Origin of the sequence: Longimicrobium sp. (assembly GCF_036388275.1) — a bacterium.
GTDB lineage: Bacteria > Gemmatimonadota > Gemmatimonadetes > Longimicrobiales > Longimicrobiaceae > Longimicrobium.
This window is the reverse complement of the sequence record NZ_DASVSF010000043.1, coordinates 1-56962: the sequence shown is the minus strand read 5'-3', so window position 1 is coordinate 56962 and position 56962 is coordinate 1. Positions and strand designations below refer to the sequence as shown.

Genomic DNA, 56962 nt, shown 5'->3' with positions numbered 1-56962 from the left:
CGCTGAACTCGCCGGTGGAGATGTCGAACGCCAGGGTGGGGAGCCGGCGCGGGGGCGCGCCGCCGGGGCGCATCACCCGCTGGCTCCCGTCCCACGCCGGGACGAAGCCCAGGGTGAGCGTCTTCCCCGCGATGGCCTTGCGCACCCTGTCGCGCGCGTTCTCCAGCTTCACGTCGGCCGGCCGCACCAGCAGCGCCATCCACAGCGTGTTGTCGACCGCGTCCTGCGTAAGGCTCACCGCGCCGATGCGCGCGCCGTTCTGCGGGGCCTCGAAGGGCGTCGTGCGGTAGAAGTCCAGCGAGGACGCGTCCTCGTCGGTGTCGCCGTACAGCTGCTCGTACATCCGCTGCGCCGTGTCTTCGCTGGACCCGGCGGGAAGCGGCGCACGGTAGAACACGCGCCCCTCCACCGGCAGCACGTCGAGCGCGTTGCCGGTGACGAAGCCCACCGGGCCGGCGAACAGCTGCAGCTCCGCGGGAAGGGTGACGGTTTCCAGCGGGCCGCGCTCGTTGTCGATGGACACCACGCCCACGGCGGCGGCCGCGGGGCGCAGCGGAATCCCCAGCAGGTCCAGGAACTTCAGCCGGTTGCGCTCGGGGATCAGGTTGGCGCGGTACAGCAGGCTGTCCGTCATGAAGGCGAACAGCTGGAGCAGGGTGACGCCCGGGTCGGCGTCGTTGAAGTTGGTCCACTCCGGCGTGTGCACCGGAATGCGGGCCAGCGCCTCGGAGAGGATCCGCGAATAGTCGCGGTCGTCGATCTTGGGAACGATGAGCGGCATGGGATGGGCCTTCAGCTTGCGAGCTGCACGCGCACCGACACCTGTTCGGCGGCGCGGTTGGCGACCAGCTGGTAGCGAACGGTGGCAAGGGCGGCCTGCGGGTCGTCCGGGTCTTCTTCCACGCTCACGTCCTGCAGGGCGATGCGCGGCTCCCAGCGCGAGAGCGCCTCTTCGATGCGCTCCTGCACCCGCCTGCGCGTGCCCACCGTGTTGGGCTCGAAGAGGAACCGGCCCGCCCCCCCGCCGAACTCCGGGAGCTGAAGCCGCTCGCCCGCCTCGGTAAGGAGGATCACGCGGACGGCCTCGCGGATGTTCTCGGGCCCCTCCGAAACGGCCACGCGGCCGTCGGGCCCCAGGCGCATGGGGAACGAGATCCCCGATCCGAACACGGTATCGCGCGGCATGGTCACTTCATCTTGGGAACGGGAAAGCAGATCCTGAAGAACGGCAGCCACCAGAAGATGATGTTGAGCAGGCTGACGATGATCATCAGCAGGATCAGCGCGCAGATGGTGATGATGGGAATGCTGAACGAGCAGATCACGGCGAAGTCCAGCCCGCCCTCCTCGTTGCCCACCTCCCCCTCCATCAGCCCCTTCAGGCTGGCGGCGCGGCTCATCTGCTTGCGCAGCTGGTCGCTCAGCATGAACGCCACGTTGCGGTTGTACTTGCGCAGGGTGGCGGGGCTGGTGTCCACCGGCAGCGCCACGCGCAGGTGCCGGGCGGGGGCCTCGGGCTCGAAGAACGACGTCAGCCGGAACCGCTCGGAGCGGTCGCTGACCAGCGGCGGCGACTTCTTTCCGCAGTGCGGGCGCAGGTACACGCAGCGGACGACGAACCAGTCCTCGCCAGCGGTGCTCGGCGCCCGCGACGGAAGCTGCTCGGGGAGGGCCGGCTTGGCGGCACCCATTCCCGCCAGCGCGTCCATCACCAGCTTCTTCAGCCTGCGGACGCCCACCTCCGGCGTTTCTCCCGGCGCGGGAAGCCGCTCCAGCAGCGTTCTCAGCGCGGCCTCGTCCACCGCCGGGTCGGGGGCGCCGGTGATCGGCGGGGGCGTTCCGGGGGCGCGCGGGTCGCCGATCACCACCCGCGCCACGTACGACCCGCCGATGCTGCCCGCCTCCACCTGGGCGCGGAACGCCGCCGCGTGCTTCATGGCGTCGATCAGCGTGGCCCGGGCGCTCGCCGTCCGGTCGTACAGCCCCACTCCGCCCAGCGCGTCGTAGAGCGCCTTGTGGGGGGTGGAAAGGCCGGCGCGGGCGGCGGTGCCGGCCATCACGTCCCACACGGGGCGGATGGCGTCGCGCAGGAAGTCGTGAAAGTCCAGCAGCATCAGCCCGCCCGACTGCTCGGCGGCGGCCAGGGCCGAGCTGCGCCGTGCCGCGACGCCCTTCTCGCGGTCGTACCACGACTTCATCTCGGTCCACGGGTCCAGCACGGTGCGCTGGAACTCGATCACGCGCGGGTCGTCAAGCGAGCCCGGCGCGGGGGCGGGGACCACCGCCTCCATCTCGCGCCCGTTGCTGTACGCCTCGCGGCGCGACGCGGGCACCAGCCCGGCGAACAGGCGGCGCTTGAGCACGCCCCCGTCGGAAAAGGTGGTGCCGAACATCGGCAGCTGCTCTTCGTCCGTCACCAGCGCGGTGCCCGCGGCCTTCACCCACCCGGTGCTCCCGTCCGGCCGCGCCACCCAGGCCCACTCGCCCGTTTCCGTCTCCGCTTTCGTCTTGGGATCGACGGTTACGGTGAGGCGGCGGAGCACGAAGGCCACCACCTCGCCCTTCGCCACGTCCACCGTGTGCTCCGGGAGCCCGGGGACGCGGCAGGCCAGCGAGGCGGCCACCAGGTAGAAGCGGCCGTGCACGGGCTGGTACAGCCGCAGCGGCCCCTGCGAAGGCTTGGGCGTGGCGTCGATTCCCGCGGCGGGTTCGCGCCAGGTTTCGGGCCGGGCCACGAACCCGCGGAGCTGGCGGGGCTTTTCCGCCAGCGCCGCCTGGTACTGCGGGATGAAGTCGTCGCCCGCGAAGCGCAGCAGGGCGGGCGCGCGAAAGCCGGCGGGCTTGCCCACCAGGTCGTCCCACAGGGGAGAAGGCGCCAGCCAGCGTACGTGGCTCACCAGATGTTCCCCGCGCCGGGAGTGTAGCTGGCGCTGACCACCGAGTTGGTGATCAGCGTGTCGCACTGCACCACGCCGCTGAACTGCGAGATCCCCGCGCTCACCTTTACCATGGCCGCGCTCACCTCGACGTTGGCTCCCGCGGTGATGGACACCTTGGCCGCGGCGGTGATGGTGATTCCCGACGTCTCGAGCTTCACGGAGTTGCCGTTGCTGTCCATGATCTCCACCGCGCCCGGCCCGTCCTTGAGCGTCACCTTCTGCCCGCCGGGGGTTTCCAGCACCATCTTCTCCTGCCCGTCGGTATCGTCCAGCGTCACCTGCACCCCGTTGCGGCTGCGCAGCTTCTTCACGTGGTTCAGGCCCCCGCCGTCCATGGTCTCCGGCGGGGCGTCCTGCCCGTTCCACAGCGCGCCCACCACGCAGGGAAAGCGCGGGTCGCCCCCCGCGAACACCACCAGCACCTCGTCGTTCACGTCGGGGATGAACCAGCTTCCGCGGTCGTTGCCCGCCATCAGGGTGGCCAGGCGTGCCCACGCCTCGTATTTGGAGCCGGCATCGGGCGACCAGGGGAGCGACACCTTCACGCGGCCCTGCCCGTCCGGGTCCCGGATGTCGGTGACCAGGGCGGGGTAGGCGCCGTAGAACAGCCCGCCCCAGCCGCTCGGGGCGCGCGCGCCGGGAATCTCCAGCAGGGCGCCGCCGGCCGTCACGCCGCCCTCCCCAGCCCGGGGCGCTCCACCGAGAACGCGCTGCGGAAGCCGCTGGCGGCGTCGAAGGTGTGGCGCACGCGGGTGACGAAGTACTTGCCCTCGAACAGCGGGCCCAGCTTCTTCAGCTCCACCTCCGCCCCGGCGCGCAGGCGGGCGTCGCCCTCGGCCACGCCGGTGCCGGCCACGAACTGCCGGGCGGCGCGGGCGTAGTGCGCCTCGGCCAGGGCGCGCGCCTCGTTCTCGTTCACGGGAAGCTCGTGCACCACCTGCTGCGGGCGCCGGCCCAGCGCGCCGGCCAGGATGTCGCTTCCCGCCTCGCCGCCGTTCAGCTCGGATTGCACGACGGACTTTCCGGCCTCGTGCTTCACGGCCTGCTTCCCCGACACGTCCCATCCCGCCACGGTGAACGCGGTGGCCTGGTGCGCCAGGTCGGCGGTGACGGCGAACTCGATCAGCGCCTCGCCGTAGGTAAGCGTCAGCGAGCCGGCCTCGCGGCGGGTGCGGGGGCGCGCCTTCAGCTTGTCGCCCTCCATCCACAGCTCGGCCCCGGCGGCGCGGGCGCGGTCGCGCGCCAGCGCCAGGTCGCTCTGGTTCACCTGCGCCACCACGCGGTGCGTGGGGCCGGCGACGTCCACGTCGGCAGACAGCCCGTGCGACTGCGCCACCTGGCGGATCACGTCGGCGTCGCTGACATCCTCGAAGGTCCGCGTGCGCCGCGTCATGCGCAGGTCCTGCAGCCGGTCCTCGGCCATCACCAGCAGCTCCGGGGGGCGGGCGCCGGCAAAGCGGCCCTCCAGGGCGGTGATGCGCCCCTCGAACACGGTTCCCGCCCCGTCGCCCGCGCCCATCTCCACCTTCAGCTTCTTGCCGAAGTCCAGCTTGGCGCGGTCGAAGTACAGGAAGCCGATGGCCCCGTCCCTGGGCCCCCAGTTGGTGAAGGTGAGCTCGGCCCGGTACAGCCCGGCCGTCGTTTCCTCGACGAACAGGCCCAGCAGCTGCGTGGCGAGCGCGGGCTCTTCCTGCCCCTCCACGGTGATGCGGGGGCGCGAGGGATAGAGGGCGGGTGCGGATCCGGCGTCGGGCATCGGTCTTTCAGTGGGCGAACAGGCGAAGCTCCTGGCGGGCGCGCCGCTCCAGCAGCTCGGCGATCTCGCGCGGTTCCAGCGCCGGGGGTCCGGCCGGGGCGGGCTGCTGCGAGCTTCCCTGGGGCTCGGAAACCACGACTTCCAGCTCGTTGATGACGACGGTCATTCTGGGTCAGCGTCCGGGGCCCGAGGGGCCGGTGAAGCGAAGCGAGGCCGAGGCGGAGAGCCCCGACGATCCCGACCCCGACCCCGCGACGGTGATGGAGCCGGACGACTGCACGGACGGGGAGGCCGAGGCGCCGGCGGAGGTGGAGGCGGAGACGGCCAGCGAGGTGGCGCCGGTCAGCCCCAGCTTCGCGGCGCCCGAGCCCGACACCGATCCCGACACGTTAAGCAGGGCGCCGGGCGAAACCATGCGCGGGTTCTCGATGCCGTTGGCCACGGCCATCGCCTTCCAGTCGCCCACCCCCAGCCGCGCCGAGGCGCCCTGGATGGTGTCGCCCGCCCTGGCCATGGCCAGCGGCTGCGTTCCCGCCGCGGGGCCCGCGCCCGGCACGCCGCCTCCCCCGGGTCCGCCGCCTCCGCCGGGCGACGTGCTCCCCGGCGTTCCCGCCTTGCCGAACTCGAACGACATGTTCTGCTTGCTGAGCGAGAGCTGCATCCCGGCCCGCAGCGGCTTTCCCGTCTCGGAAAACAGCTCCAGCGTCTCGTCCATCGAGTCGATGGTGCCCTTGAACAGGAAGCTCCCCCAGTGGAACTGCACGGCCGGCGGCAGCAGCCCCGTCTGCCCCTTCTGCGTGACCTTTTGTGGGGTCATGAAGTAGGCGATTTCCCTGGTCAGGTTGCGCACGTCGCCCTGGGGGTCCGCCTGGCCCACGGCCGCGGGAAGGGTGACGTCGAACCACAGCTCCAGCGACAGCTTGGTGGTGCCCTGACCCACGAACTGCACCGCCGATCCGCCCGGCTGGCCGCCCCCCGCGTTCTGGTTGCTGAAGGTGAGCTTCAGCGACTGCGGGTTGAACTGCACCGTGACCTTCTTGGCGGTACCGCCGGTGGCGTTCTGCTCCTTCAGCTGGTCGTCGCTTCCCGGCCACATCTCGGTGAGGGTGGCCTTTTCCAGCTTTCCCGGTTGGGGCATTCGCGTGTCTCCGTTAGACCAGGACCAGCGATTCGTAGGCGACCTGCATCTCTTCGATGGCGATCTGCCCGTCCTTGGCGTTCAGCGCCGAGGTCTTGAGCTTGGTCGGCAGGCATCCGCCCAGGCGAAAGTGAAGCTGCTGCTTTCGATCGGCGCCCAGCATCAGCACGTCTACCGTGCCGCGCGCGCCGGCGTTGTCGGCGGCGCTTACCCGCTCGAACCAGCGCCACAGGTCCATGTTGGCCGTCATCCCGCGCTTCAGGGTGAGCTGGCCGTAGCTGACGGGCCCCGCCATGTGCACCGGGCCGGAGTTGCGGCCGCCCTCGCGGATGGTCTTGGGCTCCATGCTCATCTCCAGCCCGTCGCACTCGCTGAATGCCGCATTGGCCAGCTTTCCCGACATCCCGGGCACCTGGATCTCCACCGCGAAGTTGAAGGCGGTGAACGGGTGCGCGGCGGGATCGGATGGGTCGAAGGCGCCGGGCACGTCAGCCCTCCTGGACGGTGACGCCGGCGCCGGTCTGCACCAGGCGCACGGTCAGGAATGCCAGCGGGCGCGAGGGGGCCACGCGCAGCTCGATCACCAGCCGTCCCTGGTCCACGTTCTCGGGCGGGTTCACGGTGTCGTCCGTCACCACGCGGTAGCCCTCCTGGTGCGTGGTGCCGGCGAAGGCGCCGCGGACGTACAGGTTTCCCAGGATGGCGTCGAACTGCCGCTGCACCATGCGGCGGAAGGAGGGGTCGTTGGGCTCGAACACGTAGGTGTCGCCCTCGCGCAGGGCCAGGCGGCGCAGCAGGATCATCAGCCGCCGCACGCCCACGCCCCGCAGCTCGGCGTCGTCGGAAAGGGTTTCCTCGCTCCAGCTCATGAAGCCGCGTGGAAACGGCGCCACCGCGTTCACCCGCTTGCCCAGGAAGGCGGCGCGCACGTTCTCGGGAAGCCTGGGGTCCAGCAGCGCCACCCCGTCCAGCGGCTTGTTCGCCGGCGCGGCCCAGGCGCCGTCCAGGTTGGCGCGCGAGGCCATCACCCCGCAGGTGGCGCCGTCCGGGGGAATGGCGCGCATGGGCGCGGCGGCCACGGGCGTCCTCACCACGGTCCACGGGTGGTACAGCGCCCCGAAGCTCAGGCTTCGCCTCGCCGTGTCGGCCGCTCCGCTGCTCAGCGCCGTGGTCAGGGCACCGACGTGGGCCAGCGCCTGCGCCTCGCGGAAGTGGCGGGGAAGGGCCAGCACCGAAAAGCAGTCCGACCGGGCGGCGCAGAAGCGCAGCATGGCCTGGTGGATGGTCAGCGCGGCTCCCTGGTGCGGCGGGCCGGCCGCTTCCGTGGCGGGGATGGTTTCCCAGCGCTTGCCCACCGGCGCCTCGTACTTCCGCACGGGCGACCAGGGGCTTTCCTCCACGATGCAGGGGGGCGGATCGTGCGGGCCCGTTTTCTCCTGCAGCCACGAGGCGGCCCGGAAGTACAAGGTGCCGGAAAGCGGCTTCCACATCTCCGCCTTCGTGCCGCTGCCCTCGTAGACCTTCTGGGGCAGGGCGAACGCGGGATCGGGGGACGATTCCACCCGGAACACGCGGTCGAAGCGCTGGCGGGCCAGGGCGACCTCGGGCGATTCGGGCGCGGCCCGCCAGGTGATGGAAAGGCGGCCATCCGCGGCGGGGCCGGAGGTCGTGGGCTCGTCCAGCAGCGGCGCGTCCAGCGGCGCGGCCCCGCAGGCGTCGAACGCGTCCTCGGGCAGGTCCAGCAGCGCCGTGGCGGACCAGCCGCTTCGGCCGGTCCTGGTACGGGCGCGCACGCGGAAGTACAGGCGGTCGGGGCAGGGGCGGGGGCGGAGGATGGTGGCCCTGGTCCCCACTCTGCCCGGCTGCGGCGTTTCCGTCGCGTGCACGCCGGAGCGAAAGCGCGGGTCGGGCGCGTCTTCCAGCGTGTATCCCAGCGCCCCGGCCACCGCGGTCCACTCGGCGTGGATGTGGCCTTCGGCGTCGGGCTGGGTGACGGCGACGATCGTGGGCGCGTCGGGGGCCCCGGGGGGCGCCTCTTCGTCGTTCAGCCGCCAGCCGGTGTGCACCGCGTCGGGAACGGCGAGCAGCGAAACCTCTTCCACCGGCAGCAGCGCGTGCATCCGCACGGGCGGCCGCGGCGGCTGGGCGACGTAGGCGTTGTGGAACGCCTCGTCCAGCAGGCGCTCGGCGGGCAGCGCCGACAGCAGGGGATCCATGAACAGGTCCGGGGAGAACGTTCCCACCCCGTCGCGCTCCAGCGGCGCCCTGCCCGAGGTGTAGGCGGCCTGGTAGAAGTCTTCGCGGGGGATGGAGGGCACGCCCAGCGGCAGGTACGCCTGGAACCCGCCATCGTCGTCGTCCTCGCCGCCGCCGTTCCCGGGGCCGTCGTCGCCGTGATCGCCCTTGCCGCCCTTCTTGCCCTTTTTCAGCGAGTTGGCGGCGTCGCGGGCCAGCAGCTGCACGGCTCCGTGCTCCGATGCGGCGAAGGTGCCGGAATCGGGCGCCGCCAGCTGCATGCGGCGCACGGACAGGTCCGAGCCCGCCGGGTCGGTGGTGGACTCGGTCAGCTGCTGCGTGGGGGCGAACAGCACCTGGTCGGGCGGAAAGGAGCCCAGGAAGCGCGGATGGCCGGGCACCAGCCCCACGTCGGGAAGGCGCACCACGGTGCCGTCCGCGCGGCGCGACCACAACTCGATCGTGAGGAGCGCAGCGTCGTCGAAGCCCTCGCCGCCGGTTTCCTTCCACGCCTTGGTGTGGTGCAGCGTGCGCCACGCCTGGCGGACGACGACGATGGTCTCGTCCGCCTCGCGGATCACGTCGTCGACCAGGAGGAAGGCGGTCGTCTCCTTGGGACCGCCGTCGTTCCCGCCGCCGTTGTTGCCGTCGTTCCCGCCGCCGTTGTTTCCGTCGTTCCCACCACCGTTGTTGCCGCCCCCCTGATTGCCGCCTGGCTTCTTGAGAGCGGGATACGCGAAGCCGTTCTCGTCGAAGTCCTGGGTGTCGAGCCGCGCGCGGATCCAGCACCCGGGCTGAATGCCGCGAGCGGCCAGGGGATGCAGGCGGATCTGCAGGGAGGGCCCGGCGTCCTTGCCGACCACCTTCCACTGGAGCGCGTCCAGCGGCACCTGGCGCGAGCCGGCGAGAAAGACGGCGTCGCCCGCGGAACCCAGCTCGTCCCAGGGAACCGGGCGGAACCAGTACGCGTGGGAGAAGGGGCGTGCCTTGGCGGCCGCGCGCTCCGCCGTGGGAATGTCGCGCGCGTTGGCGCCGGGATGGGGAAGAAAGAAGGCCACGGTGCCGTCCTTCCACGTAAGCCGAAGGAGCGACGGGCTTTCCGGCGACAGGACGATCCCGTTCTTGTCGGCGGTGACGTCGGACGCGGGCACGTGGGTGGCCACCAGCGCGGCGTTCAGCGAGATGCCATCGGCCCAGCTGCCCGGGGACGAGGCGAGCAGGTACGCCGCGTCCACGTGGCGCCCGCGGCCGTGGAGCAGGCCGGGGATGCGGAAGACGGAAGCCTCCAGCGTGGACTCGTCGGCCACGCGGACGATCCAGCAGCGGCGGCCCCCGTTGCGAAAGAACTCGCGCACGGCGGGCGCCAGGTGGGCGTAGGTCATCTCCCCGCGCGCCACGTCCCAGGCCAGCGGCAGGTCCGGGCCGAACAGCTCGCGAAAGCGCACCTCGTCGTCCACGGCCACCGGCACCCCCACCGGCCCCGCGCTGGCGAAGCCGACGAAAGCGGCAACGTCCATGCGGGGCAGGTCGGGGGGCGACGGCGGCCGCGCGGGTTCGAACCGCAGGCCGGGAAGGCGCGGGGCGGAGGTGGCCATGGGAGGTGGACGGCTACTCGAGGTCGATGCGCTCGCTGGCCAGCACCAGCTCCTCGATGGCCACGTCGGTGCCCTTGCCCGAAAGCGAGGGACCCGTGTACTTGGTGGGCCGCGCGTTGGTGAGCTTCCACGACTGCACGGTGGACGTGTGGTCCTCGCTCTGCAGCTCGATGGTCACCGTCCGCAGCGCCGTCTGGCTGCCGCCGCGCACCTGGTTGATCCACTCGTACAGCGTCGTCAGGTCGCCGATCACGCCGCGCTTCAGGGTGATGTCGGGAACCTTGTAGGTGCCGGTCACCTTCATCGGCGCGTTGTCCTTGAAGTTGCCGGCCCGGTACTCGGAAACGGTGATCTCCATGCCCAGCCCCGACACTTCCTGGAACGCGGCCTTGGTGCTGGCCGCGTCCGGGCCGTTCTCGATCACCACCCGAAAGTTGAACTGGCCGTACGGCCGCTCGCGCTCGACAGCCATGTGATGTCTCCTGAGGAAAGATTCGGTGTAGTGGGTAGTGTCAGGGGCAGTACCAAGTACCTAGTACCTGGTACCTGGAGCACCTGGTACTTGGCACCTGGTACTTGGTACTTGTCCCTCAGCTCTTCGCGTCGCCCGTCCACTGGCCGATGCGGAAGATCACGAACTCCGCGGGGCGCAGCGGGGCCACGCCCACCAGGCAGATCAGCCGGCCGTTGTCCAGGTCGTTCTGCGTCATGGTGGTGCGGTCGCACTTGACGAAGTACGCCGACTCCGGCTTTTCGCCCAGCAGGTGGCCCTGCTTCCACTCGTTGAAGAGAAAGTCCTCGACGGTGCGGCGAACGTTCGCCCACAGCGAGTCGCCGTTGTTCTCGAACACCACCCACTGGGTGCCGCGTTCGATGGAGCGCTCCAGGTAGGCGAAGTAGCGGCGCAGGTTCACGTACTTCCACTCGGGGTCGCTGCTGGCCGTGCGCGCGCCCCACAGGCGGTTGCCGCGCCCCTCGAAGAAGCGGAAGCAGTTGACGCCCTCGGGGTTCAGCACGTCCTGCTGGGCCTTGTTCAGGGTGACCTCGAAGCCCAGCGCCCCGCGCACCACCTCGTTGGCCGGCGCCTTGTGAACGCCGCGCTCCACGTCGTTGCGGGCGTAGATGCCCGAGACGAAGCCGCTGGGCGGAAGCACGATCTCCTGGTTGGTCACCGGGTCCATCACCCGCACCCACGGGTAGTACAGCGCCGCCCAGGCCGAATCCAGCTGCGCCCGCTGCGCGCGCACGTCGCCGATGCTGAAGTCCTGGCCGGCGTCGAGCACGGCGATGCGGTAGCGCATGCGCTCGGCGTGCGAGACCAGCGCGTTGGAAACGGCCTGCGCGATGTCCTCGTTGTCCGCCGCCGAGTAGCCGGGCGCGGCCACGATGGAGATGTCGGGGATGTCTTCGAGCGCCACCAGGCCGGTCTTCAGCAGGCCGTCGTTCAGCACGCGGCCCTCGTAGTCGTCGGCGCTGGGGCGATTGCCGTCGCTGCCGCCCTCCAGCGACACCTCGAAGCCGCGCCCGCGCAGGGCGAAGACGTTGCCCGCCTCGGGCGCGGCGCCCTGCTCGGCCAGCCGCGTCTCCAGCTCGGTGATCAGCGCGCCGGCGATGTCGGTGCCGTCCGTCAGCCCGTCGAACTCCATCAGGATGGGGGTGCGCAGCTCGGTGGTGCGGCTGGCGATGGCGGGGGCGAACACGGTGCCCAGCGACTGCCGCGCATCCGGCGTAAAGCCCAGGTTCTCGAAGGTGTCGCGGCGCAGCACGTTGCCCAGCCGGTCCACGAACGTCACCTCCACCGCCACCGACAGCGGGTACACGCGGTCCACGCCCACCGTGGTGTTCTCCATGTCCACCTGGCCGCCGCCCTGCAGGTTCAGCCGCCAGCTGTTGCGGCCCAGGGTGGGGTTGAACAGGCGCTCGGCCCGGGCCAGCGTCCCCGCCCGCGGGTCGGCGTCGATGGGGCTGGTGGCGTCGGCCACCCACACGATGTCGTCGGGGTTCACGCCGCGGAGCACGTTGTACACGACCACCTGGTCGTCGCCCACGCGCTCGCGCTGCTCGGCCAGCACGTTGCCGCCCACGCGCAGGGTGAACGACACCCGCGCCTGGCCGGCCCGCCCGGGAAAGCGGGCGCGGACGGTGACCCCGCCGAAGGGAGGGGCGCTGGCGCGTCCCCCCGACGCCAGCAGCGCCAGCTCGTCGGCGTCCACCGTGTCGTCGGCGGGAAGGCCGTACACTCGCGACACGTACAGGCGCTTGCCGCCGTTGTCGAAGAAGTTGCGGACGCCGTGGGCCAGGTAGTTGTGCTCGTGCTCGCCCTCGGGGCCGTCGGCGAAGGCCAGGCGGTCCAGTCCGCCGAAGACGCGCTCGAACTCGGCGAAGCTGGTCACCAGCTCCGGCAGGCCGCCCACCGGTCCGTACCGCGCGGCACCCACGAATCCCGCCGTGCTGGTGCTTACGCCCTCGATGCTCTTTGCGCGAAAGCTCGTTTCCTCGACATATACGCCGGGGGCCAGGTATTCGGGCATCTTCCAGTCTCCTTGGGGTTTACGGGGGTGACGCGCCGGCCGAGATCCAGACGGTGGAGGCGCGCTCCCCGCCGGCCAGGGTGGTGCGGAGCACGAGCTCTCGCCCGTGCACCAGGGTATCCGTCCACTCCGCCACCGGCTCCTGGTCCTCGTTCGTCCAGGTGTCCGCGGCGCCCTGCTCGTCAAGGATGCTCTTCAGGCTGGGGCGGGCCGCCCACGCCGGGTTCAGCCCGTCGCGCTCGTCGAACAGGTAGCGCAGGGCGCCCGGCTCCCATCGCACGGAAAACTCCACCGGCCACGTGGCCTCGCGCGTGTCTACCGGGGGCGAGCCCTGCCGCAGCCGCTCGGGGGTGGGAAAGGGCACCAGCAGCAGCGCCCGCCCGTCCTGGTCGGCGATGGCCGTCCTCGTCTCGCCGGCCACGGTGGCCGTCAGCACCGCCCAGGCGGCGGGGTGGCCGGTGACCGCGTCGGCGAAGTCGGCGCGGATGGCCGCCAGCCCGGGGGGCACGGCGCGCCCGGCGGCGGGAAAGAGGTACGCCCTGCCGGCGGCCTGCGGGGGGCTCGCCTGCGGCGGGCTGGCGACGCCTCCGGACAGGAACTCGCCGCGGTAGCCCAGCGGCAGCGTCACCCCGAAGGCCACGGGGAGGTAGCGTCCAGACGGATCGTCCACCGCCACCGCGTATTCCCTCGGCACGCCGGCGGACTCGGGGTGCTCCTCGTCCGCCGCAGGACGCTCCGCCGCGGCCTGCCCGGGAAGGCCGTGAAAGGCGTACACGCCGCCTGTCGAGCGCACGGCCCTCACCGGCCGGTGGGCGGTGCCGCGCAGCCAGGCGTTCACCGAAAGCGGCTCGGCGACGGGCTGGTCCAGCGCGGCGTCCCAGAAGCGGATGCCCAGCGGGGTAAAGGTGCGGTCGCGCTCCAGCACGCGGATGGTGGCGCTCATGCCACGACCAGCTGTCCGGGCCCGAACACGCGCTCCTGCACGGGGACGAACGGCCCCTCCGTGCGCGACGACTCGATCTCCAGCGTGCGGGCGACGTACGGCACCGAAAGCTGGTACGCGTGGCCGACGACGGTTTCCCAGATCCGGAAGGTGTCCTCGACGCTCAGGTCGGTGTGCGAAAGGGTCACCGTCTCGCCGGGCTGAAAGACGCCGGGCCGCGGCGCGTTCAGCAGGTCGCCGGAAAGCACCGCGGCGTCTTCCAGCACCCTCATCATCCAGCCGGCGATTTCGTGCTGAAGCGATGCCTTGCGCGCCCAGGCGGTGGCCATGAAGTGAAGGTCCAGCGGCAGCTTGGTGCGCTGCCTGCGCCCGTCGGGAAGCAGCCGTCCCTGCGGCGCCCGCGACGAGGCGCTGGGGTAGATGCGGTACAGGAACAGCGAAACGCCCTGCTCCATGGGGTGCGTGAAGTCGTCGGACACGTAGACCTGAAAGTCCAGCACGGCCCCGTTGAAGTCTGCCGGGTCGTACGCGGCGCGGAGCACGCGGACGATGGCCTCGAGCGTGCTGGCGATGGCGGCCTGTCCGCTCACGGCGCCTCTGCGGGTGCGCCGCGCAGCGCCGCCAGCAGCGACGCGCGCGAAAGCTCGCCCAGCGGGGTGCGGTGCGGGCGCAGCTCGTACAGCACGGCCCGGCGCGCGTCGGCGGCCAGGGCAAGGATGCGGGAGCGAGGAGCGCGCTGAAGCATGGACAGGGGCACCGCGTCGTTCTCGGGGTCGGTTTGGGAAAGCACCACCACGTCCGCCGGCTCGGGGCCGTCGACCACGCGCACTTCGGGGTCGCCCGCCAGCAGCGAGTGGATCAGGCCGTGAAGCACGGGAGGCTGCACCAGCAGGGCGACCCTGATCAAGCAGGCTGTCCGCGAAAGGGTGGCTGGGGGCCCGGCGGCGACCGGCTTTCATGATGCGCGCGGCGCCGCGCCGGGCCTATGGGGCTTTGGGTCCTCTCCGCGGTCCCCCCGCGGCCCGGATCGCCACGCCCCTTGACCCTGCGTCGTGCCCGGCCACGACGCGCCGGGAATCCAGCGGTTCCGCGCCTGTTCAACCTTCGCGGAGTGGATCGAAGGATTCAGGTCGCGATGAACCTCCCGGATTGCGGCTCCCTGGTCCCTCTCCTTCTCCCCACTCCGATGGGGGATCACGCAGAGGCGCAGAGACGCAGAAGAGCCAGGGGAACGGGCTCTCTCTGCGACCGTGCGCCTCTCCGTGAGGCCTTCCGTTGCTGTTGGATCGAACGAAAAGCCCGCACCGGAGCATCGGTGCGGGCTTGTCGTCTCGAGCAGAAAGAGCGGAGTGCTACACCCCGGCGTGCGTGCCGCGAAGGAGCGCGCCGGCTTCGCCCCGGCTGCGCACCTCCAGCTTTTCCAGGATGCTGTGCACGTGGTTCTTCACGGTGGCCAGCTGCAGCCCCAGCACCCGGGCGATGTGCTTGTTGGAGCAGCCGCGCGCCAGCAGCTCGCCCACCTCGGCCTCGCGCGGCGTGAGCTGGCCGGCGTGGCCCGGGGGAGCCGCCACCCGCCCCTGCCGCGCCAGCAGGGCCAGCCGCGCGGAAAGCAGTGCCGCCGTGCGCGCGGAGCACAGCAGTTCGCCCCGGGCCGCGCGCAGCACCGCCTGCACCACGTCGTCGGCCGATGCGTCGCGCCCCACCCATCCCACCACCCCCGCCTCGGCCCAGGCCAGCAGCTGGTCGTCGTGCGCGTCGTCCACCGCGAACGCCACCACGCGGGTGCCGGGCGCTGCGCGCGCCATCTGCTGCACCAGCCCCAGCGCACCTTCCATGGAAACGTCCAGCAGCAGCAGGCCGGGCTCCAGCCGCGCGATCTCGCGCAGGGTCGCGCACCCGTCCGCGGTCACCGCCACCACCTCCGTGGCCGTCCCCAGCGTGTGGGCAAGGCCGTCGCGGACCAGCCGCACGGACGCGGCCACCATGACCCGCACGGGCGAAGGCGCCTCGGGAGCGGTCTCGGGAGCCGCCCCGTAACCGGAGGGCAGGCCTGCGACGGGGTGGATCATGGAGCGGTTCTGGAATGTGACGGGTGTGGAAGCGCGATCGTGGCGGGCGCCCGAGCCTCAGGAAGGGCGCCCGGCGAGTGATACGCAGGTTGCTGGCTGCCGGCCATGGTGCCTGCCGGCCATGGTTCATGGGTGCACGAAAGGCGCCAAATGGGAGGATTCAGCCACGATCGACGGCAAGTTGAGCAGACGCAATCACTTCTGCCAAACTGCCACACAATGGATGCCGCCCGGCCGTGGGTACAACCGTGCCCCGTGTGGGGCGCGCGCTCCCCAGCGGTGGGTGCGGACGGCGTTCCGGTGTGACGGAACTGGCCGCTCGGTCGTCCATGGCATGATCCTGGCGCGGAGTGCGTACCTGAATGGGTGCTCCTAATCCCTTGCCAGCGAACGGAATCGGGCTGATGAAGAGAAACAGGTGGTTGGTCGTGCTGGCGCTGTTCGCGCCGGCGCTGGCCCCGGAGAGCGGGAGGGCGCAGATGGCCCTTTCGCGCGACAGCGGGCTGATCGTGTCGTCCGTCGAGGCGGCCATCGCGCGGCCGGCGCGCCGCATGGAGAACTTCTCGGTGGTGGTGGACGTGTCCGACCGCGTGCTGTACGTGATGAGCGGCCAGCGCGTCGTCCGCAGCTACCCGGTGTCGGTGGGCGAGGCGGGGTACGACACGCCCACCGGGCAGTTCACCATCCGCCGGATGATCTGGAACCCCGACTGGCGGCCGCCCGCCTCGGCGTGGGCGCGCGACAAGAAGTACGAGGCGCCGGGCTCGCCGGGCAACCCCATGGGGCGCGTGAAGATGTTCTTCCGCGAGCCCGACTTCTACATCCACGGGACGGGGCTGACGAGCTCGCTGGGCAACGCGCGGTCGCACGGCTGCATCCGCATGCGCAACATCGACGCGGTGGAGCTCGCGCGGCTGGTGATGGTCAACGGCGGCGATACCAAGAACGACGCGTGGTACCAGGAAACCGTCGCGAAGGCGGACAACATGCGCCCGGTGACGCTTCCGACGCCGGTGACCTTCCGCGTCCGCGAGTAGTCGCACGGTTCTGGATTCTGAACGAGAGCCGGGGAGTGGCATGGGTGCCGCTCCCCGGATTCTTTTGTGTATCCCACGGTCCATGGCCTCACACGGAGGGCACGGAGGAACCGCGTAGGGCACCCCGTGCGGACCCGCCGTGCCTTGGAACGCGAACGGCATTATGTTGTGCGCCGTCACTCACGCACTCACGAACTGACGCACTCACGCACTGCCGTTATGAGCGATATCCTGGCCTCCTCCAACCTGGGCGAAGACTCCGGCGCCGTCGGCGGCAAGGCGGCGTGGACGGAGCGCGCCGTTACCCCGGCGCTGGGCCGGCACCCGGAGCGGCGCGAGCAGTTCCAGACCACCAGCGGCGTGGAGGTGGACCGCCTCTACACGCGCGACGACGTGGCGGGGCTGGACCACGGCCGCGACCTGGGATACCCGGGCGAATTTCCGTTCACCCGCGGCATTCAGCCGACGATGTACCGGGGCCGCTTCTGGACCATGCGCCAGTACGCGGGCTTCGGCACGGCGGAAGAGACGAACACGCGCTTCAAGCTGCTCCTGGAGGCGGGGCAGACGGGGCTTTCCACCGCGTTCGACCTGCCCACGCAGATGGGGTACGACAGCGACCACGCCATGTCAGCGGGCGAGGTGGGGCGCGTGGGCGTGGCCATCGACACGGTCGACGACATGCGCACCCTGCTGGACGGCATTCCGCTGGACCGCGTGTCGACCTCCATGACCATCAACGCCACCGCGTCCATCCTGCTGGCGTTCTACGTGGCCGTGGCCGACGAGCGCGGCATCGACCGGTCCAAGCTGTCGGGCACCATCCAGAACGACATCCTCAAGGAGTACATCGCCCGGGGAACGTACATCTTTCCCGTGGAGCCCTCGCTGCGGCTGATCACCGACATCTTCGGGTTCTGCAACGCGCAGGTGCCGCGCTGGAACACCATCTCCATCAGCGGCTACCACATCCGCGAGGCGGGCGCCACGGCGGCGCAGGAGGTGGCGTTCACCTTCGCCAACGCCATGGAGTACGTGAAGCGCGCGCTGGCCGCCGGGCTGCCCATCGAACGCTTCGCGCCGCGGCTGTCGTTCTTCTTCGCCTCGCACAACGACCTGTTCGAGGAAGTGGCCAAGTTCCGCGCCGCACGCCGGCTGTACGCCCGGCTGATGCGGGAGCGCTGGGGTGCCAACGACGAGGGCGCCAAGCTGCGATTCCACACGCAGACCGGCGGCGTGACGCTGCAGGCGCAGCAGCCGCTGAACAACGTGGTGCGCGTGACGGTGCAGGCCCTGGCCGCGGCACTGGGCGGCACGCAGTCGCTGCACACCAACGGCTACGACGAGGCGCTGTCGCTTCCCACGGCGCAGGCGGCCACGCTGGCGCTGCGCACGCAGCAGGTGCTGGCGTACGAATCCGGCATCGCCGACACGGTGGATCCGCTGGCCGGCTCGTACTACGTGGAGTCGCTGACGGACGCGCTGGAGGCCAAGGCGCGCGAGTACCTGGACCGCATCGAGGAGATCGGCGGCGCGTCCGAAGCCATCGCGTACATGCAGGAGGAGATTCACCGCGCGGCGTACGAGTTCCAGATCGCGGTGGAGCGCGGCGACAAGACCATCGTGGGGGTCAACAAGTTCAAGGGCCAGGACGAGCCGTTCGACCTGGGCCAGCCCGACTTCTCGGCGCTGGAAAAGGGGCAGCGCGCGCGCCTCGCCGACATCCGCGCCCGCCGCGACGACGCCGAGGTGCGCGCCCGGCTGGAAGCCATCCGCGCGGCGGCGCGCGGCACCGACAACCTGATGCCGCTCATCATCGACGCCGTGAAGACGATGGTGACGCTCGGCGAGATCAGCGACGCCCTGCGCGCCGAGTGGGGCGTCTACCGCCCGGCGTGAGGGCGACTGCCAGGACTCCGTATGAGCGACGAGCTTCCGCTGCAAAGCTTCGAGGTCCACGGCTACCGAGGGATCGGCCATCTGACGCTCCCCAGGCTGGGGAACGTCAACCTTTTCGTGGGCCTGAACAACGCGGGGAAGACGTCGCTTCTGGAGGCGGTCCACCTGTATACCAGCAAGACGCCACGGGTCGTGCTCGCGGGCATCCTGCGGGAGCGGTCGGGATTCCGGCCGCGTTTCTCCAGCGATCTTGAGGTCACGGCCGAACAGGTAACCGCGGCACTGGATTCGGCGCGATCACTGTTCTACGGCAGCTTCGCGGGAAGTGCCGCCGATCCCATCAAGATCGGGCCGGCTGGTGCCGATGGAAACGCGCTGACGATCTGGCTGCCATGGGCGAGGACGAACAGCGCGGGCGAAACGGAGGATGCGCTGGATCTGGAGCTTTTCATCGAGCCCGACTCGCCCTTGATCCAGATGAGCCGCGGTGAGAACACGGCATCGTTTTCGGTGGATTGGTTTCTACGCCGTTTCGGCGTGATGATCACGGGAGTCAAGCAGCGCACCTCGCACATTCCGGCGCATGGGCTCGATGCAGCGCGCCTGAGCGAGATGTGGGACCAGGCTGTAGAGGCCGGCTACGCGCCGGAGGTAGAACAGGCCATCCGATCCGTCGTTCCCGAGCTGGAGCGGATCTATCTGGTCGGTGACGCCGCGGCAGGTGGGCGATCCCTGTACCTGCAACTCCAGGGCACGCCACGCCCGATGCCGCTGACGAGCATGGGCGATGGGACGACGCGCGTCTTTGGCATCGCGCTCTCCTGCGTTCGCGCACGGGGTGGCGCGCTGCTCGTGGACGAGGTGGAGAACGGCCTCCATCACAGCATCCAGCCGGATGTCTGGGAATCCCTAATCGGCATGGCAGAGCGGCTTTCGGTACAGGTGTTCGCGACGACGCACAGCTGGGACGCCGTCGTGGGGTTTCAGCATGCCGCGACGAACAGTCCCTCGAACGGCATGCTGTACCGTTTGGAACGCGAGCAGGACGGCCGGATCTACGCCGAGCAGTATACGGAAAAGGACGTTGCCGTAGCGGCCAGGGCGCAGGTCGAGGTGCGCTGATGGGCGCGCGATCTCGGCTCCCGCGCCGCTCACGCCTGATCTGGGTGGAAGGAAAGGACGACAGCGCCGTAGTCCAGAGTCTTTGCGAGAAGCACCATGTGCCTGAAGTGTTCAAGGTGCAGAGCAAGGACGGTGTCGATGAGCTGCTCGGAATGTTCTACACGGAATTGAGGGCGCCCGGCGCGGACCGGTTTGGAGTCGTCGTCGATGCAAATGGAAACGCGCAGGCACGCTGGGATTCCATCCGGCACACGCTTGAGGCAGAGGGATACGCGGGCGTCCCGCATCGACCAGCGCCGGACGGCATCATCCTGCCCGGGACCGAGCATCGACCTATGTTCGGCGCGTGGATCATGCCCGACAACGGCTCGCCCGGCGCGCTGGAGGATTTCGCGGCTGCGCTCGTTCCCGGAGACGACCCGTTGTGGAGCAGGGCGGGGGAGGCGGTCGATGCCATCCCAGCCGAGCACCGTCCTTTTCGGACGTTCGCCGGTCCAAGGCTCACATCCACACGTGGCTCGCATGGCAGGAATATCCGGGCTCGCCGATGGGCCAGGCGATCGGCAAGGGCGACCTGGATGCGCACGCCGCCCTGGCAGGCCGGTTCATCGCCTGGCTTTGGCGGCTGATGCTGGATAATCCCGCTGCTGAACAGGAGTAGTCTCCGCCTCCAAGACCAGCTCAGCACCCGGTGCGCCCCCGTACGCACACAGCCCCGGCGCGAGACATCGCGCCGGGGCTGTGTCGCAGGTGCGGGCTACTCTTACTGTGTGCTCGCTCCGCGCTTGGTAGTCACGCGGATTACGCCGTGCGCGGCGCGCGGATCGTCGTACTCCCGCGTCGCCGCGTCGGCCTTGAGGACCTCGACGCTGGCGATGTTCTGGTGATCCAGGCTGCGCAGCGCGGACGAAGGCGTCACCACGCCGTCGACGATCAGCAGACCGTTGAAGGTGTCCGCGCGAACGGTTCCCCCGCTGCGGCTTCCGCCGTCGGCCGTCCTGACGGACGTCGCGCCGGTTGAGGGCGAGCCACCCCCGGCGCCCGGCGTCGGGGTGGGGCGCATCTCGTTGACGTGGATGCGATTGGGGCCTCCGGCGGGTTCGGTTCCCGGCTCGCGTACACTCGGTGCCAGGCCGCTTGCCACACCCTCGCGGGTGTAGATGTGAATGGTCTGCGTGCCGTCACTCGGCGCTCTCATGCGATTGACTTCCATGCGCATGATCCGGTCGGCCGACAGCGCGTGGGCTTCCGCGGCCGTAACCTGCTTGCCGTCCACCATGTAGATCGTGTCGTCCGACCCCGGCGCGACGAGCTGGGTGGTGCGCGCCTCGACGCCGGCCACGTCCATCGTTTCCAACTCGGCGCTGCTGGGCAGCGGCGCTTCGCATGCGGTGGCCAGGGCGGCGGTGGCGACCACGCCAAGGGCGCTGGCGCGCAGGCGGGCGTAGCGGGGAAGTCTCATGGTCATGGCGCGTAGTCTCCGTTCCAGGATGGAGGGCGACCCGGCGAGCGCCGGTGCACCCAGGGACAGTCCGGGCCCTCGCCCGGCGATGTCGATCAGCACCGCTCCGTATTCCTGCGGACGAACGCCGTGCCGCAGCACGCGCGCATCGCAGTCCAGCTCCACGGCGGCGCGAAGCCTCCGCAGCATCCACCACGCGGCGGGGTTCCAGGCCATCACCGCGGCCGCCACGCACCCCACCAGCAGCACCAGCGGATCGCGGGCGCGCACGTGCTCGCGCTCGTGGATCACAACCAGCCGCTGCTCCTGGGGCGAGGCCCCCAGCAGCCATGCGGGCACCACCACCTCGGGCCTGCGGATGCCGAGCACCGCCGGTCCCACGCCGGGCGCCACCCTCACCCGCTCGCCCGAAAGCTCCGCGACGGGCCACCGGCGCCGCGCACGCCGCGAGCGGAGCAGCGTGGCCCCGGTGATCGCCAGCACCAGCGACGACAGGGTGATCCACCCGAGTGCCAGGCCGGTGCCCGCCCGCCCCCCGAGCGCCGCCGCCGCATCCAGCCCGCGGTTCAACTCCATTCGCACCGCTCGCAGCGATGCGGCCGCCCGCTCCGTCAGCCCCTCGGCGGCGGGACGTTCCCGTGGGATCGCCTCGTCGGACGACTGCGTGGCCTGCAGCACCACGGGAGGGCGGCTGCGCAGCGGAGCGGCGGCCGTGATCGCCACGGTGCCCAGCAGGGCGCCCAGCCACACGAAACGCACGGCCAGTCCGCGCAGGCGGAACACCTCTTCCAGCGTCCAGGCGGCGGCCGCGAGCAGAAGGCTCACCAGGAGCGCGTACAGCATCCACGAGGCGATCATGATTCGTCCTCCAGCCGCTCGGCGAGCAGGCGGCGCATGCGTTCCAGCTCATCGCGATTGAGCTTCCGGTCGGACACGAACTGGGCGAACATCAGCTCCGCCGATCCCTGGAACACGGCTTCGCGGATGCGCGCCATCGCGCTGCGGCCGGCCGTCTCGGGCTCGACGGTGGGGAAGTAGCGGTAGGCGCGTCCCTCGGCCTCGTGGCGCACGAACTTCTTCTCCTCCAGCGTTTGCAGCGCCGAAAGCACCGACGTGTAGGCCAGGTCTTCGCCCAGCCCTTCGCGCACCTCGCTCACCGTTCCCGAGCCGCTGCGCCAGAGGATGCTCATCACGTCCAGCTCGCGCGGGGTAAAGCTGATTTCGTCCATGGTCGTCCGTTGTTACGGGTTCTTCCGTAGGTTAATCGTGGCGCTCGCGTTTGTCAACTGCTTTTCCCGTAGATGGCAACGGTGCTCTGCGGAGGGCGGGCGGGGGAGCGGGTAAACCTGCCGCTGGGACAGCGGAAAGCCCGACTCGGGCCGCTGTCGCGTCCCGCTCGGGGCTTCACCTGCACCGTCGCCGCACCTGCCGAAGCGCATCTGTCATCCCGAAGGAGCGGCCCCGGCCGAACTTGCCCGAACACCACAGATCGCAGCGACTGAGGGATCCGCCACACAGCGTGCCGCCCTCTCTTCAGCGTCGGAGGCGCCGAGACGGTTCCTCCGTTCGGCTCTGCGCATAGCAACGCACGACGGAGCGTCGACCCAGGCCAGCAGTGCGCAGACTACATGGATTTGGCGTGAAGCGAGGAGTGGTGCGTCGCGCGGAGTGTGTGGCGGATCCCTCAGTCGCTGCGGACTACCGTTCAGGGGCAGGCGCGTTGTGGGCGCTCCATCGGGATGACATTTAGGTGGGCCGCGGCTCTTGTGCGGGCGGATGGGGCGGAGAGGGATTCCGCGCGACTGCTGCCGAAGCCCAATCGAATTCTCCCCCTCCCCTGCGAAGCGGGGGACGGGGGCCGGGAGGAGGGGGCTCCCGCGGCATGCGAGGCAGTCAGTCGAACCCCGATCGACGTTCTCCCCTCTCCCGGCGCAGTTTGCCGGGGGAGGGGCAGGGGAGGGGCCTCCCGCAGCATGCGATGCAGCCAATCGACCCCCGAACCGAAGTTCCCCCCTCTCCGCACGCAGTTTGTGCGGGGAGGGGCCGGGGGAGGGGCACCCCGGGGATCTCAGCCCGGCGCGGCCGTCTCAGCCGACATTGCTGTCGCCGCCGCGGCGGACTCGCGGGCGCGGTCCAGCAGCAGCCGCTGCTCGCGGGCATTCTGCGTGAGCGACGCCGCGCGCTCGAACTCCGCCCGCGCCTCGTCGTGGCGCCCCAGCTTGGCCAGGAGGTCGCCGCGCACGCTGGGCAGCAGGTGGTAGGCCTTGAGCGAAGGCTCGGCGACGAGCTGGTCGGCGATCTGCAGCCCCGCCGTCGGGCCGAACGCCATCCCCACCGCCACGGCGCGGTTCAACTCCACCACGGGCGAGGGCTGCTGCTGGGCGAGCGCGGCATAGAGCGCGGCGATCCGGGGCCAGTTCGTTTCGTCGGCGGTGCGGGCGCGTGCGTGGCAGGCGGCGATGGCGGCCTGCAGCGCGTACGGCCCCAGCGCGCCGCCCAGCTCCTCGGCGCGGCGCAGCGCCTGGAGCCCGCGGCCGATCAGCAGGCGGTCCCACCGCGCGCGGTCCTGGTCCATCAGCAGCACCGGCTCGCCGGTGGGGCCGGTGCGCGCCCGCAGCCGCGAGGCCTGGATCTCCATCAGCGCCACGAGCCCGTGCACCTCCGGCTCGTTCGGGACGAGACCGGCCAGGATGCGCCCCAGGCGCAGGGCGTCTTCGCATAGGGCCGGACGCATCCAATCGTCGCCGGCGGTGGCGGAGTATCCCTCGTTGAAGATCAGGTACACCACCCCCAGCACCGACGAAAGGCGCCCGGCGAGCTCGTCTCCGCGGGGCACCTCGAAGGGCACGCGCGCCTCCGCCAGGGTGCGCTTGGCGCGGACGATCCGCTGCGCCACGGTGGCAACGGGCACCAGGAAGGCGCGCGCGATCTCCTCGGTGCTCAGCCCGCCCAGCATGCGCAGGGTGAGCGCGACGCGCGCCTCCGTGGCGAGGACGGGATGGCAGCAGGTGAAGATCAGGCGAAGCAGGTCGTCGCCGACGGGGTCGTCGAGGGCGGCGTCCAGGCTGGCCACCACGTCGTCCGCCCGCGAATCGTGCTCGTAGCCCAGCTCCTGGTGCTTGCGCTCCAGGAGCTTGTCGCGGCGAAAGTGGTCGATGGCGCGGCGCTTGGCGGCGGCCATCAGCCAGGCGCCGGGCTTGTCGGGCACGCCGGTCTCCGGCCACTTCTCCAGCGCGGCGACGAGCGCGTCCTGCGCCAGGTCTTCGGCCAGGCCCACGTCGCGCACCATCCGCGCGAGGCCCGCGATCAGCTTGGCCGACTCGATTCTCCAGACCGCCTCTACCGCGCGGTGTGCGTTGGATGCCGTCATGGCTCCGATAAGACCGGATCGGCGATGTGCGCGCAAGCCCGGAACGGCGCGGACCTTTCCCTTGGGCCGGGGCCGCTGACACATTATCCATCCGCGGCGCGTAGTCCGCCCAGCGCCCACGTACTCACATCTCTCCCGCACCTCACGGACACGCATGAAGCTCATCCTGCGCTGGCTCGCGTCGGCCGCCGCCGTCGGCCTGGCGGTCTACCTGCTTCCCGGCCTGGACTACGACGGCCGCATCGAAACACTGTTCGTCGTCGCCTTGGTGCTGGGGCTGGTGAACGCCATCGTGCGCCCGATGGTCAAGATGATGGCGTGCGGCATCATCGTGCTCACGCTGGGGCTGGCGCTGCTGGTGATCAACGCGGTAATGCTGTACCTCACCACCTTCATCGCGGGGCACCTGGGATACGGCTTCCACATCGACAGCTTCGTGGACGCCATCATCGGCTCGGTGGTCATCAGCTTGGCGACGTGGCTGCTGTCGATGTTCATCAACGACGACGACAAGCGCCGCCGCTGACGGATCTGGCCCGGCGCGCGATCGACGAGGCCGCGCCGGGCGGAGGACGCGAATCCCCGCTCACTTCCCTTTCGCACTTTCGCACTCTCGCACTACCTTCCCGCCCCTCGACCAGCCAGAGCACGACCCACCCAGACCAGGCACACCGGTGCACACCAGCGACACCGAGGCGTTGAAGCGGGCCGCGGCCGAACGGGCCGCGGAGTGGATCCAGGACGGGATGACCGTGGGGCTGGGCACCGGCTCCACCGTGCGCCACCTGCTGGACGTAATCGCCGAGCGCCGCGCGGCCGGCGAGTGGCGCTCCATCGTCGGCGTGCCCACGTCGGACGATACCGAGCAGCGCGCGCGGCGCCTGGACATTCCCCTCGCCACTCTCGCCGAGCGCCCGCGGATGGACGTGACCATCGACGGCGCTGACGAGGTAGATCCGCAGCTGCGGCTGATCAAGGGGCTGGGCGCGGCGCTGCTGCGGGAGAAAATCGTCGCGGCGGCATCGGCCCAGCTGGTGATCGTGGCCGATGAAACGAAGGTCGTTCAGCGGCTGGGGACCAGGGCGCCGCTGCCGGTGGAGGTCGATCCGTTCTCCGAGCCCATCCAGCTCGGTTTCCTGCGCTCCCTGGGCGCCGAGCCCACGCTGCGCGTCAAGGACGGACGGACGGTGGTAACGGACGGCGGCAACCACATCCTGGACTGCCGCTTTCCCGACGGCATCGCCGACCCGGAAGACATCGAGCGGCGGCTGCTGCTGCGCCCCGGCATCCTGGAATGCGGGCTGTTCCTGGGGATGGCGACGGCCGTGGTGATCGCGGGGAGCGGCGGGATCGAAGTCCGCACGCGGGAGGATGCGCGATGAGCCGCATCAAGATCGCACCCTCCATCCTCTCCGCCGACTTCACGCGGCTGGGCGAGCACATCCGCGAGGCGGAGCAGGGCGGGGCAGACTGGATTCACGTGGACGTGATGGACGGGCACTTCGTCCCCAACATCACCATCGGCCCGCTGATCGCGGCGGCGGCCAAGCGTTCGACGGGGCTGCCGATCGACGTGCACCTGATGATCGAGAAACCCGAGCGCTACCTGGCGGACTTTGCCAAGGCTGGGGCCGACTACCTGACGGTGCACGTGGAAACCAGCCCGCACCTTCACCGCACCATCCAGCAGATCCGCGAGTTGGGCGTAAAGCCGGGCGTGACGCTGAATCCGGCGACACCTGTGGATGCCATCGCCGACATTCTGCCGTACGTGGACCTGGTGCTGGTGATGTCGGTGAACCCGGGCTTCGGCGGGCAGTCGTACATCCCCACCAGCACGGCCAAGATCGCGCGCATCCGGCGGATGCTGGACGAGCGCCGGCTTCACCACGTGGAGCTGCAGGTGGACGGCGGCGTGGCGCCGGACACCATCGCCGACGTCGTGCGCGCCGGCGCGAGCTGCGTGGTCGCGGGTTCCGCCGTCTACAACGCAAAGGCGCCCGTGGCCGAGAACATCCGCCTGCTGCGCGAGGCCGCTGGCCAGACGTAGAATCGCGGGTTCACGAGGATGCGCCGTGCCCGGTCATCGCTCGGCGCCTTCTCGCCGTGGATCTGCTTCGGCGCGCTCCCACCGCTCGTCGGTGAGTCGTTGCGGATCGTCGTCGGAGCCGCCGGGTTCGGACGGGTCCCAGCGCAGCCGGAACGTTCCAGGCTCGAAGCGCGGCCCCTGGATCTGGAACGTGCTCGGCCCCCGCCGCAGCTCGCTATCCAGCACCATGCCAAAGTCCAGGTGCATCGCCTGCCCGCGCCGGTACAGCGTCACCCGGCCCAGCCGCAGTCTGCATCCCGAGATGGACCACTGCAGCAGGTTGGCCGTGTCGCGGCGGGCTCCGGCCACCTGGTAGGGGGCGCGCACACGCTCTGCGTCCGTCAGGTGCCCTGGCGTGCGCTCGGTAACCACGCTGTCCATGAAGGCCGGGTCCACGCGGCGCCCGCCCGCGTCACGCACCTCCAGCAGCACCGCCACAGGCCAGCAGCTCTGCGCGGCCGCGGTACTCGTCGCCATCAGGGTCATCAGCAATCCGGCCATCCACGCAAGGCGCACGATCCCTCCTCCAGGTTCAGGTTCGCAGTCGAATGCTGGCGCGATTATCTTAGCGGCACCTCCTCCGCCGCACGATACACCCCCGAGCAGCCCATGAGACCCATCCGCTCGATCCTCCGCCTCGTTTCCGCGCTGCTGATCGCCGCGCCCCTGTCCGCGCAGCAGCGCCCGGCACTCGCCCCCGCGGCCCGCGCCTTCGTGTCCGTCGATGCGCCCGTGGTGGCGCTCACGCACGTCCGCCTGGTGGACGGCACCGGGGCGCCGGCGCGCCAGGACCAGACGGTGGTCGTGCGCGGCACCCGCATCGAGTCCGTGGGGCCCACCGCCACCACGGCGATCCCGGCGGGCGCGCGGGTGATGGACCTGTCCGGCCACACGGTCATCCCCGGCCTGGTGTCGCTGCACGAGCACACGTACCTCGGCGGGCTGAGCCGCAGCGTGCCGATGAACGCCAGCGCGTACCTGTACCTGGCGTTCGGCGTCACGACCGCGATGACGGCCGGCAGCCAGCTCCCGGACGAGGAAGTGGAGCTGAAGCGCGCCATCGACGCGGGCCGGATGCCCGGCCCGCGCCTGCACATCGCAGGGCCGTACATCACCGCGGGCACGCGGCGGACGGGCGCGTTCCGCGGCGTGGACTCGCCCGAGGAGGCGCGCCGCTTCGTCGACGAGTGGGCGGGGAAGGGCGCCACCTGGTTCAAGGTGATGAGTGGCCCGCGCGAGGTGCTGGCGTGGGTGATCGAGGCCGCGCACGCGCGGCGGCTCCGCGTGACCGGCCACCTGTGCGCGGTGACGTTCGGCGAGGCCGCGGAGCTGGGCATCGACGCGCTTCAGCACGGGTTCATCACCGCCAGCGAGTACGTACCCGGAAAGCGGCCGGACGTGTGCCCGCCGGGCAACCAGCGCGCGCAGGCCGACGTGGACGTGGCCAGCCCGGCGGTGCAGGAAAGCATCCGCCGCATCGCCGCGACGGGCACGCCGGTGGTGAGCACGCTGGGCGTGTACGAGAGCTTCATCCCCGGACGGGCGCGGCTGGACTCCGCCGCGATGGCCATGCTGGCGCCGGCCACGCGCCGCCAGGTGGAGGCGAACCACGCGGGGCTGGGTCAGTCCGGGTTCACCGTCCCGGAGCGGCTGCTGGAGAAGATGATGCGGTGGGAGCGGGATTTCGTGGCGGCGGGCGGGCTGCTGGGGGCGGGCTCGGACCCGTGGGGCACGGGCTTCCTTCCGGGCTTCGGCAACCTGCGCAACTACGAGCTGCTGGTGGAGGCTGGCTTCACCGCCGAACAGGCGATCCAGATCATGACCCTGAACGGCGCGCGCATCCTGGGCGAGGAAGCGCGCATCGGCTCAGTGGAGCCGGGGAAGGCCGCGGACCTGGTCGTCATCCGCGGCGACCCGCTCGGCACCCCGTCAGCGATCTACGAGGTGACGACGGTCTTCCGCGACGGCCGCGGCTACGACTCCACGGGGCTGCGGGAGTTCGCGAAGGGCAAGGTGGGCATCTACTGACGCGTACCGCGGCGCCGTCCTCTGAAGGGGTGAGGTTCAGGCGGGTGGAAGGCTGGCGTTGGCGGTGCCGGCCTCGACCGGCCCCGCCGCGAACGATTGCGTGTGGATGCGCGCGGCGACGGCGCCGAGCAGCTTCTGGAGACCGTCGGCATCCTTGCGGACGGTGTGCCGCACGCCGGCCCGAAATCCCCGCGTGCCTGCCCCGGCACCAGCCAGCGCGCCCAGCGCCGTCAGCGGCACCAGGGCCCAGCCCCCCAAGCCGAGGGCCAGCGCGCCCGTAAGCCAGCCTGCAACCGCGCCCATCCCGCCGGCCCCCGCTCCCGTCATACGGGAGTACAGCTTCAGCGAGGTTCGCGCCGGAACCGCCCTGGCGGTAAGCATCGACGATCGCGCGCCGGCTGGTTCGATGTCCAGCTCGATGCGCTCGAAGTTCAGTCCCGCCATCACCATTCCGTTCACGAACGGCGTCAGCCCGCCACCCTCCGTCACCAGGTGCTGCGACGGGTCTAGCGCGATGCGCAGTCCTCCGTCGGGCGTCCGGACGACGTCGATCAGCTGCAGGCGCCAGGGATTTGCTTCGGCGGTTTCCCTGGCGGCGGTGAACGTATCGGATACGCTGGCCTCCACCACGCGCGTCGCCCCGAGCACCAGATCGGCGTCGGCGGACGGACTTGCGGGATGGGACGGGTGGAGGCCTTCACGGATCGCCTGCTCGACGAACTCCTGAGCGATTCCCGCCTCACGCGCCATCGCAACGACTTCGGCCGCCGTCCACCCGTCGCTCGGGGCCGCCGGCCTGCCCTCCTCCCCGTGCGCCAGGCTGGTCGTTTGCTCGGCGGCGGTCTGCAGCTCCGCCGCGCGGCGGAAGACGTGCTCGATTTCGTGGTGGGGAACCAGCGGCGCCCCGTTCGGCACGGGAGAGGTGCTCATGGCGTTGGCAGTGGGGAGGCATCGAAGGAGCGCCAAGCTAACCCCGCCGCGCCGTTTTCGGCACCCCGCGGGGTGCCGGGACGCGTCGGGACGGTCGCGACGACGGACGGGTTAAGCTACCCATGCCCGCCGTTCCGCGTTGCAACAGATTCTTCTCCGCGGGGTGGACGGAGCTCGTCGCGAGCCTCGTTCATCCCGGCCGCGGCTTCGCGGCAGGGTGTGACTTTCAACTCCCGGAGAACGAACGATGAAGACTCTCCTGGCGGCCACCATTCTCGCCATTTCGCTCGCCGCGCCGGCATCCGCCGCGGCCCAGCTTTCCCGCGGCATGGCCGCCGACCCCGACATGACGGTGGTTCGCACGGCCACCGAAAAGTATCGCGACGTGAACGTGGCGCTCGCGGAAGGCTACGTCCGCGACCCCATGAACCTGTGCGACACGGCGGAGATGATGGGCCGGCCCGCCGAGTACGGCGTAATGGGCATCCACTACTTTCGCCCGGACCTGCTGGGCATCACCGGTCCGCCCAATCCGCGGGTGAGCGGCACCGGAACGCACACGGACTTCTCGCAGCCGTCCATCCTGATCTACGAGCCCCAGGCGGACGGCTCGCTGGATCTGGTTGCGGTCGAGAACCTGGTGTTCATCAAGGCGTGGGAGGCGGCGGGCAACACGGCGCCGCCCACGTTCGCGGGCCGCTCCTTCGATCGTATGCAGGACGACCCGGCGACCGCGCTCGACGAGGCGCACATGTTCGAGCCGCACTACGACCTACACGTATGGCTGTACCGCGAGAACCCCCGGGGCGTGTTCGCGCAGTTCAACCCGAACGCCACCTGCCAGCACCACCAGGGCGGCTCGCACGCGCACTGAGCCCGACCAAACTACAAAGCCGGAGCCGGAGAAATCCGGCGCCGGCAAGCGTCCGTCGATTGGATTATCCTCTTGAGTACCTCGCAGGCAGTCGAACGCGTCGCGGGCCGCGTCTTTGCCCGCCCACAGGATCAGGTGCAGGTAACAACGGGGCCGCCAGTCAGTTGCGACGGATCACTCAATTGTCAGATTTCCTTCCTCATCTATCCGGAGATTATGCGACTGGGTGGTCCCAATGACCCGAAGGTTTACCTGCCGCAGCCGGAATACTTCCTTAAGAACTTCCTCCGGAATAGAAACGCGACTTGGCATTGTGTAGTCGAGACGACTCGGAGGCTGAACTTCCGCATTTAGAAGGAATTCTGATGCTCCAAGGATCTCAATGCTCGGAACTACATAGAACTGAAGAGCACGCGCGATGCTTTCAAGTACGCTCTCGTCCTTGAACATGAAGTGTAGCGTGCGACGTATCTCTCTATCTCCTCCCATCTCATGGTAGATTCGCATGACCGCAAATCCTAACTCTGGACTGGGATCGAAAATCGGTCGTTCAAGCTGCAGCCTCGAAAAAAAGCTACTGAACGACTCCCGGGTGAAAGCCCGGAAGGAATTTTCCTTGAGTATTAATCCAGCAAACCAGCTTCCAGGACTAGATGAGATCGCAACAGCGACTGCAAGCGGACCGGGCCGATCAGCTACATAACTTTCCAGATGCTCTGGGAATGGTCCCCTAACTAGGTGACACGCACACAGATACTCTTGAAAGGATAAGTGAGAAAACTCGAATCCTGAGGCAGCTGCGTTGATCAGTCCACTATGGGAAGCGATTTCCTCTGCTACTGCTGTAGCTTCAGATTCTGGTAGGCCGAATAGGCGATGGATGCGACCATAGACGACAACTAGATCCTGCAAGGTAAAGGATGAGTGGTTCACTCGATAACTCAAGCGATAGGACAGCGCCGCCAAGAAATCGGCTTTTCGGTCAGGGTCAAATCCGGCATACCGAGAGGATCGATCGATACCCCGCTCCTTATCCCAATCCTCAAGCAATAGGCGTAGCAGCCGCCGATACACATGCGACGGTTGCTCGGGTAGCGCGCCTTCTCTCCGATACAAGACGATCAGTTGCGACAGCAAAAGTGGTCGATCGGCCAGATCTTGGTACGGTAGATTGCGGAGTGCGAACAAGAAATCATCTGGGTTAGTAAGCCATCTCTTCGCAATTTCTCTTGCCTGTTCCGGCGCAAGCGGGCAGAGTTCTAGAATATCAAAACCGTCCAAGTGCCTCGAGAAATCACCTGTCCGAGATGTGATCAAAATCTTGCTCTCAGACAGTCGAAACGATAGATCCGATGCCCATTTCTCGTACAGTCTTCTAGTCCCCTCTGGGATTTCATCCAGCCCATCAAGCATCAAAATCGCATTGCTCGCGTTCAGAAAATTTACAATCCTATGTCTAAGTTGCTGTTTACCAGAGACATAGTAAGGTTTTCCCTCTTTAGTTTCACGGACGTGATATGGAATGCCGACGACATCAGCTACTACACAATCGGGATTGAGTGTAGATGCGTGGTCTCTTAACAACACGACGACTGGATGCCGGTATATGTCGGAATCAGCAACCGACTCATTCAGCATAACTGCACGCGCGAGGCGTTTGAGGGTTGTAGTTTTCCCAGACCCCGGATCACCTAAGATGACATAGTGTTTAGAACTGATTAGTATCTCTGTCTCGCCAAGCGTAATGCCGGCGTGCCGTGAGCCTCGAAACCGACGCGGTTGCGCTCCAAGGCGAAGACCGACGGTGGCCGTATCGGTGTCCTCGGCCTCTGGCATGCCGAAGAACTGAATGCGAGAGCTCCATCGAAGGACATCACCGATGTAATCTTCCATCCGTGCGAATATAGGCGCCCATGAGTGGTCAGATTTGTCGAGCCGTTTTGAAAGGCGGTCCTTCACAAAGGCGTACACCTCCTTTACGGCTGGCCCAAGAAATGTGCTCGGTTCCATATGTCACTAATCCTTTTACTAGGTGTGGATTCGGTCCATCCTAACCATTCGCCCTTCCAACGTCGCCACATCGGGCGAGGGCCGCTTTCGGCCCGCACAGCGATTGGGAATCTCGTCGGCGCGTCAAGCTGTTAGTGACGAAGTGCCGTGGTCACTGCGAATCGCCGACGCCGGAATCGGCTGGATTGCCCAATCATCGGACCAGCCGTCATGTCGTCCCGTTTCTTCGACACGGTCCAGACGGCGCGGTCGCTATGCGGGGCGATATCGTTCTCACAGCCACCGGGGTCGTCCCAGTCGAGCGCGGTGTCGTGCCAGACCGACAGCTCCTCCAGGCGCTGGCGCGTCGCGTCGGAGAGGGGAAGCTCGTCCTCGATGTGCCCGACGCCGAACGCGTCGCGCGCCGCATCGTTGCCGCACCCGAGGGAGCCGCCGCGCCACTCGAACATCAGCCGTACGTGGTAGAGCGGCACCGGCTCACGGCCGGCCGGCCAAGCCGGGGCACGGGACATCATTATCGATCAACGCGCTGCCGGGGAGAGGTCGTGTCGCTTCCTCGTCATGCGGGGACGGCGACCGTGCCCGACACGATCCCCATGTTGCCCTCGGCGGGCTGAACCGCGGTGACCACCACCTCGTACTCGCCGGGGCGGGGAAGGGAGAACGGCTGCGTGTTGGCGAACGTGTTCCTCGTCTGGAAATCGAGATGCACGTTTTCCAGCGCGAACGGCCCGGCTTTCTCTCTGACGAACGCGCTCACAACGAATGCCGTGGGAACCCACGGCAGCGTAGGATCGATCGGGCAGCCGCACATCATCGTGACCTGCGCCGTCACCACCACCGACGCCCCGGCGTTCGACACCTTCGTGCCGTGACCTTCACCCGCAGCCCGGGATCATCATGACGACTTCCCGTTCGGCGGAAAGGACCGCGCCGGGAAGGAGCGTCATCGTCTGCGTCGCGGCGTAGCCGTTCGGGACGCCGTCGGCCAGCGCCTCGGCCACGAACTCCACGCGGGTGGGCGCGTCCAGGGGCAGCGTCGCGCTGAAGCCCGCCGTCGCGTGGCCGGGCTACGCCGAAAGCCACAGCTGCGACTTCGTGTTCCACTGCGGAGTGATCAGCGCCTGGCGCGTGGCCGCGGGAAGCAACGAGCCCGTCAGCTGCCCGGACTGCCCCTGGCCGGTGCCCTTGTGCCAGCACTTCGCCGGTATCCGCGTTCCGGATGGTGACCCGCGAGTAGCCCGCGTCGGGCGGAAGGAACTTGCCGCCCTTCGCCTGCACGCGCACCAGCACCGGCGTCATAGCCATGGTCGCGCTCACTGAGTTACTTAGGGTTGCACGAAACGATGGGCCGGCGCGGCCCCGTTACCGGCTGAGCGTGCCCGAGCGCGTTTCGTACCCCGCGACGCGGGTCCAGGCGTGGCCGGTGCCGGACGGGCGGATGGCCCAGAAGTCGAAGTCGGCGTACTGCCGGTCGCCCGCGGCGTTCAGCGTGGCCCAGCCCGTGGTGCCGTGATAGGTGCCCGCCGCCTGCTCGAAGCGCGAAGCTAGCGAGTCGGCGCTCACCGTAGCCGGCGAGGCGAGGTACGCCAGCGCCGCCACCCACACCGCGTCGTACACGGCCAGTGCAAAGGCGTCGGGCGCCATGCCCGCGCGCTGCTGGATGCGCGTGGCGACCGGCTGCCACGTTCCGCTCGCCGCCAGGTCCAGCCCAAAGAGCGCAGACGGAAAGCCGACCGTCTCCGCGAACGCCACCGCCGCCGGGCGGGCGAGCAGGGCGCCGCTCTGCGCGATGCCGTCCGCGCCGTACCAGCGCACCGAGGCGAGCACCGGGTCCCCCACCGCGGCCACGAACACGTCCGCCACCTCGTCGAAGCCCGCCAGGTACACGCCCACTTGGCTCGCTGGCCGCGTGGCGAGCGCCTGCCGCACCTGCGCGCCCAGCGCGGTGATGGTCGCCGCGTAGCTGGTGGCGTTCGCCGCGTACTCCACACCGCTCGATACGGTGCCGCCGCGCGCGGTGAACCCTCTCCGCGTGGCCGTGTGAAGCCCCTGGTTCCCGGCGTCCGCACGCCAGACGGGGATCACAGTCCGAACGCCGTCACCCCACATCAGCGCCGCCGAGGCGATGCCCTCCAGGCTGTCCGCCGCCGTGAAGCGAAAGATGTGGTCGCCCGGCACCGCCAGCGAACCCGCCGTGCTGGACTGGCTGACGACGATCAGCGGGTTCGCATCCACGTACGGCTTGATGGCCGCCAGTTCGGCGCTGGACTGCGGCCCGATCACCAACTGCACGCCCGCGGCCTTCAGCGACTGCACCGCCGAGAGCGCCGTCGCCGGGTCCAGCTTCGTATCGCGGACGTCGGCGCGGAAGGTGATGCCGCGCCCCGCGGCGAAGCGGTTGGCATCTTCCACCGCGAGTTCCATCGCGGCCTTGCTCGTCACGCCGAGCGACGCCCAGTTGCCGGTGAGCGAAAAGATTCCGCCGATCGTCACGTCTCGCGTATCGCTCCCCGTGCTATCCTCGCATGCCCCGGCACCGGCCAGGAAGAACGCCGTGCACGCGATGCGGAGGGCCGTACGTGCGAGAGTGGCGCGGGAGTTGGACTTCGTGGTCAACAGGTGTCCTTTGCGGGAAGGGCAGGGGAGAGGGGGCGCCGCCTCTACGGGCCCCGGTATTCCACCCGGAAGTCCGGGCCGAGCTCAGAACGGATGGTGCCCAGGATTTCGACTGCGGCCTGGTGGAACTTGTCGTACTCCTCGGGCGGCCAGAGCCCCGGGCCGCCGGGGTCGTCCCAATTTAGCGCGGTATCGTGCCAATCCGACAGCTCTTCCAGGCGCTGGCGCGTCGCGTCGGTGAGGGGAAGCTCGTCCTCGATGGGTCCCACGTCGAACTCGTCGCGCGCCGCGTCGTTGCCGCACCAGAGGGTGCCACCGCGCCACTCGAACATCAACCGCACATGGTAGCGAGGCTCCGGTGCGGGCGCTCCGCTAGGATCCGGCGTCGGCATCGTGTTTCTCCACCGCGGGCATCACGGGAGTCGGCGCTGCAGCGGGCCCTTGAGCATGAACCTCCGCACTTTCGCGCGCTTGAGCCCGGCGGTGACCAGATCGCTCACCTGATCCACGGTGTTCATCCCGTCGTCCGCCCGGCATCCCAGCCGTGCGGCCACGTACGCACCCAGCGGTGCATCCGGGAGCTTCTGCCACGACTTGCGGCTGATCCTCGCTACGAACACATCGTCATTGCCGCCCAGCGCGGACCGCAGGGCGCGCGATTCTTCGTGCCGGAACGCGCGGTTGGCCTTCGCCTTACGCCGTGCGATCGCCTTGTGCGCGATGCCCCTGGACTCGGCGAACGTGTTGCGGCCGTCCTTCGCATAGCTCAGCAGCTTCTTCTCCTGCGGCGTCAACTCGCGTTTCATCACTCCACTACGTTCGTGCCGGGCCGCAGGCTGGCGCTGTAAGACGTCGTTGGACCACTCACCATCGAAGGCCACCAAGCGGGCGAACGCCGCCTGACCGGGCCAGAACTTCCAGGCCAAGCATACTATGACCACCCGGCGGTTCGGGACCGCCGGGTGCTGATGTCGCCCCGCAGGTTCTCTACGTTTCAGGCGCTGAACGCGGGAGCTTTGAGCGGACCGCTAATCGTCATCCGGATCATACTCACCTTCTCCATCGCAATACGGGCAGGCTCCAGTACCTTCACAATCGCCGCAGTCGGTGCGGCTGAAGTCAAATGGCTCCGCGTTGGCCATCACCTTTCCCTGACCGCGGCACTCGGCGCACGCTCCACTGCCGCGGCAGCGCTGACAAAATTTCTTTTCGCCCATGATAATCTCTCATTCAGGGTCCTCACGCCTCCTTTGGCCACTCAACGATCGGCGGCGAGGCGTCTTCGGCGCGAATCCGATCGCGGCACGTACACGGAAGGACCGGTCACCGCGGCGCGCCAGCCGCGGTAAGCTCCGGCTCCACAGGCGTTACGGGTGCCGGACCTACGCCATCCATCCCTACCAGGCGACCGATCAGCCGGATCTGCACCTGCGTTCGCTCGGCGTCGGGAAGTGTTTCCGTGTGCCGGAAGGCCGCGAACAGCTTCCAGATCTCCAGCAGGCTTTCGGACGTCTTGTTCAAGCGCGCCGACGTGCTGCGGAACAGGACCATCCCCAGGCCGGAGATCACCTCGACGATCACGCCGGCCACGGTCGTAATCCTGCTGGATGTGCCGGAGCTGCCCAGCATGTGCCCCGCGGCCCCGGCCAGGATGACCCCCGTGCCGAGCACCATCATGACGAGCGCCGCGATGAAGCCGTGCGAAGCCTGCTCCCGCTGGATGTCGAGGTTCTTCGCCAGCTGCTGGATGGTCAGCTCCAGGTCGGACGACGATACGGCTGACTGCACGGTCGTCGACGGCCCGCCGATCCTTCGCAGCTCCACCGCCATGAAACCCAGCCCCGCCAGCGTGAGCGCGCAGCCGAAGGCGAAGACGAGGTATCCACCCAACGTGGGGTTGTCCTGGGTGCCCAGCGCGCTGAAGTATACCAGGAAGAACCCGAGCATCACCAGCGGCAGCCCCAGCGAGCGCCGCACGAGCCTTTCGGGAATCCTGAGGAGTGTCTTGAGATCGCTCATTAGGCCTCGTTCCATTAATGGGAAAGAACACGAAACTGCTGCCTTCCTGATGACCGCGGGTGGCCGTGGACGATCAGGTTCCGACCATAGATGTGCAGCGGCGGGAGATCCCGCAAGGAAAACGGCCGCGCGGCCCCCATACTTTCGGGCCACACGCGGCCGCCGAGCGAGTCTCCTCAGGCGTATTCTGCAGTTCGTATCCGTCCCTCGGCGAGGCGCTTGCGGGCTTGAGGCCGCGACCGGCTTGCGGCGACGGCGCTCGAACCCGGGTTTCCCGCGTCAGACTTCCGTGGGCCACTCGCCGTCGAACGCCACGACGCGGGCGAACGCCGCCTCGCCGCCCTGGAACTTCCAGGGGAAGCAGCCGATGATCAGCCGGCGGTTCTGCAGCGCCGGGTGGCTGATGTCGCCGCCCAGGTTTTCGATGTGCATGCAGTTCTTGTCGAACAGCTTGTTGTGCGTCAGCTGGTAGTCCTCGTCGGGGAACAGGCGCGCCACCGCCTCGGGCCCGCCAAACTTGCGCTCGGCCGCGGCGCGCACGCGGTCGCAGTGGCCGTGCATCCCCTTGCCCAGGAAGCGGCCGATGGGCAGGTCCATCGGGTGGTCGGTGGACACCACGTCCACGCCCCAGATGTGGATCTCCTTTTCCAGCAGCCACGGCACCATGTCCGGATGCGCGCCGGGGTGCATGTGGATGTACTTCTCCTCGTCGGGCTGGTCGCCCCACTGCGCGTGGCGGTGCCAGCCGGTATGGAGCAGCAGGATGTCGCCCTTCTTCACCTCGACGCGCGACTCGATCATCTCGGGCGTGTACACCGCGAGCTCGTCCATCTCGTCGCTCAGGTTCACGATCACGCCCGGCCCGCACAGCCACTCCATGGGGATCTGGTCGATGGTCATGCCCCCGGTGACGAAGTGCCGCGGCGCATCCAGGTGAGTGCCCATGTGGTTGGACGTCTGGATGTACTGCGCGTTTACGCCGTGCTCGGCCTTGCGCTTGATGTACTTCACCTCGAACGGCGGGTAGTACGGCCAGAAGGGCGCCTGCTCGTTCAGCGGCTGCGACAGGTCGTACACTTTCATCGGATCTCCAAAAGCACAGGGTTGAGTTGCACGCGGGCCGCGGGTGCCGGCCGCATGATCGAGTACAGGTTACGAACGAAACGGGCGTGGCGGAAACCCCCGCCCGCCGAACAGGAAAACCCCAAGCCTGGACGCGCCACACGCTCCAACCCACACCAGGACAAGCCAGTCCACGAAGGTGGACTTCGTGTGGTCGTTGCAGCGAATTCATTCGCCCGTGCCCGGGACTGATCCCAGGTTCGGGACTGGTTCCCCGGACCTCTGGCGAGCCCCAGCAGAAGCCGAGGCCTCGGCACCGGTGTCCGCTGCCGCGCCCCGGCATTGAGGCGCCCCGGGCTAGATCCTTCGGCCCGCGACGGATGGAGTGCGGGCCGGTTCGGTGCGCCTGGGCCTCAGGATGATAGGCTGTTGTGCGCCATCGGCTTGTACGCGCACTCAGGCCTGAAGTGTACCCCCTCTCCCACGTGGTTTGTGGGAGCGGGTGGCACGCGTGTCAGCGCGGCCGGGTGAGGGCCCGCTCGAACCCGCGCGGCAGCACCCGCTGCACCAGCACCTTCACCAGCTGCCGACGGTACTCCGGCGAGGCGTGGATGTCGCCCGGCGGATCCACGTCGCGCTCACTGGCGGCCTCAGCCGCGGCGCGGATGGCCGCCTCGTCCGGCGCCTGGCCCACCAGTGCAGCCGCGGCCTCCGCGGCCAGGACCGGCCCCTCGCCCACGCTCAGGAGCGCGATGCGCGCGGAGGAGCACCGGCCGGCCTCGTCCACCTGCACGGTCGCGGCGATCCCCGCCAGCGCGTAGTCGCCGTGGCGGCGCGACACCTCGTCGAACGCCCAGCCGGTGCGTGGACCCGCCGCTGGAAGCTCGATCTCCGTCAGCATCTCGTCCGCCTCCAGCGCGGTGCCGAACAGCCCCGTGAAGAACTCGCCGGCCGTCACTAGCCGCTCTCCGTTCGGTCCGCGCAGTCGAAAACGCGCATCCAGAGCGAGCATCACGGCCGGCATCTCCGCCGCCGGGTCCGCGTGGGCAATGCTGCCGCCCATCGTGCCGCGGTTGCGGATCTGCGCGTGTGCCACGAACGGCAGCGTCTCCGAAATCAGCGCCGCGCGCGCGGCGATCAGCGGATCGCGCTCCGCCGCGCGCTGGCGGACCATCGCGCCGATGCGCAGCCCTCCGTCCACCTCCGCGATCCCGTCCAACCCCGCGATGCGGTTGAGGTCGATCAGCACGGCGGGCACGGCCATACGAAAGTTCATCGCAGGCACCAGGCTCTGTCCGCCGGCCAGCAGCTTGGCGTCGTAGCCGTGCTCCGCCAGGAGGGACAACGCCTCTTCCACGCTGTCCGGCCGGTGGTACTCGAACGGGGCCGGCTTCATTTTGTGCCGCCACCCGCGGCCAGGCGCGCCTCCAGCTCCTTGTTGAGCGCGTCGAGCCCCTGCCGCGTCAGCATCTTCGCCACCTGGTCCAGCAGCCGCTGCCCCACGCCCGCCACCTTGCCGCCGATGGAAAGGTCCGCGTGGTAGCGCATCTTCGTCCCCCCCGCCACCTCGTCCAGGTTCACCGTCGCGCTGCCGCGGGTGAAGCCGAGCGCACCCTTGCTGTCCACCATCATGGTGTAGCTCGCGGGCTCCACGCGGTCCTTCAGTTCCACCTTCAGTGACCACTCCGCGGCCGTCACCGGGCCCACGCCGATGCGGATGACGCCCTCGTACACGCCGTCGCCGGTCAGGTGAAGCTTGCGGGCGCCCGGCATGGCCTTGGCCAGCACCTCGGGATCCTGCAGCAGGTCCCACACGGTCTGGCGCGGGCCGGGAAAGGTGTGCTCGCCGTCGACGATCATGGGGCGGTGCCGGTAAAAGGAGTCAGTCGGCCGCGAGCGCTTCCACGCGCACGCCGGGGGCGGATCGGATCAGCTCGAACAGGCGGTTGGGGCTCAGGGGGATCTCGCGGATCTCCAGCCCCAGGTGCGGCACCGCGTCCTCGATGGCCTGCGCGAAGGCGGCGCCGGTGGGAATGCACCCCGCCTCGCCCACGCCCTTCAGCCCCAGCGGGTTCAGGGGCGCGTCCGTCTCGCGGTGGGCCATCTCCACGTTGGGAACGTCCATCGCCGTGGGCAGCAGGTAGTCCATGAAGGAGGCGTTCTGCAGCTGCCCGCCCTCGTCGTACACCAGCTGCTCGTAGAACGCGTTGCCGATGCCGTGCGCCACGCCGCCCTGCACCTGCCCGGCGACGATCATGGGGTTGATCAGCTTGCCGCAGTCGTGCACCACGATGTAGCGAAGGATCTTCACCATCGCCGTCTCGGGGTCCACCTCCACCACCATCGCATGGACACCGCTGGCCGTGCTGCCGTGGTCCGGGCCGAAATACGCCGTGGCCTCCAGCCCCGGCTCGCTGCCGGGCGTCACCGCGCCGCGCAGGGGGTTGGCGTGGCCCGCCAGCTCGCCCAGCGTCATCGCCCGGTCGGGGTTGGAGCGGGAGCGGATGGAGTTCGCCGCCAGCTCCACGTCGTCCGGCGCAATGCCCAGCACGCGCGCGCCCGTCTCCAACACCTTCTTGCGGACGGCGAGCGCCGCCTCGTGGCACGCGCTACCCGCCACCACCGCGCCGCGGCTGGCAAAGGTGCCCGTCCCCCATCCGAACTCGCGCGTGTCGCCCGTGATCACGTGCACGCGGTCCACGTCCACGTCCAGCACCTCGGCCACGATCTGCGCGAACGCGGTGTAGTGCCCCTGCCCCTGCGTCCCCAGCCCCGTGGCGACGCGCACCTGGCCGCTGGGCTCCACCGTCACCCGCGCGCCCTCGTACGGGCCGATCCCCGTGCCTTCCACGTAGGAGACGACGCCCATGCCGATGTAGCGACCCTCTGCCCGCGCCGCCGCCTGCTCCCGCGGAAAGGTGTCGCGGCCCACGATGTCGAGCGCGGCCTCGAGCGCCGGGGCGTAGTTGCCGCTGTCGTAGTACAGGGGCGCAAAGTCCTGGAACAGGATCTGGAAGGTGTGGGGAAACACGTCCTTCCGCAGGTAGTTGCGGCGCCGGATCTCCGCGGGCTCCAGCCCCAGCTGCCGCGCGGCGATGTCCAGCAGCCGCTCCATCACGAACACGCCGTGCTGCCGCCCCGCGCCGCGCACCGGCGTTACGGTGACGGTGTTGGTGAACACCGCGCGGAACTCGCTGTGGTAGGCCGGCACGTCGTACGGGCCCAGCAGCGTGCACTGGCTGTTGATGGGAACGGTCAGCCCGTACGGATCGTACGCGCCCGTGTCGTGAAGGAAGAAGTCCTGCACCCCCAGGATGCGCCCATCCGCCGAAAGGGCCATCTCGGCGTCGTGGATCTGGCTGCGCTCCTGGGTGGTGGCGAAGAAGTTCTCCTGCCGGTCCTCGGCCCACTTCACCGGCCGGCCCAGGCGCATGGCCACCCAGGGAACCAGCACCTCTTCGGGATAGAACATCATGATCTTGGGCCCGAAGCCGCCGCCCACGTACGGCGCCACCACGCGAACGCGCGACTCCAGCAGCCCTAGCATCCGCGCCAGGCCGTTGCGGATGGGGATGGGTGCCTGCGTGGTGTCCCACACGGTCAGCTCTTCCGCGCGGGGATCCCACCGCGCCGCCACGCAGCGGTTTTCCATGGCCGCCGCCGCGCCCCGGTCGTAATGGAAGCGCCGCGAGATGATGACGTCCGCCGCCGCCTTGGCCGTCTCGTAGTCGCCGTGCCGCTGGACGACGTGCGCGGCCAGGTTGGTGCCCAGCTGCGGGTGGATGATCTCCGCCCCCGGCTCCAGCGCGGCCTCCAGCCCCACCACCGGGTCCAGCGGATCGATGTCGACGACGATGTCCGCCAGCGCGTCCTCGGCGATGTACCGGCTTTCGGCGATCACCATGGCGATGGCCTCGCCCACGTGCCGCACGCGGTCCTTGGCCAGGGGCACCTGCGACGCCTGGTTGAAGACGATGCCGTCGATGGGCGGGGGCGGAACCAGCAGGGGCCCGGGCTGCCAGTAGTCGCCCAGGTCTTCGGCGGTGATGACGGCCACCACGCCGGGCCGGGCGAGCGCGGCCGATACGTCGATGCCCCGCAGCACGCCGTGCGCATGGTCGCTGCGTACGAAGGCGGCGTGCAGCATGCCCTCGAGCTGCACGTCGTCCACGAACAGCGCGTTCCCGGTCAGGAGGCGGCGGTCTTCGTTCCGCGGTACCGACGTGCCGACGTAGGTTCGACTCAAGGGAGTGCGTTAGTGCGTGAGTGCGTGAGTGCGTGAGTGCGGACGGAGCAAAGGCGCGCACGCCGTTCACCCGAACACCACAGCCGGCAATCCGCGAAGGCGGATTTCGTGTGGTCGTTGCCGCGGATTCATCCGCCCCAGCGGAGCCCGGCGCATCCTGGCAGATCAACCGGACCCACCCAGCTTCGCCTGCTGATCCGCATCTTCCGAGGCCCCCATCCGTTCCGCCGCCAGCTGCACGGCCTGCACGATGTTCTGGTATCCCGTGCAGCGGCACAGGTTGCCCGACAGCGCCTCGCGAACCTCGGGCTCGGTGGGCGACGGGTTGTCGCGCAGGAACGGGATCATCGACATCAAAATCCCCGGCGTGCAGAAGCCGCACTGAAGCCCGTGCGCGTCGCGAAAGGCCTCCTGCAGCGGGTGCATGGGGCCGGTGCCGGCGGTCAGCCCCTCCACGGTGGTGATCTCGGCGCCGTCGGCCTGCACGGCGAACACCAGACACGAGCGCACCGCCTCGCCGTCGATCATCACCGTGCACGCGCCACACACGCCGTGTTCGCAGCCCACGTGCGTGCCGGTGAGCGACAGGTCCTGGCGCAGGAAATCGCTCAGCAGCAGGCGCGGCTCTACCGCGCGCCGGTACTGGGCGCCATTGACGGAAAGGGAAACGTCCACGGGTTGGGCCACGCGTGCGGCTGTGCCGGGGTGGAACCGAGAGATTCCGGGCGGGCGCGGACGCGTGCGGCGGGTGCGTCCGGTCTCGCCGGGGAAGGTGAGGCTGCAAACAGACAGATAGGATGCGACGTTCCCCGCCGCAAGTAGGCGCGCTCGCGCCCGGGTGGCGGCGCCCGTAAGTTGGCGGCCTGCCGGGCAGCGCCGTCGCCGCCCGCCTGGAAATCAGCACGGGATAATGATGACGCCGCCGAAAGCCATCCTGTTCGACGCCGGGAGCACGCTGGTCTGGCTCGACCACCCCTATCTCCTGGACCTCGCCCGCCAGCACGGGATCGAGGTCCCCATGGAGCGGCTGCTGGACGCCGAGTACACCGCCAAGACGCGGCTGGACGAGCTGATCCGCAGCGGCGAGGTCAGCGACGACCGCAAGCGCGGCGAGGTGTTCTTCGCCGAGATCTTCCGGCAGTTGGGCGTGGGGCGGGAGGCGTTTCCTCCCATCGCCAAGGCGCTCTGGGCGAGGCACGCGGAGCGGAACCTGTGGAGCACCGTCCGCGAACGCACGGCCGAAACGCTGGACGAGCTCCGCCGCCGCGGCTACCGCCTGGCCGTCATCTCCAACGCGGACGGACGGGTGGAGGCGCTGCTGGAGAGCGTGGGGCTGGGATCGCACTTCGAGTTCGTCATCGACTCGCACCAGGTGGGGATCGAAAAGCCGGACCCCCGCATCTTCCACATCGGCGCCGAGCGGATGGGCATCCGCCCGGAAGAAGCCGTGTACGTGGGCGACATCTACGAGATCGACGTGCAGGGCGCCCGGGCGGCGGGGATGCGGCCCGTGCTCATCGACCCGCTGTGGCGCTGGAACGACGTGGACTGCGACCGCATCCGCGGCCTCCACGACCTGCTGGACCTGTTTCCGGAGACGGCGTGAGCGCCCAGGGGTGGTGGGACGGGTACTTCGACGAGACGTTCGTCGACATCTACCGCGACTTCCTGACGCCATCGCGCACGGAACGCGAGATCCAGGGACTGCGCGAGATGGTGCCGCTGGATTCCGGCGCCGACGTGCTGGACCTGGCCTGCGGATGGGGGCGTCACTCGCTGGAGCTGGCGCGCGCCGGGTTCCGCGTGACGGGGCTGGACTGGTCCGAAACGCTGCTGGCCCGCGCCCGCAAGCGCGCGAAGGCCGCCGGGGTGACGGTGGATTTCGTCCAGGGCGACATGCGCGAGGTGCCGTGGACGGGCCGGTTCGACCTGGTCCTCTCCATGTATTCCTCCCTCGGCTACTTCCTTTCGGACGAGGAAGACCTGCGCGTGCTCCGGGGCGCGCACCGGGCGCTGAAGCCCGGCGGGGTGTTCGTGCTGGAAACCATGCACCGCGACCACATCCTGGCCGACTTCACCGAGCGCGACTGGTGGGAGACCGAGGGCGGCGCCACGGTGTGGGTGGAGCGCGAGTTCGACCCCGTCGAGGGCGTCAGCCGCGAGTGGACGCGCTGGTCGCGGGGCGGGGAATCGGGGGAGAAGTACCATGAGCTGCGCATCCGTTCCGCCACGGAATGGGACGCGCTGCTGCGGAAGGCCGGCCTGGTGCCCATCGACTGGTGGGGCGACTGGGCGCTGGCCCCCTTCATCCACAGCAGCGAAAACCTGATCGCCGTCTGCCGGCGCGCCTGACGACCCTCGCGCTGGCGCATTCGCCCGCGCCGATGCAATATGGGTGTGCTAAATTTTTCGCTCCCTCACCCGTCCGCGCGATGAAGCCGAACTTCTTCTGCCGCCTGCTCTGCGGCGCGCTCCTGCTCGCCGCCCTGGCGCCGTCCGCCGCCTGCGCCCAGCCCGGCGCCGCCGAGGTGACCGCGTTCGAGAACGTGTCCGTCATCCCCATGGACAGCGAGCGTACGCTGCGCGGCCAGACCGTTCTCGTCCGCGGCGACCGCATCGTGGCCGTGGGCCCGGCCGCCTCCGTCCCCGTCCCGCAGGGCGCCCGGCGCATCGACGCGCGCGGCAAGTTCCTGGTTCCCGGGCTGGCCGAGATGCACGGCCACGTCCCGCCGCCCAACGCGCCCGCCCAGTACACCGAGGACGTACTGTTCCTGTACGTGGCGAACGGCATCACCACCGTGCGCGGAATGCTGGGCGCCCCGGGCCAACTCGAGCTGCGCACCCGCACGAACCGCGGCGAGCTGCTGGGGCCCACGCTCTACCTGGCGGGACCCAGCTTCAACGGCAACTCCGTCAGCACTCCGGAGCAGGCGGTGCAGATGGTCCGCGAGCAGCGCGCGGCCGGGTGGGACCTGCTGAAGATCCACCCCGGCCTTACCCGCCCGGAATACGACGCCATGGCGCGCACCGCCGCGCAGGAGGGTATCCGCTTCGGCGGCCACGTGCCGGCCGAGGTGGGGCTGATGCACGCCATCGCCATGGGGCAGGAGACGTTCGACCACGTGGACGGCTACGTGGAGTACGCCGGCGGCGCGGAGGGTCCGATCAACGCGGCGAAGCTGGATTCCGCCGTGCGGGCCACGCGCGAAGCGGGCGCGTGGGTCGTGCCGACCATGGCGCTGTGGGAGGTTCTGTACAACACGCTGCCGCTGGATTCGCTGCTTGCGTATCCCGAGCTGCGCTACACCTCGGCCCAGTCGGTGCGCAGCTGGACGAACGCCTACAACCAGCGCCGCGGCGCGCCGGACTACAACGCGACGACGGCGCGGCGTTCGATCGAGGCGCGGCAGCAGGTGCTGGCGGCGCTGCACCGCGGCGGGGCGGGGATCCTGATGGGCACGGACGCGCCGCAGCAGTTCAGCGTGCCCGGGTTCTCCCTTCACCGCGAGTTTCCCCGCATGCGCGCGGCCGGGATGACGCCGTACGACATCCTGGTAACGGGCACGCGCAACGTGGGCGAGTACTTTCAGCGCCAGGACGCGTTCGGCACCATCGCCGTGGGCCGCCGCGCCGACCTGCTGCTGGTGGACGCCGATCCCCTGGCCGACGTCGCCAACCTGCAGCGCATCGCGGGAGTGATGGTGCGCGGCCGCTGGCTTCCGCGCGAGGAGATCCAGGCGGGGCTGCGGGCCATCGAAGCGCGCAACCCGCGATGAAGCCGTGGCGGATGTCGGGATGTGCTGAAGAGAAGACGCTTGCGCCTGCCTTACGGCGCGGCTTCCCGTCTCCCGCGCATCCCTGAGTCCGCCTCTCTCCTCGGTTCTTGAACCCGGCCCGCGCTACTTCGCGTCGGCTATAGAGCACCAAGTGACGACGCACCCCACCGACATCTGCCCCGCCCGTCTCCTCACCTGCGTGCTCACGGATCGTTCATGCGTAATTACCTCGACAGCTTTAGCCTGATGGCGCAGCGGACACGCGAATTTCTGCCGCGATACTTATGGCTTGCCCCGATAGTATCAACATACCCGCTGTTGGTTTTCTGTATCTGGATATATGGCTATGCCCTCGGGCACACTACCGGGTGGTCCGAACACCTGCACGTGCTACCCACCGCCGATACCGGCGTCACCAGCCTTGGTGCGCTACTGTGGGGGGCATCCGTAATCCTCTTCCTTTCTGTCGCAGCGGCGTCGATGGTCGTGCTCGTTAGTACGGTCTACGGCCAACTGAAGGAACAGTTTGAAACTCGACCGCAACCAGCCACGATCGTCGCCCTGCTTGCCTCGTTTGCTGTCTTCTTCATGCTCGTGTTCCACCCTCGCTCGCCGCTGTCAGGGAAACCGTACTATGTGACGATGCAGTTTGCCCATGGTGTGCTGCCCGGGGGAACCAAGCACATCCTGACTTCCCTGTGGGTTCTCACGCTAGTAGCTTCGCTGCTGGTCGTTGGCGGAGCCGCGGCCACGCTTGCGGGGCTGCACGCATCGGGGCGGATACTGCTTTCGCTGGACAGACGCGACGAGATGGATGATGAGGCTGCGAGACAGCGACTCGTTGTTCCCCTCGCCGCACGCAGTAGGCGGCTGCAGACCGTCCTTTTTGCCGGTGCGGCGGTCCTCGTCGCGGGTGTCGTCGAAATTGACGCGCTTTTCCATTGGGCCGTCGGCCGCGCGAATCTCACCGCCTACCCGACCGGTACGGGAACGTTCATCATCTCCGCGGCAACGGTTTCCACAGGCACCCTCTTTTCCCTCTATCTCGCGTTCGTGTATCTGCCGGCAGCGCTCATCCTCCGCCAGCAGGGGATGATGCTCGCCGAGCGCCTTCGTCCTAACGCGCTCCCCGCTGCGCAGGCTGAGTGGTTGGAGGAGAACGGAGTAGGTTTATCCGTGGCGACGCACGTGTCGACGGTTGTGGCGCTGATGGGTCCTTTTCTGGCCGGAGGCCCCCTGAACGCGATCGGGCACATGTTCGGTTGAGGTGCTGAGCGTACGACAGTCTGGTGACGGGTACGCGTAAGAAACGGCGAGCACTCCAACGCCCAAGACGCATGCGGCACCATCGCCGTGGGCGCCGCGCCGAGCTGCTGCTGGTGGATGCCGATCCCCTGGCCGGCGTCCGCCAACCTGCAGCGCATCGCGGCAGTGATGGTGCGCGGCCGCTGGGTACCGCGCGAAGAGATCCAGGCGGGGTTGCGGGCCATTGAGGCGCGCAATGCGAGCTAAACGCTCCAGTTGCGCATCTGAAATGGCTCTAACGGGTCCTTGGTTTGCGTTCGGAGAGATGATCTCGACTTCACCTCCAGCGCTATCAGGAGCACTAAATTGACGCAGACAACCAAGGTAGCTCACTATGTTCTTGTCGTCTTGGGGGAAACCAACTGGACATTCACGAACTATAAGGTGCGGGTCAACACGGAGCACCTGATGTTGGAGATCGTTGATCCAAAGACGGGCGACGTTGTGGCTTCGGCACCCCAATCCGCCACCTTAGTAAAGTGGAAGGACCTCGGTCCGGGGACGCTGTACGAGGCGTGAGCTCTTCGTGGCGCCCACTGGCCAGGCGCCTCGCTTGCCGCCGCCTTGCGTTCCGCCGTATGATATGCGCCCTGCGGCCCATCCGGGCCACAGGGCGCGTAACCGCAACGTACATCCGATTCTCGATATGTCTGAACGGAAGATCCGGGTGCTGGTGGCCAAGCCCGGCCTGGACGGCCACGACCGCGGCGCCAAGGTGATCGCCGCCGCGCTGCGCGACGCCGGCATGGAGGTCATCTACACCGGCCTTCACCAGACGCCGGAGATGATCGTGAACGCCGCCATCCAGGAAGACGTGGACGTGGTGGCGCTCTCCATTCTGTCGGGCGCGCACATGACGCTGTTCCCGGCCGTCAAGCAGGCGCTGGACGCCGAGGGCGCCGACCACATCCTGATCACCGGCGGCGGCATCATCCCCGAAGAAGACATGGCCGCGCTGCGCGAGCAGGGGATGGGGCAGCTGTTCGGCCCCGGGACGCCCACGACGGCGGCGGTGCAGTACATCGCCGACTGGTTCGCGGAGCACGGCCGCGATCGCGACGACGCGGGCCAGTGACGGTTCCCGTGGCAGCGGCGGACGCACCCGCCGCCGAATCGCGCTCGCACACCCTCGCCCGCGAGCTGCGGGGGCTTGAGGCACGCCTGCGCCAGGGCGGCGGCCCCAAGCGCATCCAGAAGCAGCACGACGACGGCAAGCTGACGGCGCGCGAGCGCATCGGCCTGCTGGTGGACCCGCGCTCGCGCTTCCAGGAGGTGGGCCTGCTCGTGGCGCACGACCAGTACGAGGGGCAGGCGCCCGCGGCCGGCGTGGTGACGGGCTTCGGCACCGTGTGCGGGCGCGAGGTGGTGGTCATCGCCAACGACGCCACCGTCAAGGCCGGCTCGTGGTGGCCCGAGACCATCACCAAGATGCTGCGCGCGCAGGAGATCGCCATGCGCTGCCGCGTGCCCATCATCTACCTGGTCGACAGCGCGGGGGTGAACCTTCCGTACCAGGGGGGCGTCTTCCCCGGGCAGTACGGCGCGTCGCGCATCTTCTACTACAACTCCATCATGCGGCGCTACCTGAAGGTGCCGCAGATCGCCGCGGTAATGGGGCCCTGCATCGCCGGTGGCGCCTACCTTCCGGCGCTCAGCGACGTGATCCTGATGGTGGAGGGCACGTCGTTCATGGGGCTGGGCGGGCCCAACCTGGTCAAGGGCGCCACCGGGCAGACGGTGGATTCCGAGACGCTGGGCGGCGCGCTGACGCACAACGCCATCTCGGGCGTAGCACACTACCGGACACCGGACGACAGGTCGTGCATCGGCAAGATCCGCGACCTGGTCAAGCAGCTCCCGCGCGAGACGTCTACGCTTCCCATCACGGAGCCCAAGCCCGGCGCACGCCCTGAGGCCGACCTGTACGACCTGCTGCCGCCGGACCACAAGCAGCCGTACGACATGCGCCAGGTGCTGGGCTGCATCCTGGACGGCGGCGAGTTCGACGAGTTCCAGGCCGACTACGCGCCGGAGATGATGTGCGGCCACGCGCGCATCCAGGGCATTCCCGTGGGCGTGATCGCCAACGCGCGCGGCATGCTCAAGGACCCGCACGGCGGCGCGCCCAAGTTCGGCGGCATCATCTACGCCGATTCGGCCGACAAGGTGGCGTTCTTCATCGAAACCCTGAACCGCCACGGAACGCCCATCCTGTTCGTGCAGGACGTGTCGGGGTTCATGGTGGGGTCGCAGGCGGAGCACTCCGGTATCATCCGCGCCGGCGCCCGCTTCGTCGAGGCGATGGCCACGGCCACCGTGCCCAAGATCGTGCTCACGATCAACCACGCGTCGGGCGCCGGGTACTACGCGATGGCGGGGCAGGGGTTCGACCCCGACTTCATCTTCACCTGGCCTACGGGGCGCATGGGAGTGATGGAGGGCGACAGCGCGGCCGTGGCGCTCTTCAGCACCCAGCTCGAAGCGTTGAAGAAGGAGGGCAAAAAGCCCGACGCCGAGCTGCAGGCCAAGATCGACGCCGTGCGCGCCGATTACGACAAGCAGCTCGACGCCCGTTTCGCGGCGGCTCGCGGCTTCGTGGACGCGGTGGTGCTGCCGGACGAGACGCGCGCCACGCTGGCCCTGGCGTTGCGCACCTGCATCAACAACCCGGGCCCGCACCTGGGCGCGTTCGTCCTGCCGCCGAACCTGTAGGGCACGTCCGGCAGGTGGCGTAAAACGAACAAACTTGACGGGCTCGGAAAGCGTCGCTAGCGTTTGCTGCGTGCGCTCCCGGGCCCGTTCGTTGCTTTGTGGTAGGTGTCGCGAGATAGCCAGGAGCAGCAGGTGAGCACTCTCATGGTCGAGCCGGAGATCGAGGTGGGCGCCAAGCCGCAGCGGCGGCGCTTCACGGTCGACGAGTTCCAGCGGATGGGCGAAGCCGGCATCTTCGCACCCGAAGAGCGGGTGGAGCTCATCAGCGGGGAGGTTTTCCGGATGTCTCCGACAGGTCCTCGGCACACATCGGCTGTCATCCACCTGACCAGGTATCTCACCCGGCTGCTCGGGAACGATCTGCTGCTTTCGGTCCAGTGCCCAATGCAAGTCGGCGCCGAGCAACTCGTTCCCGACTTCGCGGTCCTGCGGCCACGCAACTACCGGAACCTGCTGCCGCAGCCGAGCGATTGTGTGCTGCTCGTCGAAGTCGCCGAATGGTCGATCGAATTCGACACGAAGAGCAAGGCCCGGCGGTACGCGATGGCGAACATCGCCGAGGACTGGGTCCTGGACCTGCCCGGCAACCGCGTCCTGGTCCATCGCGGGCCGGAAGCGGGGGGGTACCGGGAAGTTGCGCCGCACCCGCGGGGATCGTCCTTCACCTCGCCTGCGCTGGGCGGCGCAACGATCCGAGTGGACGACCTGCTCGCCGGAGGCGCCTGAGATGGCCGTTCAATTCGTTCGTCCGTATCGGTTCAGCGGCCCGCAACAGGTCCAGATGGCGGTCACGGGGATCGTTGCACCCGCGGGAGCGAGCTTCGTGGAGGGTATTCCGTACGCCAACGGCGCACTCCTTCGCTTTTCGAGCGACGAGTTCTTCAGGCTGGGCGAGATCGGGATCTTCAACGAAGGCGACCGGGTCGAGCTCGTAGACGGTGAGATCATCCAGATGACCCCGGTCGGAAGTAGTCACTCGGCGTGCGTCCACCGCCTGGTTCGTTTTCTGACGTCCCGTGTCGGCCAGGCAGTTGTCCGCGGGCAAGATGTGCTGTTGCTCCCGAACGGCTACAATCCATTCCCGGATGTCCTGGTTGCACGTCCCCGTGACGACGACTACGAGTCCGGCCACCCGACCCATGAGGACGCCCTCTTCGTGGTGGAAGTGGCGGCTTCCTCGTTGCGTTATGATCGCCGTGTGAAAACGGAGTGGTACGCCCAGGCGGCCATTCCGGAATACTGGCTCGTCGATCTGCGGAGGAAATCAGTCACCGTCCACCAAGATCCAGTGGCGGGTGAATACCACCGGCAGCAGGTGTACGGGCGGGGTGAATGGTGGGTCTCCGCCGCGCTGGGTGGGTTGCAGATGCCCGTGAGCGTGCTGTTCCGGCCGAGCTGAGCATTTCGCCGCCGGGTTGCCGTGGGGCAGGCCGAAGTGAATTATCCCGTCCGGAGGCTGCGGTGTGCGGCCTCCGGACTGTTTTGGGACCGGATCTTGAGCACGCGGCGGCTTTCGCCGTCCATCCATACGATCTCTCGCGAGCCTGATGAAAGACTGCATTCGCATCGCCTCCGGCCAGGGCTTCTGGGGCGACCAGCTCGACGCCCCCAAGCAGCAGGTGCAGGGCGGACCCATCGACTACCTGATGCTCGACTACCTGGCCGAGGTCACCATGTCGATCATGCAGAAGCAGCGCAGCCGCAACCCGGCCGCGGGCTACGCGCGCGACTTCGTGCCGCTGATGGGCGAGATCCTGGGCCCCGTCGTCGAGCGGGGCATCCGCGTGATCGCCAACGCGGGCGGCGTGAACCCCGCCGGCTGCCGCGACGCGGTGCTGGACGAGGCGCGCAAGGCCGGGCTGGCGGGGCGCGCGCGAATCGGAATGATCACGGGCGACGACATCCTCGACCGCCTGCCGGACCTGCTGGCGCGCGGGGTGGAGCTGAAGAACATGGAGACCGGCGAGCCGCTCTCCACCGTGCTCGGCCGCGTGCAGAGCGCCAACGCCTACATCGGCGCGCGGCCCATCGTCGAGGCGCTGCGGCAGGATGCGCACGTCGTCATCACCGGGCGCTCCACCGACACGGCGCTCACCTACGGCCCCATGATCCACGAGTTCGGGTGGAGCCTGGACGACTTCGACCGCATCGCCGCGGGCGTCGTCGCGGGGCACATCAACGAGTGCGGCGCACAGGCCTCCGGCGGCAACCACCTGGTGGACTGGCGCACCATGCCGGGGCTGGCCAACGTCGGTTATCCCATCATCGAGGCCTCGCCCGACGGCTCGTTCGTCGTCACCAAGCACGACGGCACCGGCGGCCGCGTGACGCTGGCCACGGTCAAGGAGCAGCTCGTCTACGAGATGGGCGATCCCGTGAGCTACATCACCCCGGACGTGGTGGCCGACTTCACCACCATCCGCCTGGAAGACGCCGGGCCGGACCGGGTGCGCGTGCACGGCGTCCGCGGCGGCCACGCGACGGACATGCTGAAGGTGAGCATCGCCTACTCCGACGGCTACAAGGCATCGGGAACGCTCGTCTATGCCTGGCCCGACGCGGTGGAAAAGGCGCAGATGGCGGACCGCGTGCTGCGCGAGCGGCTGGACCGCCTGGGGCTGAAGTTCGACGAGGTGCTCACCGAGTACGTGGGATGGAACGCCACGCACGGCCCGCTCGCCGGCCCGCTGCCGAAGGACCTGCCGGAGGTGACGGTGCGCTGGGGCGTGCGCGGCCAGGACAAGGCGGCCGTGGAGCGCTTCACCAAGGAGATCGCGCCGCTGGTGCTGGCCGGCCCTCCCTCGGTGACGGGGTTCGCCGGCGGCCGCCCCGCCGTGCAGGAGATCATGGCGTACTGGCCCGCGCTGATCCCCAAGACCGAGATCGAGCCGGGGCTGCGCGTCGAGGTGGTGACGGCATGAAGGGGAAGGGGAAGTGCGTGAGTGCGTTGGTGCGGAAGTGCGGGAGTGAACTGCAGGAAGGCGCGGCGGTGGTGCCGATTGCCGTTCCGCACTCACGCACTCACGCACTCACGCACTATGCTCCACGCCCGGTCGCATGCGAGTAACCTTCCTTGGCACCGCCGCGGCGCGTCCCACGGTGGGCCGCAACGTCTCGTCGCTGATCGTTCAGCGCGAGGGCGACGTGATGATGTTCGACTGCGGCGAGGGCACCCAGCGGCAGATGATGCGCTACGGGACGGGGTTCGCCTTCAGCGACATCTTCTTCAGCCACCTTCACGCCGACCACTTCCTGGGCGTCATCGGCCTGCTGCGCACGCTGGGGCTGCAGGCGCGCGAAGAGCCGATGGACCTGTGGACGCCGCTGGGGACGGCCGAGGTGCTGAAGCAGGCCGTGGAACTGGGGGTGGAGCGCGTGCCCTTCGAGGTGCGCATCCATGAGCTGGAGCCGGGCGAGGCCGTGCAGCGCGGCGTCTACGACATCGTCCCCTTCCGCACCACGCACGCCGGCCGCTCGCTGGGCTACGCCATCGTCGAGCACCCGCGGCTGGGGCGGTTCAACGCCGCGCTCGCCCGGGAGATGGGCATTCCCGAAGGGCCGCTGTGGGGCAAGCTTCACCACGGCGAGGCGGTGGAGGTGGATGGACGGGTGATCCGGGCGGAGGACGTGGTGGGCCCCGAGCGCCCGGGCCGCAAGGTCGTCTACACGGGCGACACGCGTCCCTGCGCCCCCACGCGCGAGCACGCCCGCGACGCCGACCTGCTGATCCACGAGGCCACCTTCGCGCACGAAGAGGCAGAGCGCGCCGTGGCCACCGGGCACAGCACCGCGCGCGAGGCGGCGGAAGTGGCGTCGTCCGCCCGCGTGCACCGGCTGGCGCTCACCCACTTCTCTCCCCGCTACGCCGACGACCCGCGGGCGCTGGAGCGCGAGGCGCGGGCGATCTTCCCGGAAACCGTCGCCGCGTACGACGGGCTGATGATCGAAGTGCCCTACCGCGACGCCTGAGCATCGATAAAGCCTTTCCGGGGGTGGACCCAAGGGCCGAAAGCGGTTATATTACCGGGCTGTTTCCGAGAGCGGGCACCTCGTTTCCGAGAGGCGCCCGTCTTTCTTTGGAACCACGTGGCAAGACCGTACCCGGGCCGTGGGGCTCGACAGAGATAAGATTCCATGTCCATTCGCAACATCGCCATCATCGCGCACGTCGACCACGGAAAGACGACGCTGGTGGACCACATGCTCCGCCAGGCCGGCACCTTCCGCGAAAACCAGCACGTGGCGGAGCGGGTGATGGACAGCAACCCGCTGGAGCGGGAGCGCGGGATCACCATCCTGGCCAAGAACCTCTCGGTGCGCTGGCACGACACCAAGATCAACATCGTCGACACCCCGGGCCACAGCGACTTCGGCGGTGAGGTCGAGCGCATCCTTCGCATGGTCGATGGCGTGATCCTGCTGGTGGACGCCGCCGAGGGTCCCATGCCGCAGACCCGTTTCGTCATGCGCAAAGCGATGGAGCTGGGGCTTCAGCCCATCGTGGTCATCAACAAGATCGACCGCGGCGACGCCGACCCGCACCGCGTGCACGACGAGGTGCTGGAGCTGTTCATGGAGCTGGAGGCCGACGACCACCAGCTGGACTGCCCCTTCCTGTACGCGGTGGGCCGCGAGGGCGTGGCCATGCTTGCGCCCGAGGATCCGCGCAAGGACCTGACGCCGCTCTTCGACAGCATCATGAAGACGATCCCGGAGCCCAGCGGGCAGCCGGTCGGTCCGTTCCAGATGCTGGTGTCGACCATCGACTTTTCGCCGTACCTGGGGCGCCTGGCCATTGGCCGCATCGAGCGGGGTACGGTGAACGTGGGCGACTCGGTGGTGCTGCTGGAGAACGGGTTCGAGGGCGGCGCCATCCCCGCGTCCGCGCGCACCCGGGTGAGCAAGTTGTACACCTTCGACGGCCTGGAGCGCCACGAGGTGGAATCGGCCTCCGCCGGCGACATCGTGGCGCTGGCCGGCCTGCCCAACGTGGACATCGGCAGCACGCTCTGCGACCCCGAGAACATCGAGGCGCTGGAAGGCATCGCGGTCGAGGAGCCCACGGTGTCGGTTGACATCATGGTGAACAACTCGCCCTTCGCGGGACGCGAGGGCAAGTACGTCACCAGCCGCCAGGTTCGCGACCGGCTCTTCAAGGAGCTGGAAAGCAACGTGGCGCTGCGGGTGGAGGAGACTGACTCGCCCGACACGCTGACGGTGTCCGGCCGCGGCGAGCTGCACCTGGGCATCCTGATGGAAACCATGCGCCGCGAGGGCTACGAGTTCTCCGTCAGCCGGCCTCGCGTGATCCTGCGCAAGGGCCCCGACGGCCAGTTGCAGGAGCCGTACGAAGAGGTGACCATCGACGTTCCCGAAACGCTGATGGGCCCCGTGATCCAGGAGCTGGGCCAGCGCCGCGGCGAAATGCGCGAGATGAAGAACTCGGGCGGCGGGCTGGTGCGCCTGGTGTACCGCATGCCCGCGCGCGGCCTGTTCGGCTACCGGTCGGAGTTCCTTACCGCCACCCGCGGCGAGGGCATCCTTCACCACCGGTTCATGGAATACGGCCCGTACGTGGGGTCCATGAGCACCCGCAACCGCGGCGTGCTGGTGGCCATGGTGGGGGGCGAGAGCGTGGCGTTCTCGCTGGGCAACCTGCAGGAGCGGTCCACCTTCTTCATCGCTCCCGGCGTGCCGGTGTACGAGGGGATGATCGTGGGCGAGAACTCGCGCCCGGGCGACATGGAGGTGAACGTCACCAAGGGGAAGAAGCTCACGAACATGCGCGCCTCCGGCAGCGACGACAACATCCTGCTGGAGCCGCCGCGGCAGATGACGCTCGAGGACGCCATGGGCTACATCGCCGACGACGAGCTGATCGAGGTGACGCCGCAGACCATCCGTCTCCGCAAGCGCCAGCTGAACGCCAACGACCGCAAGAAGGCTTCGCGCGCAGCTTCCTGACGTAACTACGGTCAAAACGGTAACTACGGTCACGACGGTCACCACCGTAGGAACCATGACCATAGCGTGGGAGTGGGGGAGGGCCGATGCCGGCTCTCCCCACTCCTGTTTTCGCGCTCCTCCGATCGCGCTCCGTAGTGACTGTTCCGACCGTTGTTACCGTCGTTGCCGCAGTCCCCCGCCCAAGCCCCTTGACTTCCCCCAAGGCCGATATACTTTCGGGCCGAACGAGGCTGGTCGGCGTTTTGCTTGCTGCCCGCTCGCGGGCCACTCAGGCAGTTATCCGTCTACACAGGAGACTTCGGAATGCCCAACGTGATGGCTCACCCGGCGGTCGGTGAGGAGTTCGACCTGGACGAGGTGTTCGTCGCCCGCGTCGAGGAGGAGGCCGCGGAAGACGACTTCGACGCCGAAGAGGGCGACGACTGGGGTGAGGACGACGATTTCGACGACGAAGACGACTGGGACGACGACGACGAGTGGGATGAGGACGGCGACGAGGACTGGGACGCCGAAGACGACGACTGGAGCGAAGACGAAGAAGAAGTCTGAGTTGCCCCTGACCGCCTCGCGTGTTTCCGCCCCGGCCGCCGGTGCTTCCGGCGGCTGGGCGTGTTTTCGGGATTTTTGCCCCGGCGGCGCTGGACGGGATGATTTGCCGGCCCGGGGGTTGACCGGGCAGCCGCAGGGGTTTATTATTCGTGCCTTGCCGCGAGCCACAGGCCGCGCGGTTCAGTGAAGTTTTGACAATCAGGGTGTTTGGGAGTGTCTGTGAGGACCTCGCCCACGGGTATACCTTCCCGGGGGCCGCGCAGGCCGCTTCGGCGGACGGGCGCACGAGGAATCAAAGGAAAAATTCCGGACGAACGGAACATTGTTCGATCCAACAAGAGCTGTTTGAATTCTCATGGAGAGTTTGATCCTGGCTCAGGACGAACGCTGGCGGCGCGCTTAACACATGCAAGTCGTACGGAGGGTTTCGGCCCTCAGTGGCGAACGGGTGCGTAACACGTGAGCAACCTGCCTGTGGGTGGGGGATAACCCGGGGAAACCCGGGCTAATACCGCACGATGTCATTTGGCCGATTGGCTGGGTGATGAAAGGGGCTTAACGGCCTCGCCCGCAGAGGGGCTCGCGGCGTATCAGCTAGCTGGTGAGGTAACGGCTCACCAGGGCAACGACGCGTAGCCGATCTGAGAGGATGATCGGCCACATTGGGACTGAGATACGGC

At 68.8% G+C, this 56962-nt stretch carries 54 protein-coding genes, 1 rRNA gene and 1 pseudogene (1 of these 56 cut by a window edge); 23 read left to right on the top strand and 33 right to left on the bottom strand.

The annotated features are described in order from the left end of the window. The 15 genes from VF632_RS09345 to VF632_RS09275 all read right to left on the bottom strand — a co-directional run. Positions 1-781 carry the 5' end (the start) of a baseplate J/gp47 family protein gene (locus VF632_RS09345; RefSeq protein WP_331022609.1) on the bottom strand. Its footprint begins 1562 nt before the window's first position, so the window shows 781 of its 2343 coding nt (coding positions 1-781); the start codon lies at positions 779-781; the stop codon falls past the left edge of the window. Positions 782-792: 11 nt separating this feature from the next. Beyond that, positions 793-1185: a GPW/gp25 family protein gene (locus VF632_RS09340; protein ID WP_331022608.1), complete on the bottom strand. Its 393-nt coding sequence runs from the start codon at positions 1183-1185 to the stop codon at positions 793-795. Positions 1186-1187: 2 nt separating this feature from the next. Further along, positions 1188-2897 carry a hypothetical protein gene (locus tag VF632_RS09335; RefSeq protein WP_331022607.1) on the bottom strand — a complete coding sequence of 570 codons (1710 nt, stop codon included), beginning with the start codon at positions 2895-2897 and terminating at the stop codon, positions 1188-1190. Beyond that, positions 2894-3610: a phage baseplate assembly protein V gene (locus tag VF632_RS09330; RefSeq protein WP_331022606.1), complete on the bottom strand. Its 717-nt coding sequence runs from the start codon at positions 3608-3610 to the stop codon at positions 2894-2896. Before VF632_RS09330 ends, VF632_RS09335 begins: the two co-directional genes overlap by 4 nt. Next, entirely contained in the window at positions 3607-4695 is a 1089-nt protein-coding gene (locus VF632_RS09325; protein WP_331022605.1) for a phage late control D family protein, read from the bottom strand. The genes VF632_RS09330 and VF632_RS09325 overlap by 4 nt, the downstream gene beginning before the upstream one ends. 7 nt (positions 4696-4702) lie before the next feature. Next, positions 4703-4861, bottom strand: coding sequence for a hypothetical protein (locus tag VF632_RS09320; protein ID WP_331022604.1), 159 nt, complete (start codon positions 4859-4861; stop codon positions 4703-4705). A gap of 6 nt (positions 4862-4867) precedes the next feature. Then, complete coding sequence (locus VF632_RS09315) at positions 4868-5833, bottom strand: hypothetical protein (RefSeq protein WP_331022603.1); 966 nt, start codon at positions 5831-5833, stop codon at positions 4868-4870. Positions 5834-5846: 13 nt separating this feature from the next. Next, positions 5847-6320, bottom strand: a complete 474-nt coding sequence (locus VF632_RS09310) for a phage tail protein (protein WP_331022602.1) — start codon at positions 6318-6320, stop codon at positions 5847-5849. A gap of 1 nt (position 6321) precedes the next feature. Continuing rightward, positions 6322-9663: a hypothetical protein gene (locus VF632_RS09305; RefSeq protein WP_331022601.1), complete on the bottom strand. Its 3342-nt coding sequence runs from the start codon at positions 9661-9663 to the stop codon at positions 6322-6324. Between the two features lie 13 nt (positions 9664-9676). Continuing rightward, positions 9677-10135, bottom strand: coding sequence for a phage tail protein (locus VF632_RS09300; RefSeq protein WP_331022600.1), 459 nt, complete (start codon positions 10133-10135; stop codon positions 9677-9679). 118 nt (positions 10136-10253) lie between these two features. Beyond that, entirely contained in the window at positions 10254-12194 is a 1941-nt protein-coding gene (locus VF632_RS09295) for a phage tail sheath family protein (RefSeq protein WP_331022599.1), read from the bottom strand. Between the two features lie 19 nt (positions 12195-12213). Next, positions 12214-13137, bottom strand: coding sequence for a hypothetical protein (locus tag VF632_RS09290; RefSeq protein ID WP_331022598.1), 924 nt, complete (start codon positions 13135-13137; stop codon positions 12214-12216). After that, positions 13134-13727: a DUF4255 domain-containing protein gene (locus tag VF632_RS09285; RefSeq protein WP_331022597.1), complete on the bottom strand. Its 594-nt coding sequence runs from the start codon at positions 13725-13727 to the stop codon at positions 13134-13136. The genes VF632_RS09290 and VF632_RS09285 overlap by 4 nt, the downstream gene beginning before the upstream one ends. Beyond that, a complete protein-coding gene (locus VF632_RS09280; protein WP_331022596.1) occupies positions 13724-14044 on the bottom strand; it encodes a hypothetical protein in 321 nt (106 codons plus the stop codon). Before VF632_RS09280 ends, VF632_RS09285 begins: the two co-directional genes overlap by 4 nt. 445 nt (positions 14045-14489) lie before the next feature. Beyond that, positions 14490-15206 (bottom strand): response regulator transcription factor, encoded by a 717-nt coding sequence (locus VF632_RS09275; protein ID WP_331022595.1) that lies wholly within the window; start codon positions 15204-15206, stop codon positions 14490-14492. 404 nt (positions 15207-15610) lie between these two features. Between VF632_RS09275 and VF632_RS09270 the strand changes: the two genes are divergently transcribed. The 4 genes and pseudogenes from VF632_RS09270 to VF632_RS09255 all read left to right on the top strand — a co-directional run bounded on the left by VF632_RS09270 (position 15611) and on the right by VF632_RS09255 (position 19925). After that, positions 15611-16243 (top strand): L,D-transpeptidase, encoded by a 633-nt coding sequence (locus VF632_RS09270; RefSeq protein ID WP_331022594.1) that lies wholly within the window; start codon positions 15611-15613, stop codon positions 16241-16243. A gap of 219 nt (positions 16244-16462) precedes the next feature. Continuing rightward, positions 16463-18142, top strand: coding sequence for an acyl-CoA mutase large subunit family protein (locus tag VF632_RS09265; RefSeq protein ID WP_331022593.1), 1680 nt, complete (start codon positions 16463-16465; stop codon positions 18140-18142). A gap of 21 nt (positions 18143-18163) precedes the next feature. After that, positions 18164-19264 carry an AAA family ATPase gene (locus tag VF632_RS09260; protein ID WP_331022592.1) on the top strand — a complete coding sequence of 367 codons (1101 nt, stop codon included), beginning with the start codon at positions 18164-18166 and terminating at the stop codon, positions 19262-19264. After that, positions 19264-19925, top strand: a pseudogene (locus tag VF632_RS09255) (DUF3226 domain-containing protein). The gene VF632_RS09260 and the pseudogene VF632_RS09255 overlap by 1 nt, the downstream one beginning before the upstream one ends. A 102-nt stretch (positions 19926-20027) precedes the next feature. Here VF632_RS09255 and VF632_RS09250 read toward each other — a convergent pair. The 3 genes from VF632_RS09250 to VF632_RS09240 all read right to left on the bottom strand — a co-directional run bounded on the left by VF632_RS09250 (position 20028) and on the right by VF632_RS09240 (position 24096). Then, entirely contained in the window at positions 20028-21584 is a 1557-nt protein-coding gene (locus VF632_RS09250; RefSeq protein WP_331022590.1) for a M56 family metallopeptidase, read from the bottom strand. Beyond that, positions 21581-21955 carry a BlaI/MecI/CopY family transcriptional regulator gene (locus tag VF632_RS09245; protein WP_331022589.1) on the bottom strand — a complete coding sequence of 125 codons (375 nt, stop codon included), beginning with the start codon at positions 21953-21955 and terminating at the stop codon, positions 21581-21583. The genes VF632_RS09250 and VF632_RS09245 overlap by 4 nt, the downstream gene beginning before the upstream one ends. Positions 21956-22794: 839 nt before the next feature. Continuing rightward, positions 22795-24096 carry an RNA polymerase sigma factor gene (locus VF632_RS09240; RefSeq protein ID WP_331022588.1) on the bottom strand — a complete coding sequence of 434 codons (1302 nt, stop codon included), beginning with the start codon at positions 24094-24096 and terminating at the stop codon, positions 22795-22797. A gap of 154 nt (positions 24097-24250) precedes the next feature. Between VF632_RS09240 and VF632_RS09235 the strand changes: the two genes are divergently transcribed. The 3 genes from VF632_RS09235 to rpe all read left to right on the top strand — a co-directional run bounded on the left by VF632_RS09235 (position 24251) and on the right by rpe (position 26146). Continuing rightward, a complete protein-coding gene (locus tag VF632_RS09235; protein WP_331022587.1) occupies positions 24251-24622 on the top strand; it encodes a phage holin family protein in 372 nt (123 codons plus the stop codon). A 148-nt stretch (positions 24623-24770) separates the two neighbouring features. Continuing rightward, positions 24771-25478 (top strand): ribose-5-phosphate isomerase RpiA, encoded by a 708-nt coding sequence (gene rpiA / locus VF632_RS09230; protein WP_331022586.1) that lies wholly within the window; start codon positions 24771-24773, stop codon positions 25476-25478. Continuing rightward, positions 25475-26146: a ribulose-phosphate 3-epimerase gene (gene rpe / locus VF632_RS09225; RefSeq protein ID WP_331022585.1), complete on the top strand. Its 672-nt coding sequence runs from the start codon at positions 25475-25477 to the stop codon at positions 26144-26146. Before rpiA ends, rpe begins: the two co-directional genes overlap by 4 nt. Positions 26147-26179: 33 nt before the next feature. On the opposite strand, the gene VF632_RS09220 is transcribed toward rpe, so the two are convergent. Continuing rightward, positions 26180-26701 carry a hypothetical protein gene (locus VF632_RS09220; protein WP_331022584.1) on the bottom strand — a complete coding sequence of 174 codons (522 nt, stop codon included), beginning with the start codon at positions 26699-26701 and terminating at the stop codon, positions 26180-26182. A gap of 93 nt (positions 26702-26794) precedes the next feature. Between VF632_RS09220 and VF632_RS09215 the strand changes: the two genes are divergently transcribed. Then, entirely contained in the window at positions 26795-28213 is a 1419-nt protein-coding gene (locus tag VF632_RS09215; RefSeq protein ID WP_331022583.1) for an amidohydrolase family protein, read from the top strand. A 36-nt stretch (positions 28214-28249) separates the two neighbouring features. Here the strand turns inward: VF632_RS09215 and VF632_RS09210 are convergent, their stop codons facing one another. After that, positions 28250-29143, bottom strand: coding sequence for a hypothetical protein (locus VF632_RS09210; RefSeq protein WP_331022582.1), 894 nt, complete (start codon positions 29141-29143; stop codon positions 28250-28252). A 247-nt stretch (positions 29144-29390) separates the two neighbouring features. Here VF632_RS09210 and VF632_RS09205 point away from each other — a divergent pair, with 247 nt between their 5' ends. Further along, positions 29391-30017 (top strand): hypothetical protein, encoded by a 627-nt coding sequence (locus VF632_RS09205; RefSeq protein WP_331022581.1) that lies wholly within the window; start codon positions 29391-29393, stop codon positions 30015-30017. A gap of 174 nt (positions 30018-30191) precedes the next feature. Here the strand turns inward: VF632_RS09205 and VF632_RS09200 are convergent, their stop codons facing one another. From VF632_RS09200 to VF632_RS09140, 13 genes are all read right to left on the bottom strand, one after another. Beyond that, positions 30192-31910, bottom strand: coding sequence for an NACHT domain-containing protein (locus VF632_RS09200; RefSeq protein ID WP_331022580.1), 1719 nt, complete (start codon positions 31908-31910; stop codon positions 30192-30194). 248 nt (positions 31911-32158) lie between these two features. Further along, positions 32159-32476, bottom strand: coding sequence for a hypothetical protein (locus VF632_RS09195; protein WP_331022579.1), 318 nt, complete (start codon positions 32474-32476; stop codon positions 32159-32161). 110 nt (positions 32477-32586) lie between these two features. Then, positions 32587-32889 (bottom strand): hypothetical protein, encoded by a 303-nt coding sequence (locus VF632_RS09190; RefSeq protein WP_331022578.1) that lies wholly within the window; start codon positions 32887-32889, stop codon positions 32587-32589. 16 nt (positions 32890-32905) lie between these two features. Continuing rightward, on the bottom strand, positions 32906-33040 hold the full coding sequence (locus tag VF632_RS09185; protein ID WP_331022577.1) for a hypothetical protein: 135 nt from the start codon (positions 33038-33040) through the stop codon (positions 32906-32908). 352 nt (positions 33041-33392) lie between these two features. Continuing rightward, positions 33393-34646, bottom strand: coding sequence for an ABC transporter substrate-binding protein (locus VF632_RS09180; RefSeq protein WP_331022576.1), 1254 nt, complete (start codon positions 34644-34646; stop codon positions 33393-33395). Between the two features lie 44 nt (positions 34647-34690). Further along, entirely contained in the window at positions 34691-34978 is a 288-nt protein-coding gene (locus tag VF632_RS09175; RefSeq protein ID WP_331022575.1) for a hypothetical protein, read from the bottom strand. 81 nt (positions 34979-35059) lie between these two features. After that, positions 35060-35452: a hypothetical protein gene (locus VF632_RS09170; protein ID WP_331022574.1), complete on the bottom strand. Its 393-nt coding sequence runs from the start codon at positions 35450-35452 to the stop codon at positions 35060-35062. Positions 35453-35969: 517 nt separating this feature from the next. Then, a complete protein-coding gene (locus tag VF632_RS09165) occupies positions 35970-36665 on the bottom strand; it encodes a TRADD-N-associated membrane domain-containing protein (protein WP_331022573.1) in 696 nt (231 codons plus the stop codon). A 279-nt stretch (positions 36666-36944) separates the two neighbouring features. Continuing rightward, the gene (locus VF632_RS09160; RefSeq protein WP_331022572.1) at positions 36945-37748 is read right to left on the bottom strand and encodes a cyclase family protein; all 804 of its coding nucleotides are present in this window, start codon (positions 37746-37748) and stop codon (positions 36945-36947) included. Positions 37749-38241: 493 nt separating this feature from the next. Next, on the bottom strand, positions 38242-39123 hold the full coding sequence (locus tag VF632_RS09155; RefSeq protein WP_331022571.1) for a xanthine dehydrogenase family protein subunit M: 882 nt from the start codon (positions 39121-39123) through the stop codon (positions 38242-38244). Beyond that, positions 39120-39587, bottom strand: a complete 468-nt coding sequence (locus VF632_RS09150) for a carbon monoxide dehydrogenase subunit G (RefSeq protein ID WP_331022570.1) — start codon at positions 39585-39587, stop codon at positions 39120-39122. Before VF632_RS09150 ends, VF632_RS09155 begins: the two co-directional genes overlap by 4 nt. Before the next feature lie 22 nt (positions 39588-39609). Beyond that, positions 39610-41973 carry a xanthine dehydrogenase family protein molybdopterin-binding subunit gene (locus tag VF632_RS09145; protein WP_331022569.1) on the bottom strand — a complete coding sequence of 788 codons (2364 nt, stop codon included), beginning with the start codon at positions 41971-41973 and terminating at the stop codon, positions 39610-39612. Between the two features lie 165 nt (positions 41974-42138). Beyond that, positions 42139-42660, bottom strand: coding sequence for a (2Fe-2S)-binding protein (locus VF632_RS09140; protein ID WP_331022568.1), 522 nt, complete (start codon positions 42658-42660; stop codon positions 42139-42141). Between the two features lie 223 nt (positions 42661-42883). Between VF632_RS09140 and VF632_RS09135 the strand changes: the two genes are divergently transcribed. From VF632_RS09135 to VF632_RS09070, 14 genes are all read left to right on the top strand, one after another. Beyond that, a complete protein-coding gene (locus VF632_RS09135) occupies positions 42884-43579 on the top strand; it encodes an HAD-IA family hydrolase (protein WP_331022567.1) in 696 nt (231 codons plus the stop codon). Beyond that, a complete protein-coding gene (locus VF632_RS09130; protein WP_331022566.1) occupies positions 43576-44325 on the top strand; it encodes a class I SAM-dependent methyltransferase in 750 nt (249 codons plus the stop codon). The genes VF632_RS09135 and VF632_RS09130 overlap by 4 nt, the downstream gene beginning before the upstream one ends. 80 nt (positions 44326-44405) lie before the next feature. Next, the gene (locus VF632_RS09125) at positions 44406-45749 is read left to right on the top strand and encodes an amidohydrolase family protein (RefSeq protein ID WP_331022565.1); all 1344 of its coding nucleotides are present in this window, start codon (positions 44406-44408) and stop codon (positions 45747-45749) included. Between the two features lie 216 nt (positions 45750-45965). Then, the gene (locus VF632_RS09120) at positions 45966-47015 is read left to right on the top strand and encodes a hypothetical protein (protein ID WP_331022564.1); all 1050 of its coding nucleotides are present in this window, start codon (positions 45966-45968) and stop codon (positions 47013-47015) included. 117 nt (positions 47016-47132) lie between these two features. Then, positions 47133-47261, top strand: coding sequence for a hypothetical protein (locus VF632_RS09115; protein WP_331022563.1), 129 nt, complete (start codon positions 47133-47135; stop codon positions 47259-47261). Positions 47262-47700: 439 nt separating this feature from the next. Then, on the top strand, positions 47701-48129 hold the full coding sequence (locus VF632_RS09110) for a cobalamin B12-binding domain-containing protein (protein WP_331022562.1): 429 nt from the start codon (positions 47701-47703) through the stop codon (positions 48127-48129). Continuing rightward, positions 48126-49766: an acyl-CoA carboxylase subunit beta gene (locus VF632_RS09105; RefSeq protein WP_331022561.1), complete on the top strand. Its 1641-nt coding sequence runs from the start codon at positions 48126-48128 to the stop codon at positions 49764-49766. Before VF632_RS09110 ends, VF632_RS09105 begins: the two co-directional genes overlap by 4 nt. 144 nt (positions 49767-49910) lie before the next feature. Continuing rightward, entirely contained in the window at positions 49911-50492 is a 582-nt protein-coding gene (locus VF632_RS09100) for a Uma2 family endonuclease (RefSeq protein ID WP_331022560.1), read from the top strand. Position 50493: 1 nt separating this feature from the next. Then, positions 50494-51165: a Uma2 family endonuclease gene (locus tag VF632_RS09095; protein WP_331022559.1), complete on the top strand. Its 672-nt coding sequence runs from the start codon at positions 50494-50496 to the stop codon at positions 51163-51165. A gap of 148 nt (positions 51166-51313) precedes the next feature. Continuing rightward, complete coding sequence (locus tag VF632_RS09090; protein WP_331022558.1) at positions 51314-52687, top strand: acyclic terpene utilization AtuA family protein; 1374 nt, start codon at positions 51314-51316, stop codon at positions 52685-52687. Positions 52688-52823: 136 nt separating this feature from the next. After that, on the top strand, positions 52824-53735 hold the full coding sequence (gene rnz / locus VF632_RS09085; RefSeq protein ID WP_331022557.1) for a ribonuclease Z: 912 nt from the start codon (positions 52824-52826) through the stop codon (positions 53733-53735). Positions 53736-53900: 165 nt separating this feature from the next. Further along, a complete protein-coding gene (typA, locus tag VF632_RS09080; protein WP_331022556.1) occupies positions 53901-55730 on the top strand; it encodes a translational GTPase TypA in 1830 nt (609 codons plus the stop codon). A gap of 306 nt (positions 55731-56036) precedes the next feature. Beyond that, positions 56037-56282, top strand: coding sequence for a hypothetical protein (locus tag VF632_RS09075; RefSeq protein ID WP_331022555.1), 246 nt, complete (start codon positions 56037-56039; stop codon positions 56280-56282). Between the two features lie 352 nt (positions 56283-56634). Further along, positions 56635-56962, top strand: a 16S ribosomal RNA gene (locus VF632_RS09070); the annotation flags it as partial.

What these genes read in the sequence shown, in the direction of transcription:
- VF632_RS09340 (WP_331022608.1), bottom strand. Translation starts at nt 1,185, where the DNA reads ATGCCGCGCGATACCGTGTTCGGATCGGGGATCTCGTTCCCCATGCGC.
- VF632_RS09325 (WP_331022605.1), bottom strand. Translation starts at nt 4,695, where the DNA reads ATGCCCGACGCCGGATCCGCACCCGCCCTCTATCCCTCGCGCCCCCGC.
- VF632_RS09320 (WP_331022604.1), bottom strand. Translation starts at nt 4,861, where the DNA reads ATGACCGTCGTCATCAACGAGCTGGAAGTCGTGGTTTCCGAGCCCCAG.
- VF632_RS09315 (WP_331022603.1), bottom strand. Translation starts at nt 5,833, where the DNA reads ATGCCCCAACCGGGAAAGCTGGAAAAGGCCACCCTCACCGAGATGTGG.
- VF632_RS09305 (WP_331022601.1), bottom strand. Translation starts at nt 9,663, where the DNA reads ATGGCCACCTCCGCCCCGCGCCTTCCCGGCCTGCGGTTCGAACCCGCG.
- VF632_RS09300 (WP_331022600.1), bottom strand. Translation starts at nt 10,135, where the DNA reads ATGGCTGTCGAGCGCGAGCGGCCGTACGGCCAGTTCAACTTTCGGGTG.
- VF632_RS09295 (WP_331022599.1), bottom strand. Translation starts at nt 12,194, where the DNA reads ATGCCCGAATACCTGGCCCCCGGCGTATATGTCGAGGAAACGAGCTTT.
- VF632_RS09290 (WP_331022598.1), bottom strand. Translation starts at nt 13,137, where the DNA reads ATGAGCGCCACCATCCGCGTGCTGGAGCGCGACCGCACCTTTACCCCG.
- VF632_RS09275 (WP_331022595.1), bottom strand. Translation starts at nt 15,206, where the DNA reads ATGATCCACCCCGTCGCAGGCCTGCCCTCCGGTTACGGGGCGGCTCCC.
- VF632_RS09270 (WP_331022594.1), top strand. Translation starts at nt 15,611, where the DNA reads ATGAAGAGAAACAGGTGGTTGGTCGTGCTGGCGCTGTTCGCGCCGGCG.
- VF632_RS09265 (WP_331022593.1), top strand. Translation starts at nt 16,463, where the DNA reads ATGAGCGATATCCTGGCCTCCTCCAACCTGGGCGAAGACTCCGGCGCC.
- VF632_RS09260 (WP_331022592.1), top strand. Translation starts at nt 18,164, where the DNA reads ATGAGCGACGAGCTTCCGCTGCAAAGCTTCGAGGTCCACGGCTACCGA.
- VF632_RS09250 (WP_331022590.1), bottom strand. Translation starts at nt 21,584, where the DNA reads ATGATCGCCTCGTGGATGCTGTACGCGCTCCTGGTGAGCCTTCTGCTC.
- VF632_RS09245 (WP_331022589.1), bottom strand. Translation starts at nt 21,955, where the DNA reads ATGGACGAAATCAGCTTTACCCCGCGCGAGCTGGACGTGATGAGCATC.
- VF632_RS09240 (WP_331022588.1), bottom strand. Translation starts at nt 24,096, where the DNA reads ATGACGGCATCCAACGCACACCGCGCGGTAGAGGCGGTCTGGAGAATC.
- VF632_RS09235 (WP_331022587.1), top strand. Translation starts at nt 24,251, where the DNA reads ATGAAGCTCATCCTGCGCTGGCTCGCGTCGGCCGCCGCCGTCGGCCTG.
- rpe (WP_331022585.1), top strand. Translation starts at nt 25,475, where the DNA reads ATGAGCCGCATCAAGATCGCACCCTCCATCCTCTCCGCCGACTTCACG.
- VF632_RS09215 (WP_331022583.1), top strand. Translation starts at nt 26,795, where the DNA reads ATGAGACCCATCCGCTCGATCCTCCGCCTCGTTTCCGCGCTGCTGATC.
- VF632_RS09210 (WP_331022582.1), bottom strand. Translation starts at nt 29,143, where the DNA reads ATGAGCACCTCTCCCGTGCCGAACGGGGCGCCGCTGGTTCCCCACCAC.
- VF632_RS09205 (WP_331022581.1), top strand. Translation starts at nt 29,391, where the DNA reads ATGAAGACTCTCCTGGCGGCCACCATTCTCGCCATTTCGCTCGCCGCG.
- VF632_RS09200 (WP_331022580.1), bottom strand. Translation starts at nt 31,910, where the DNA reads ATGGAAGATTACATCGGTGATGTCCTTCGATGGAGCTCTCGCATTCAG.
- VF632_RS09195 (WP_331022579.1), bottom strand. Translation starts at nt 32,476, where the DNA reads ATGTTCGAGTGGCGCGGCGGCTCCCTCGGGTGCGGCAACGATGCGGCG.
- VF632_RS09175 (WP_331022575.1), bottom strand. Translation starts at nt 34,978, where the DNA reads ATGTTCGAGTGGCGCGGTGGCACCCTCTGGTGCGGCAACGACGCGGCG.
- VF632_RS09170 (WP_331022574.1), bottom strand. Translation starts at nt 35,452, where the DNA reads ATGAAACGCGAGTTGACGCCGCAGGAGAAGAAGCTGCTGAGCTATGCG.
- VF632_RS09165 (WP_331022573.1), bottom strand. Translation starts at nt 36,665, where the DNA reads ATGAGCGATCTCAAGACACTCCTCAGGATTCCCGAAAGGCTCGTGCGG.
- VF632_RS09160 (WP_331022572.1), bottom strand. Translation starts at nt 37,748, where the DNA reads ATGAAAGTGTACGACCTGTCGCAGCCGCTGAACGAGCAGGCGCCCTTC.
- VF632_RS09155 (WP_331022571.1), bottom strand. Translation starts at nt 39,123, where the DNA reads ATGAAGCCGGCCCCGTTCGAGTACCACCGGCCGGACAGCGTGGAAGAG.
- VF632_RS09150 (WP_331022570.1), bottom strand. Translation starts at nt 39,587, where the DNA reads ATGATCGTCGACGGCGAGCACACCTTTCCCGGCCCGCGCCAGACCGTG.
- VF632_RS09135 (WP_331022567.1), top strand. Translation starts at nt 42,884, where the DNA reads ATGATGACGCCGCCGAAAGCCATCCTGTTCGACGCCGGGAGCACGCTG.
- VF632_RS09125 (WP_331022565.1), top strand. Translation starts at nt 44,406, where the DNA reads ATGAAGCCGAACTTCTTCTGCCGCCTGCTCTGCGGCGCGCTCCTGCTC.
- VF632_RS09120 (WP_331022564.1), top strand. Translation starts at nt 45,966, where the DNA reads ATGCGTAATTACCTCGACAGCTTTAGCCTGATGGCGCAGCGGACACGC.
- VF632_RS09115 (WP_331022563.1), top strand. Translation starts at nt 47,133, where the DNA reads ATGCCGATCCCCTGGCCGGCGTCCGCCAACCTGCAGCGCATCGCGGCA.
- VF632_RS09110 (WP_331022562.1), top strand. Translation starts at nt 47,701, where the DNA reads ATGTCTGAACGGAAGATCCGGGTGCTGGTGGCCAAGCCCGGCCTGGAC.
- VF632_RS09100 (WP_331022560.1), top strand. Translation starts at nt 49,911, where the DNA reads ATGGTCGAGCCGGAGATCGAGGTGGGCGCCAAGCCGCAGCGGCGGCGC.
- VF632_RS09095 (WP_331022559.1), top strand. Translation starts at nt 50,494, where the DNA reads ATGGCCGTTCAATTCGTTCGTCCGTATCGGTTCAGCGGCCCGCAACAG.
- VF632_RS09090 (WP_331022558.1), top strand. Translation starts at nt 51,314, where the DNA reads ATGAAAGACTGCATTCGCATCGCCTCCGGCCAGGGCTTCTGGGGCGAC.
- rnz (WP_331022557.1), top strand. Translation starts at nt 52,824, where the DNA reads ATGCGAGTAACCTTCCTTGGCACCGCCGCGGCGCGTCCCACGGTGGGC.
- typA (WP_331022556.1), top strand. Translation starts at nt 53,901, where the DNA reads ATGTCCATTCGCAACATCGCCATCATCGCGCACGTCGACCACGGAAAG.
- VF632_RS09075 (WP_331022555.1), top strand. Translation starts at nt 56,037, where the DNA reads ATGCCCAACGTGATGGCTCACCCGGCGGTCGGTGAGGAGTTCGACCTG.